Source organism: Solilutibacter tolerans (assembly GCF_900155935.1).
Lineage (GTDB): Bacteria > Pseudomonadota > Gammaproteobacteria > Xanthomonadales > Xanthomonadaceae > Solilutibacter > Solilutibacter tolerans.
This window is the reverse complement of record NZ_FTLW01000002.1, coordinates 1-55,615: the sequence shown is the minus strand read 5'-3', so window position 1 is coordinate 55,615 and position 55,615 is coordinate 1. Positions and strand designations below refer to the sequence as shown.

The 55,615-nt window shown below is 60.6% G+C and carries 60 protein-coding genes and 1 pseudogene (1 of these 61 cut by a window edge); 37 read left to right on the top strand and 24 right to left on the bottom strand.

All coding sequences use genetic code 11. The annotated features are described in order from the left end of the window. The 4 genes from rodA to BW989_RS03390 form a co-directional block, all read left to right on the top strand. Positions 1-648 carry the 3' portion of a rod shape-determining protein RodA gene (rodA, locus tag BW989_RS03405; RefSeq protein WP_076585443.1) on the top strand. The gene continues 465 nt to the left of window position 1, outside the view, so 648 of the gene's 1,113 nt are visible here — the last part of the coding sequence; the start codon falls outside the window, past its left edge; the stop codon is at positions 646-648. Between the two features lie 82 nt (positions 649-730). Continuing rightward, positions 731-1,834: a lytic murein transglycosylase B gene (mltB, locus tag BW989_RS03400; RefSeq protein WP_076585441.1), complete on the top strand. Its 1,104-nt coding sequence runs from the start codon at positions 731-733 to the stop codon at positions 1,832-1,834. Next, complete coding sequence (locus BW989_RS03395) at positions 1,831-3,150, top strand: septal ring lytic transglycosylase RlpA family protein (RefSeq protein ID WP_076585439.1); 1,320 nt, start codon at positions 1,831-1,833, stop codon at positions 3,148-3,150. Before mltB ends, BW989_RS03395 begins: the two co-directional genes overlap by 4 nt. Before the next feature lie 54 nt (positions 3,151-3,204). Continuing rightward, positions 3,205-4,410, top strand: coding sequence for a D-alanyl-D-alanine carboxypeptidase family protein (locus tag BW989_RS03390; protein ID WP_076585437.1), 1,206 nt, complete (start codon positions 3,205-3,207; stop codon positions 4,408-4,410). 52 nt (positions 4,411-4,462) lie between these two features. On the opposite strand, the gene BW989_RS03385 is transcribed toward BW989_RS03390, so the two are convergent. Then, positions 4,463-5,230, bottom strand: coding sequence for an EAL domain-containing protein (locus BW989_RS03385; protein WP_076585435.1), 768 nt, complete (start codon positions 5,228-5,230; stop codon positions 4,463-4,465). Positions 5,231-5,310: 80 nt separating this feature from the next. Here BW989_RS03385 and BW989_RS03380 point away from each other — a divergent pair, with 80 nt between their 5' ends. The 4 genes from BW989_RS03380 (at position 5,311) to BW989_RS03365 (ending at position 9,686) form a co-directional block, all read left to right on the top strand. Further along, complete coding sequence (locus tag BW989_RS03380) at positions 5,311-5,589, top strand: DUF493 family protein (RefSeq protein WP_076585433.1); 279 nt, start codon at positions 5,311-5,313, stop codon at positions 5,587-5,589. Further along, complete coding sequence (lipB, locus tag BW989_RS03375) at positions 5,577-6,299, top strand: lipoyl(octanoyl) transferase LipB (protein WP_076585431.1); 723 nt, start codon at positions 5,577-5,579, stop codon at positions 6,297-6,299. The genes BW989_RS03380 and lipB overlap by 13 nt, the downstream gene beginning before the upstream one ends. Before the next feature lie 24 nt (positions 6,300-6,323). Next, positions 6,324-7,328, top strand: coding sequence for a lipoyl synthase (gene lipA / locus BW989_RS03370; protein ID WP_076585429.1), 1,005 nt, complete (start codon positions 6,324-6,326; stop codon positions 7,326-7,328). A 162-nt stretch (positions 7,329-7,490) separates the two neighbouring features. Next, positions 7,491-9,686 (top strand): carboxy terminal-processing peptidase, encoded by a 2,196-nt coding sequence (locus BW989_RS03365; RefSeq protein WP_083688301.1) that lies wholly within the window; start codon positions 7,491-7,493, stop codon positions 9,684-9,686. A gap of 45 nt (positions 9,687-9,731) precedes the next feature. Here BW989_RS03365 and BW989_RS03360 read toward each other — a convergent pair whose 3' ends face one another. Further along, positions 9,732-10,211: an Lrp/AsnC family transcriptional regulator gene (locus BW989_RS03360; protein ID WP_076585425.1), complete on the bottom strand. Its 480-nt coding sequence runs from the start codon at positions 10,209-10,211 to the stop codon at positions 9,732-9,734. A gap of 69 nt (positions 10,212-10,280) precedes the next feature. Between BW989_RS03360 and yedA the strand changes: the two genes are divergently transcribed. The 6 genes from yedA to BW989_RS03330 all read left to right on the top strand — a co-directional run bounded on the left by yedA (position 10,281) and on the right by BW989_RS03330 (position 16,615). Next, positions 10,281-11,177: a drug/metabolite exporter YedA gene (gene yedA, locus BW989_RS03355; protein ID WP_076585423.1), complete on the top strand. Its 897-nt coding sequence runs from the start codon at positions 10,281-10,283 to the stop codon at positions 11,175-11,177. Between the two features lie 87 nt (positions 11,178-11,264). After that, positions 11,265-12,194, top strand: a complete 930-nt coding sequence (locus BW989_RS03350; RefSeq protein WP_425476639.1) for an ABC transporter ATP-binding protein — start codon at positions 11,265-11,267, stop codon at positions 12,192-12,194. Then, a complete protein-coding gene (locus tag BW989_RS03345; protein ID WP_076585421.1) occupies positions 12,191-12,970 on the top strand; it encodes an ABC transporter permease in 780 nt (259 codons plus the stop codon). The genes BW989_RS03350 and BW989_RS03345 overlap by 4 nt, the downstream gene beginning before the upstream one ends. 40 nt (positions 12,971-13,010) lie before the next feature. Continuing rightward, entirely contained in the window at positions 13,011-14,828 is a 1,818-nt protein-coding gene (locus BW989_RS03340; protein WP_076585419.1) for an amidohydrolase family protein, read from the top strand. Between the two features lie 45 nt (positions 14,829-14,873). Next, a complete protein-coding gene (locus tag BW989_RS03335; RefSeq protein WP_076585417.1) occupies positions 14,874-16,016 on the top strand; it encodes a sensor histidine kinase in 1,143 nt (380 codons plus the stop codon). Continuing rightward, complete coding sequence (locus BW989_RS03330) at positions 16,013-16,615, top strand: response regulator transcription factor (protein WP_076585415.1); 603 nt, start codon at positions 16,013-16,015, stop codon at positions 16,613-16,615. The genes BW989_RS03335 and BW989_RS03330 overlap by 4 nt, the downstream gene beginning before the upstream one ends. Positions 16,616-17,018: 403 nt before the next feature. Here the strand turns inward: BW989_RS03330 and BW989_RS03325 are convergent, their stop codons facing one another. Genes BW989_RS03325 through BW989_RS03290 form a run of 8 tightly spaced genes read right to left on the bottom strand, consistent with a single transcriptional unit; the run spans position 17,019 to position 24,165 of the window. Then, a complete protein-coding gene (locus tag BW989_RS03325; RefSeq protein ID WP_076585413.1) occupies positions 17,019-18,059 on the bottom strand; it encodes an alpha/beta hydrolase in 1,041 nt (346 codons plus the stop codon). Positions 18,060-18,072: 13 nt separating this feature from the next. Beyond that, positions 18,073-19,449 (bottom strand): leucyl aminopeptidase family protein, encoded by a 1,377-nt coding sequence (locus BW989_RS03320; protein WP_076585412.1) that lies wholly within the window; start codon positions 19,447-19,449, stop codon positions 18,073-18,075. Beyond that, positions 19,446-20,180, bottom strand: coding sequence for an HAD family hydrolase (locus tag BW989_RS03315; protein ID WP_242651264.1), 735 nt, complete (start codon positions 20,178-20,180; stop codon positions 19,446-19,448). Before BW989_RS03315 ends, BW989_RS03320 begins: the two co-directional genes overlap by 4 nt. 21 nt (positions 20,181-20,201) lie before the next feature. Continuing rightward, positions 20,202-21,296, bottom strand: coding sequence for an AI-2E family transporter (locus BW989_RS03310; protein WP_242651329.1), 1,095 nt, complete (start codon positions 21,294-21,296; stop codon positions 20,202-20,204). 23 nt (positions 21,297-21,319) lie between these two features. Next, on the bottom strand, positions 21,320-21,739 hold the full coding sequence (locus BW989_RS03305; RefSeq protein WP_076585406.1) for a hypothetical protein: 420 nt from the start codon (positions 21,737-21,739) through the stop codon (positions 21,320-21,322). Between the two features lie 42 nt (positions 21,740-21,781). Next, complete coding sequence (locus BW989_RS03300; protein ID WP_076585404.1) at positions 21,782-22,318, bottom strand: phage holin family protein; 537 nt, start codon at positions 22,316-22,318, stop codon at positions 21,782-21,784. A gap of 6 nt (positions 22,319-22,324) precedes the next feature. Beyond that, positions 22,325-22,678, bottom strand: a complete 354-nt coding sequence (locus BW989_RS03295; RefSeq protein ID WP_076585402.1) for a hypothetical protein — start codon at positions 22,676-22,678, stop codon at positions 22,325-22,327. Between the two features lie 56 nt (positions 22,679-22,734). After that, entirely contained in the window at positions 22,735-24,165 is a 1,431-nt protein-coding gene (locus BW989_RS03290) for a trypsin-like peptidase domain-containing protein (protein ID WP_076586364.1), read from the bottom strand. A gap of 394 nt (positions 24,166-24,559) precedes the next feature. On the opposite strand from BW989_RS03290, the gene BW989_RS03285 reads away from it, so the two are divergent. The 11 genes from BW989_RS03285 (at position 24,560) to BW989_RS03240 (ending at position 34,980) form a co-directional block, all read left to right on the top strand. Then, positions 24,560-26,719, top strand: a complete 2,160-nt coding sequence (locus tag BW989_RS03285; RefSeq protein ID WP_076585400.1) for an adenosylcobalamin-dependent ribonucleoside-diphosphate reductase — start codon at positions 24,560-24,562, stop codon at positions 26,717-26,719. 112 nt (positions 26,720-26,831) lie between these two features. Further along, a complete protein-coding gene (locus BW989_RS03280) occupies positions 26,832-27,425 on the top strand; it encodes a hypothetical protein (RefSeq protein ID WP_076585398.1) in 594 nt (197 codons plus the stop codon). An 85-nt stretch (positions 27,426-27,510) separates the two neighbouring features. Then, positions 27,511-28,311, top strand: coding sequence for a TSCPD domain-containing protein (locus tag BW989_RS03275; RefSeq protein ID WP_076585396.1), 801 nt, complete (start codon positions 27,511-27,513; stop codon positions 28,309-28,311). Between the two features lie 22 nt (positions 28,312-28,333). Further along, positions 28,334-30,247, top strand: coding sequence for an AAA family ATPase (locus BW989_RS03270; RefSeq protein WP_076585394.1), 1,914 nt, complete (start codon positions 28,334-28,336; stop codon positions 30,245-30,247). 150 nt (positions 30,248-30,397) lie between these two features. Next, positions 30,398-30,775, top strand: coding sequence for a hypothetical protein (locus BW989_RS03265; protein ID WP_129582803.1), 378 nt, complete (start codon positions 30,398-30,400; stop codon positions 30,773-30,775). Between the two features lie 40 nt (positions 30,776-30,815). Beyond that, positions 30,816-31,169, top strand: coding sequence for an FKBP-type peptidyl-prolyl cis-trans isomerase (locus tag BW989_RS03260; protein WP_076585390.1), 354 nt, complete (start codon positions 30,816-30,818; stop codon positions 31,167-31,169). Positions 31,170-31,199: 30 nt separating this feature from the next. Beyond that, positions 31,200-32,129: an NAD-dependent epimerase/dehydratase family protein gene (locus BW989_RS03255; RefSeq protein ID WP_076585388.1), complete on the top strand. Its 930-nt coding sequence runs from the start codon at positions 31,200-31,202 to the stop codon at positions 32,127-32,129. A 2-nt stretch (positions 32,130-32,131) separates the two neighbouring features. Next, positions 32,132-32,302, top strand: coding sequence for a hypothetical protein (locus tag BW989_RS12545; protein ID WP_165688546.1), 171 nt, complete (start codon positions 32,132-32,134; stop codon positions 32,300-32,302). A 136-nt stretch (positions 32,303-32,438) separates the two neighbouring features. Further along, positions 32,439-32,987 (top strand): lipocalin family protein, encoded by a 549-nt coding sequence (locus BW989_RS03250; RefSeq protein WP_425476638.1) that lies wholly within the window; start codon positions 32,439-32,441, stop codon positions 32,985-32,987. 65 nt (positions 32,988-33,052) lie between these two features. After that, positions 33,053-34,312, top strand: coding sequence for a chromate efflux transporter (chrA, locus tag BW989_RS03245; RefSeq protein WP_076585385.1), 1,260 nt, complete (start codon positions 33,053-33,055; stop codon positions 34,310-34,312). Then, entirely contained in the window at positions 34,309-34,980 is a 672-nt protein-coding gene (locus BW989_RS03240) for a DUF6988 family protein (RefSeq protein WP_129582802.1), read from the top strand. The genes chrA and BW989_RS03240 overlap by 4 nt, the downstream gene beginning before the upstream one ends. A gap of 177 nt (positions 34,981-35,157) precedes the next feature. Here BW989_RS03240 and BW989_RS03235 read toward each other — a convergent pair whose 3' ends face one another. Together BW989_RS03235 and BW989_RS03230 are read right to left on the bottom strand one after the other, a co-directional pair. Beyond that, a complete protein-coding gene (locus BW989_RS03235) occupies positions 35,158-35,412 on the bottom strand; it encodes a hypothetical protein (protein WP_076585381.1) in 255 nt (84 codons plus the stop codon). A 206-nt stretch (positions 35,413-35,618) separates the two neighbouring features. Beyond that, a complete protein-coding gene (locus BW989_RS03230; RefSeq protein ID WP_076585379.1) occupies positions 35,619-36,455 on the bottom strand; it encodes a pirin family protein in 837 nt (278 codons plus the stop codon). Between the two features lie 107 nt (positions 36,456-36,562). Between BW989_RS03230 and BW989_RS03225 the strand changes: the two genes are divergently transcribed. Beyond that, the gene (locus BW989_RS03225) at positions 36,563-37,195 is read left to right on the top strand and encodes a Rossmann-fold NAD(P)-binding domain-containing protein (protein ID WP_076585377.1); all 633 of its coding nucleotides are present in this window, start codon (positions 36,563-36,565) and stop codon (positions 37,193-37,195) included. A gap of 63 nt (positions 37,196-37,258) precedes the next feature. Here BW989_RS03225 and BW989_RS03220 read toward each other — a convergent pair whose 3' ends face one another. The 3 genes from BW989_RS03220 to BW989_RS03210 are packed head-to-tail and all read right to left on the bottom strand — an operon-like array spanning position 37,259 to position 40,372. Next, positions 37,259-37,654, bottom strand: a complete 396-nt coding sequence (locus BW989_RS03220; RefSeq protein ID WP_076585375.1) for a DUF3037 domain-containing protein — start codon at positions 37,652-37,654, stop codon at positions 37,259-37,261. Continuing rightward, positions 37,641-38,408 carry a HipA family kinase gene (locus BW989_RS03215; RefSeq protein WP_076585373.1) on the bottom strand — a complete coding sequence of 256 codons (768 nt, stop codon included), beginning with the start codon at positions 38,406-38,408 and terminating at the stop codon, positions 37,641-37,643. The genes BW989_RS03220 and BW989_RS03215 overlap by 14 nt, the downstream gene beginning before the upstream one ends. Before the next feature lie 29 nt (positions 38,409-38,437). Next, positions 38,438-40,372 carry an esterase/lipase family protein gene (locus BW989_RS03210; RefSeq protein WP_076585371.1) on the bottom strand — a complete coding sequence of 645 codons (1,935 nt, stop codon included), beginning with the start codon at positions 40,370-40,372 and terminating at the stop codon, positions 38,438-38,440. A gap of 196 nt (positions 40,373-40,568) precedes the next feature. Here BW989_RS03210 and BW989_RS03205 point away from each other — a divergent pair, with 196 nt between their 5' ends. After that, a complete protein-coding gene (locus BW989_RS03205) occupies positions 40,569-41,699 on the top strand; it encodes an MBL fold metallo-hydrolase (protein WP_083688186.1) in 1,131 nt (376 codons plus the stop codon). 40 nt (positions 41,700-41,739) lie between these two features. On the opposite strand, the gene BW989_RS03200 is transcribed toward BW989_RS03205, so the two are convergent. From BW989_RS03200 to BW989_RS03180, 5 genes are all read right to left on the bottom strand, one after another. Continuing rightward, positions 41,740-42,354, bottom strand: a complete 615-nt coding sequence (locus BW989_RS03200) for a hydrolase (RefSeq protein ID WP_076585367.1) — start codon at positions 42,352-42,354, stop codon at positions 41,740-41,742. A 28-nt stretch (positions 42,355-42,382) separates the two neighbouring features. Continuing rightward, positions 42,383-42,784, bottom strand: a complete 402-nt coding sequence (locus BW989_RS03195; protein WP_076585365.1) for an OsmC family protein — start codon at positions 42,782-42,784, stop codon at positions 42,383-42,385. Then, on the bottom strand, positions 42,781-43,380 hold the full coding sequence (locus tag BW989_RS03190; RefSeq protein ID WP_076585363.1) for a hemerythrin domain-containing protein: 600 nt from the start codon (positions 43,378-43,380) through the stop codon (positions 42,781-42,783). Before BW989_RS03190 ends, BW989_RS03195 begins: the two co-directional genes overlap by 4 nt. Then, positions 43,377-43,976 (bottom strand): NADPH-dependent FMN reductase, encoded by a 600-nt coding sequence (locus tag BW989_RS03185; protein ID WP_076585361.1) that lies wholly within the window; start codon positions 43,974-43,976, stop codon positions 43,377-43,379. The genes BW989_RS03190 and BW989_RS03185 overlap by 4 nt, the downstream gene beginning before the upstream one ends. A gap of 76 nt (positions 43,977-44,052) precedes the next feature. Continuing rightward, positions 44,053-44,922 carry a pirin family protein gene (locus tag BW989_RS03180; protein ID WP_129582801.1) on the bottom strand — a complete coding sequence of 290 codons (870 nt, stop codon included), beginning with the start codon at positions 44,920-44,922 and terminating at the stop codon, positions 44,053-44,055. A gap of 450 nt (positions 44,923-45,372) precedes the next feature. Between BW989_RS03180 and BW989_RS12310 the strand changes: the two genes are divergently transcribed. The 5 genes from BW989_RS12310 to BW989_RS03155 all read left to right on the top strand — a co-directional run bounded on the left by BW989_RS12310 (position 45,373) and on the right by BW989_RS03155 (position 49,839). Next, positions 45,373-45,900, top strand: coding sequence for an EF-hand domain-containing protein (locus tag BW989_RS12310; protein WP_083688184.1), 528 nt, complete (start codon positions 45,373-45,375; stop codon positions 45,898-45,900). Between the two features lie 156 nt (positions 45,901-46,056). Then, positions 46,057-46,968: an arginine deiminase-related protein gene (locus tag BW989_RS03170; RefSeq protein ID WP_076586360.1), complete on the top strand. Its 912-nt coding sequence runs from the start codon at positions 46,057-46,059 to the stop codon at positions 46,966-46,968. Positions 46,969-46,980: 12 nt separating this feature from the next. Then, positions 46,981-47,778, top strand: a complete 798-nt coding sequence (locus BW989_RS03165; RefSeq protein ID WP_165688544.1) for an SDR family NAD(P)-dependent oxidoreductase — start codon at positions 46,981-46,983, stop codon at positions 47,776-47,778. An 8-nt stretch (positions 47,779-47,786) separates the two neighbouring features. Beyond that, entirely contained in the window at positions 47,787-48,998 is a 1,212-nt protein-coding gene (locus tag BW989_RS03160) for a cation:proton antiporter (RefSeq protein WP_076585355.1), read from the top strand. A gap of 40 nt (positions 48,999-49,038) precedes the next feature. Continuing rightward, on the top strand, positions 49,039-49,839 hold the full coding sequence (locus BW989_RS03155) for a lytic transglycosylase domain-containing protein (protein WP_076586358.1): 801 nt from the start codon (positions 49,039-49,041) through the stop codon (positions 49,837-49,839). A gap of 20 nt (positions 49,840-49,859) precedes the next feature. On the opposite strand, the gene BW989_RS03150 is transcribed toward BW989_RS03155, so the two are convergent. Next, positions 49,860-51,035, bottom strand: a complete 1,176-nt coding sequence (locus BW989_RS03150; protein WP_076585353.1) for a PQQ-dependent sugar dehydrogenase — start codon at positions 51,033-51,035, stop codon at positions 49,860-49,862. A 96-nt stretch (positions 51,036-51,131) separates the two neighbouring features. Here BW989_RS03150 and BW989_RS03145 point away from each other — a divergent pair, with 96 nt between their 5' ends. From BW989_RS03145 to BW989_RS03125, 5 genes are all read left to right on the top strand, one after another. Next, positions 51,132-51,854, top strand: coding sequence for an HAD family hydrolase (locus BW989_RS03145; RefSeq protein WP_076585351.1), 723 nt, complete (start codon positions 51,132-51,134; stop codon positions 51,852-51,854). A gap of 80 nt (positions 51,855-51,934) precedes the next feature. Next, on the top strand, positions 51,935-52,393 hold the full coding sequence (locus tag BW989_RS03140) for a hypothetical protein (protein WP_165688543.1): 459 nt from the start codon (positions 51,935-51,937) through the stop codon (positions 52,391-52,393). 123 nt (positions 52,394-52,516) lie between these two features. After that, entirely contained in the window at positions 52,517-52,966 is a 450-nt protein-coding gene (locus BW989_RS03135; protein ID WP_076585347.1) for a hypothetical protein, read from the top strand. Positions 52,967-53,152: 186 nt separating this feature from the next. Continuing rightward, positions 53,153-53,584 (top strand): hypothetical protein, encoded by a 432-nt coding sequence (locus tag BW989_RS03130; protein ID WP_076585345.1) that lies wholly within the window; start codon positions 53,153-53,155, stop codon positions 53,582-53,584. A 143-nt stretch (positions 53,585-53,727) separates the two neighbouring features. After that, positions 53,728-54,414 carry a hypothetical protein gene (locus BW989_RS03125; RefSeq protein WP_076585343.1) on the top strand — a complete coding sequence of 229 codons (687 nt, stop codon included), beginning with the start codon at positions 53,728-53,730 and terminating at the stop codon, positions 54,412-54,414. A 270-nt stretch (positions 54,415-54,684) separates the two neighbouring features. Here the strand turns inward: BW989_RS03125 and BW989_RS12935 are convergent, their stop codons facing one another. The 3 genes and pseudogenes from BW989_RS12935 to BW989_RS12385 form a co-directional block, all read right to left on the bottom strand. Further along, entirely contained in the window at positions 54,685-54,942 is a 258-nt protein-coding gene (locus BW989_RS12935) for a pyocin activator PrtN family protein (protein ID WP_076585341.1), read from the bottom strand. 142 nt (positions 54,943-55,084) lie between these two features. Beyond that, on the bottom strand, positions 55,085-55,387 hold the full coding sequence (locus BW989_RS03115) for a helix-turn-helix domain-containing protein (RefSeq protein ID WP_076585339.1): 303 nt from the start codon (positions 55,385-55,387) through the stop codon (positions 55,085-55,087). Between the two features lie 128 nt (positions 55,388-55,515). Further along, positions 55,516-55,615, bottom strand: a pseudogene (locus BW989_RS12385) (IS481 family transposase); the annotation flags it as partial.

Sequence of the window (55,615 nt, the reverse complement as noted above, 5' to 3'; positions counted from 1 at the left end):
ATTCTTCTGCAGAAGGACTTCGGTACCGCGATGCTGGTGATGGCCACCGGCGTATTCGCGCTGTTCCTGGTCGGTTTGCCGTGGTGGTGGTTTGGTGCTGGCATCGCAGGCGTCGTTGCTATTGCGCCGATTGCCTGGTTCTGGTTGCTGCGCCCTTATCAGAAGGGTCGCATCATGACCTTCCTCAACCCCGAAAACGATCCGCTGGGCGAAGGCTGGAACCTGATGCAGTCGAAGATCGCGATTGGTTCTGGTGGCTGGTTCGGCAAGGGGTGGGGGCAGGGCAGCCAATCGCATCTGGATTACCTGCCCGAGCACACCACTGACTTCGCGTTTTCGGTGCTGTCCGAAGAATTTGGCTGGGTCGGGGTGATGGTGGTGCTCACGCTGTATCTCTTCATCATTGGTCGCTGCCTGTGGATCGCCGCCGAAGCGCGCGAGGGCTGGTCGCGCATCGTCGCTGGCACGCTTGGCATGGCGTTGTTCGCCTATGTCGCTGTGAATGGCGCGATGATCTCTGGGTTGTTGCCGGTGGTCGGCGTGCCAATGCCTTTCATCTCCTATGGCGGCACCTCGGCAGTTGCCTTGCTGGCCGGGATGGGCTTGGTGATGTCAGCGGGTGCGCATGGGCGTCGCGGCGGGATGTAAATCCCGCGAAACTGGCAGCAGGCTGAACTTGCTGTGCGATAGCGACTCGGCAGTGTGATGAGCGCGTGATAACCTCCGGGCGATGATTCGACGCACTCTTCCCCTCGCAGCATTGATGCTCGTCTTGGCCGCCTGCGCGACCAAGGCGCCCGAAGCTCCCCCCTCAGCCTCGACGCCCAAGCCGGCGACCGCGCCGACGGCCAACGTGCCGATTCCATCGCAGCCGGCCGAGCGGCCGAGCGCGCCGGAATCGGTGACCGATCCGTCAATCCCGCTGGCGCAGCGCCAAGCGGCTTTCATCGACTACACCGCCCGCACTTACGGCATCGATCCAGCCCATATCCGCCAGGCGCTGGATCAGGCGCAGTTCCAGCAGCGCATCGTCGACATCATGTCGCGCCCTGCCGAAGCCGTGCGTCCATGGAAGGACTATCGTCCGATCTTCATGAACGATGCGCGCATCAATGGCGGTGTGGCGTTCTATCGCGAAAATCGTGCGGCGCTCGACAAGGTGGCCGCCGAGACCGGCGTGCCTGCCGAATACATCGTCGCGATCATCGGCGTGGAAACGCAGTTTGGTCGCAACATGGGCAGCTATCGCGTGCTGGATGCGATCTACACCTTGGCGTTCTATTACCCGCGTCGCGCGCCGTTCTTCGCGGGCGAGCTGGCGCAGTTGTTCGCGCTGCAGAAGGCCGAGCCGCAACTCGACATCACCCAGCTCAAGGGCAGCTATGCCGGCGCGATGGGCATGGGCCAGTTCATGCCGTCCAGCTATCGCCTGTGGGCGAAGGATGGGGATGGCGACGGCCGCCGTGATTTGCTGACGCACAAGCCCGACGTGTTTGCATCCATCGCCAACTATTTTGTCGTGCACGGTTGGAAGCGCGGCGAGCCCGTGGTCGCGCGCGCCGAGAAAGACCCGAACATGCCCGAGTGGACGCCGGAGAAAATCGATCCGGTGCACACGCTTTCGGCGATCGAGGCCAAGGGCTACCGCCCGATGCGCGGCCAGCCGGTGCGCGAAGGCGCAACCGTGATCAATTTCGAAGGCGATGCCGGCCGCGAGTATTGGCTCGGCTACGGCAATTTCTTCGTCATCACCCGTTACAACCGTTCGCCGATGTATTCGCTGGCGGTGCATCAGCTGGCGCAGGCGATTCGCGCCGGGGTTGACGGTCGATGAGCTTGCCGCGGCTGTTGCCGCTGGCGGCCATCAGCCTGGCGCTGGCGGCTTGCGGCACGGCACCCAAGAAAACCACGGCGCCCAAGGAAGCCCCAAAGCCTAGCGAAGCGGCATCGACCAACACGCCGAAGCCCAGCGCCGGAAAAGTTTCTCCGTATGCGCCCGCGCAAGAAGACACCTCCAAACGCGGCAATTACGTGGCGGGTGGTTTGTATGCGCCGGGCGTCGCCGACACGGTGCCCAGCTACATACCCAACGTCGATGCGATCCCGGAACCCGAAGTGCGCGAGGAGCCGCGATCGCGCTACGGCAATCGTTCGCCCTATAAGGTGCTGGGCAAGTCGTACACGGTGCTCGACCGCCCGCATGGCTATGTGGAGCGTGGCAAGGCGTCGTATTACGGCAACAAGTTCCACGGCCGTCGCACCTCCAACCAGGAGGTGTACGACATGTATGCTTTCACCGCCGCGCATCGCAGCCTGCCGCTGCCGAGCTATGCGCGCGTGACCAATCTGGACAACGGCAAGTCGGTCGTGGTGCGCGTCAATGATCGTGGGCCGTTCCACTCCGGCCGCTTGATCGATTTGAGCTACGCCGCCGCCGTCAAGCTGGGCTATCGGGAACGTGGCACGGCGAATGTCGAAGTGCGTGCATTGACGCCGGGCGAGCAGGCGCAAGTGGGGCGTTTGGTGGCTGCTGCGCAGACCACGCCCAACGACTCCAAGGCCGAGGCTGTGCTGGCACAGCAAGTCGCAACGCAGAATGCGCCGGGTGGCGTGGCGCTTGGCAATGCAGCGTCGGAATCGGGTGACTATCGCTTCGATATGCAGCAAGACGCTCGCGTGATGACGGCGGCCGAGTTCGATGCATGGATGCGTGCGCGTCGCGTGCGCGTGGCCACCGGCAAGCCGGGCAAGCCCGATCCGCAGCCGCAGCAAGTACCCGCGCAGACACCGCCTGCGATCCAGTCCGCTCCACTGGCAGCGACGGCCGCGAGCAATGTGCCGGCATCGCGCTCCAATGCGATGGTCATGCCGCAACCGGCGGATCATGCGGTGCCAGCGCAAACCTATCCGACGCAGTCCGGCGGCGTGCAGCTGCAAGTCGCCAGTTTTGCCAGCCCGGCCAACGCCGAGCGTGCCTTGGCGATGTTGCGCAACGCAGGCGTGCCCGGCGCGCGACTGCAGGATGCCACTGTCGGCGGCAAGCGCATCTGGCGCCTGCGTGTTGGCCCGTTGGCCGAAAATGCAGTGTCGCCGCTCGCCTCGCGGATCGCTGGGCTGGGTTTTGGCCAGCCCGCCGTCGTACGCGAATAAACTTACCTTTTCGAACCACTAGCCGCCGTGCGCGGCCGAGAGAAATTTCCAACGATGAAACATACCCTGCTGCTCCCCGTCGCCCTCGCCACCGCGTTTGTGGGCTTGGCCATCGCCCAAACCCCGAACACGCCGCCACCGCCTTCCGCGGTTGCGAGTGGCGAGCTGCCGATTCCGCCGGCCCCGGTGCCGAAGGTGTCGAAGGCATGGATCTTGATGGATGCGGCGACCGGCCAGGTGCTGGCGGGCGAGAACATCGACACGCAACTCGAGCCGGCCAGCATCACCAAGGTGATGACCAGCTACGTGATCGCGGCTGAGCTTGCCAAGGGCAAGCTGAAGCCCGACGACCCGGTGATGATGAGCGAGAACGCCTGGCGTACTGGCGGCGCCGGCACCGATGGCAGCTACAGCGGTTTCGAGGTCAACAAGACCGCGCCGCTGCTGCAGATGGAGAAAGGGATGGTGGTGCAGTCCGGCAACGATGCCGCGATTGCATTGGCGGAGCACGTTGCCGGCAGCGAGGAAGCATTCGCTTCGCTGATGAACAGCTACGCACAGCGCATCGGCATGAAAAATTCGCATTTTGCCAATGCCACCGGTTTGTCCGCGCCGGGCCACCTGTCGTCGGCGCGCGATCTGGCGTTGTTGGGCCGCGCGTTGATCCGCGAATTCCCCGAGGCGTATTCGTACAACAAGCTGAAGGAATTCACCGTCGGCCCGATCACCCAGCCCAACCGCAATCTGCTGTTGTGGCGCGACAACTCGGTCGATGGCATCAAGACCGGTCACCACTCGGGCGCGGGTTATTGCCTGATGGCATCGGCCAAGCGTGGCGACCAGCGCCTGATCAGCGTGGTGCTGGGCGGCAGCAGCGAAGAGCAACGCGCTGTGGATTCGCAGGCGCTGCTCAATTGGGGCTTCCGCTTCTATGAAAGCCACCGCCTGTACGACGCCAACAAGTCCGTCGCCACGCAACGCGTGTGGAAGGGCAAGGTCAATGAAGTGAACCTGGGCGTGGCCCAGCCGTTGATCGTCAGCATGCCGCGTGGCCGCTACCCGCAGATGAAGTCGTCGATGGACGTGCCTAAGACCCTGGTTGCACCGATCACCAAGGGCCAGAAGATCGGCACGGTCAAGGTGACGCTTGATGGCAAGGAAATCGCCAGCGCGCCGCTGGTTGCGATGGAGGCGGTGGAGGAAGCCGGCTTCTTCAAGCGCCTGTGGCACGAAATCATGATGTGGTGGGATTCGATGTAATCCGCTGATACAAAAACGCCGGGACAACCTCCCGGCGTTTTGTTTTCAGCGCTTAGTAAAACGCATGCCCCGCGGCATGGCGGGCATGCCAGTCCATCATCGCTTCGGCGCGCAGCGGCTTGGAGAACAGCCACCCTTGCGCGAATTGCACCCCGATCTCGTTCAAGCGTTTGGCTTGCGCTGCATGCTCGACGCCCTCGGCCACCACCAAGTGGCGACCGATCGCGATCAATGCCTCCAGCCGCTCCATCGACCTGGTAGCGCGGTCTGTCCCGATGCTGGCGACGAAATCTCGATCCACCTTGATCACATCCACCGGCACGCGCGACAAGACCAGCAGGTTGTTTTCGTCCACCGCGACATCGTCCATCGCGATCATTACGTCGCGACCGGCGATCTCCTTCAGTTCCTCCAGGCCCAGCCGGTCCGGTGCGCCGCGCTCGGTGATTTCCAGCACCACCCGATTGCGCACCGACAGCAGGTTGGCCTTGTAGCCCGCGTACTCCACGCCGCCGCGCCCCAACACTTCAGGCGGCACGTTGACGGCAACATGGATGTCATCACAGCGACGCATCCAGTCGCCCATCTCCTGGCCCATGGTGTCGATCACCCAATAAGTCAGTAGCCCGGACACCGGGGTGTTTTCGATCAGTGGGATGAAATCCATCGGCGGGATGATTTCGTCGCCGCAGCGCCAGCGCACCAGTGCCTCACAGCCGGCGCACTGGCCATCGGCCAATCGCACGGTGGGCAGATATTCGAGGAACAGGTCCCCGGCGAATATGGCGTCATGCACTGCGTCCACGGTGATCATCGACATGGCTCCTTGCTGTCAGGCCAGTGTAGCTCCGTGTTGCAGTCCACCTTGGGATGCGGGCCCCCAGGCCCCATAATCGGGGCATGAGCATTCAATCCGACAACCCCGAACACGGCTTCCAATTCCCCGGCGTCTTCGAGATTACCGCGATGGGCCCTGCCAGCGCTGGTCTGGAGACCGAGATCCCGCGTCTCTTGGAGCAGGTCGGCATCGAAGTAATGCGCGAGACCGTTGCCGTGCGCGACTCCTCGGGCGGCCGCTACGTCTCGATCAAGCTGAACATCAAGGCCGATACGCGCGAGGAATACGAAGCTGCCCACCAGGCCCTGCGTGATCACCCGGAAGTGAAGTGGACGCTGTAACCGGCGCAAATTGCACCGCGTCACCGGTTAGCGAGTCCACCCGTCCGGCCATCGTCCGTGACCTGGGCCGTCAAGCGTACGAGCCGGTCTGGCGGGCGATGCAGGGTTTCACCGACGCCCGCAACGACGACACCATCGATGAGCTCTGGTTCGTAGAGCACGATCCGGTGTTCACGCTCGGCCAGGCCGGCAAGGATGAGCACGTCCTGATGCCGGGCGATATCCCGGTCATCCATGTCGATCGCGGCGGTCAGGTCACCTATCACGGCCCCGGGCAGATCGTGCTGTATCCGCTGCTGGACCTGAAGCGTCTGGGCATTGGCGTGCGTGACTACGTCTGCAAGATCGAACAAGCCATCATCGACACCCTTGGCGAGTGGAACATCGGCGCCGAGCGCAAGGAGGGCGCGCCGGGCGTCTACGTTAACGGTGCCAAGGTCGCCGCGCTCGGCATCCGCGTGCGCCGTGGCTGCACGTTCCATGGCTTGGCTTTCAACATCGCCATGGATCTGGAACCCTTCCGCCGCATCAATCCGTGTGGCTATGCGGGTCTGGAAGTGGTGTCGATGTCGGATCTGGGCGGTCCGGGCGGCATGGACGGCGTGAAGCCGGTCTTGCTGGCGCAGATCGCCAAGCAATTTGGTCTGGCCCCGGTGGCTGAAGCGGCCCCGGATCTCACCTCGCTCGCCGCCCAGCGCAAGGCCGCCTGAAGCCCGCAATGCGATAATCAGCCGATGAACGAACCTCGCAGCATTCCGCTCTCCGTCATCGACGAGGCCCCGGCCAGCCTGACGCCGGGCGAGAAGCAACTGGCCGGCGACAAGATCGGCCGCAGCCCGGTGACCTTCGAGGAAGCGCCCGTGTTGCGCAAGCCGAGCTGGATCCGGGTGCGCATCCCGTCTGGCAACGCCGTGCAGCAGTTGAAGTCGAAGCTGCGGGCGAATCGCTTGGTTACGGTGTGCGAGGACGCCAGCTGCCCGAACATCCACGAGTGCTTCAGCCACGGCACCGCGACGTTCATGATCATGGGCGAGGTCTGCACCCGCCGCTGCAGTTTCTGCGATGTCGCGCATGGCCGGCCCAAGCCGCTCGATGCCGATGAGCCGCGTCGTTTGGCTGAAACCATCGCCGACATGCGCCTCAAGTACGTGGTCATCACCAGCGTGGATCGCGATGACTTGCGCGATGGCGGCGCGCAGCATTTCGTCGACTGCATCCGCGAAACGCGCGCGGCGGTGCCGGGCATCCAGGTCGAAGTGCTGACGCCGGATTTCCGTGGCAAAGGCCGCATGGAACGCGCGCTGGAGATCATGGCCATCGCGCCGCCGGACGTCTTCAACCACAACGTCGAGACCGTGCCGGAGCTGTACAAGAACGTGCGTCCGGGTGCGGATTACCAGTGGTCGCTGACCTTGCTCAAGAAGTTCAAGGCGCAGCATCCCGATGTGTCCACCAAGTCCGGGATCATGCTGGGCCTGGGCGAAACGATGGAACAAGTCGAAGGCACCTTGCGCGATCTGCGCGCGCACGATGTCGACATGATCACCATCGGCCAGTACCTGCAGCCCTCGCCCTCGCATCACCCGCTGATGCGCTACTGGACGCCGGAAGAGTTCAAGGCGCTGGAAGACTTCGGCTACCAGCTCGGCTTCTCGCATGTCGCCTCCGGGCCGATGGTGCGCTCCAGCTACCACGCCGACCGTTCAGCCAAGGAAGCGGGCATCGCCCCGGCGGTCTGAGTTTCCGGGCCCGGTCCAGCCATTCATCTGGCCTTTCAGGCCGCCCGCTACCCTGCAGGTGAGCCTGAGCTGGCGCGGGAAGCGAACTTCCGGCACTGTCAGGTTGTCCCATTCCGTGGGCAGACTGTGCCCAAGATGCTGTCTGAGCGAGTGACTTTGATGATGAAGCTACGTCCGACCCTGCTTGCCCTGGCCTTGGCCGCCCCGATCTCGTTGTTGGCGATGGCCGACAGCCCGCGCACGCAAGCGCCCGCTACGATGCAGGCACTGGTGCCCACGCAGCAACAGGCGGACACCTCAGCGATTGTTCATGGCCTTTTGTCTGACAGTCGCTATGCCTACCGCCCGCGCGTACTCGATGCGAGCCTGGGCGCCGAGGTGTGGAAGCGTTATCTGGAAGCGCTCGATCCCTCCAAGGTCTATCTGACCCAACAGGACATCGCCAGCGTGCCGGATGCGCCGGCGAAAGCCGTAGCCGCGGTGAAGGAAGGCGATTACGCGCCGATGTATTCGGTATTCGATATTTATCGCAAGCGTGTAGTCGAGCGCTCCAACTATGTACGCGGCCTGCTCAAGCAAGACATCTTCGACTTCACCGGCAACGACCGCTACGACTACGATCGCGAAGATGTAGCGTGGAGCGATGCCGCCGCGTTGGATGTGCAGTGGAAGCAGTCGGTGCGCTCAGACTGGCTGCGCCTGAAGCTGGCCGGCAAGCAGCCCGATGAAATTCGCAAGACACTCGACAAGCGTTACGCCAACATGGTCACGATGATCGATGACCTCAACGCCGAGGACATCTTCCAGACTGCATTGAACGCGTACACCGGGTCCATCGACCCGCATACCGATTACTTCAACCCGCGCGCCGCCGAACGTTTCAACCAGTCGATGTCGCTATCGCTCGAAGGCATCGGTGCGCAGCTGCAAAAGCGCGACGATATCGTCACCATCATGGAGCTGATCCCGGGCGGCCCGGCCGCACGCAGCAACTTGCTCAAGCCCGGCGATCGCATCGTCGGCGTTGGCCAAGGTGAGAAAGGCGCGATGGAGGATGTGATCGGTTGGCGCATCGATGACGTTGTCGCCAAGATCAAAGGTGCCAAGGGCACTGTCGTGCAGCTCGACATCCTGCCGGCCGAGATGGGCATCGATGCCAAGCCCAACCGCATCCAGCTGACCCGCGACAAAGTCGTGCTGGCCGACAGCAAGGCCAAGGGTGAAGTGATCCAGTTGCCGGGCGTCGATGGCGCGCCCGCGCGGCGCATCGGCGTGATCAAGGTGCCGGCGTTCTATCAGGATTTCGATGCGCGCCGCAGCCGCAATGGTGACTATGTTTCCGTGTCGCGGGATGTTGCCGAGATCCTTGCCAAGTTCAACGCCGACAAGCTCGACGGCGTGGTCGTCGATCTGCGCAACAACGGCGGCGGTTCGCTGGATGAGGCCGTCAACATGACGGGCCTCTTCATCGACAAGGGCCCGGTGGTGCAGGAACGCCAAGCTGGCGGTCGCATCACGGTGCGCAGTGACCGCGATGATTCCGTGCAGTGGGAAGGCCCGTTGGCCGTGTTGATCAATCGTGCATCGGCATCGGCATCGGAAATTTTTGCAGGCGCGATCCAGGATTATGGGCGCGGCCTCATCATCGGTGAAACCAGTTTCGGCAAAGGCACGGTGCAGGCGATGGTCGATCTTGATCGTGTCGTGCCGGACCGCTCGCAAGACCAGTATGGCGATGTGAAGCTGACAGTCGCCGAGTTCTTCCGCCCTAGTGGCAGCAGCACGCAGAACAAGGGCGTGTCCCCGGATATCGCATTCCCGGCGACGCTTGATGCCGACGAATACGGCGAGAGCACCTACGACAACGCACTGCCGTGGTCGAAGATCGACGAAGCGCCGCACGCGACTTACGGTCAGTTCGCGGGCTTGTTGCCAGAGCTCAAGCGTCTGCACGATATCCGCTCGGCTGATGATGTTGAATACCAATGGCGCGTCGAAGATGCCGCCGAGTTCCGTGCGCAGCGCGAAAAGAAGTGGATCAGCTTGAACGAGGCAGAGCGTCGCGTTGAACGTGACAAGGAAGATGCCAAGCGCAAGTTCCGCCAAGCCGAGCGTAAGCGCTTGGGGCTGGATCTTGATCCATTGGCCGATGATGGCGCGGATGATGGCCTGCAATACAACGAGCGTGATGTCGCCCGTGAGGCCGAACGCGAGAAGCTGGCGGATAAGGCACCGGATCCCTTGCTGCGTGAAGCGGCGGCGATCCTTGGCGATGCGGCCCGCATGCTGGATGGTGATCGCGCACTGGCCGCGCAGGTTCTGCCTAAGTCCACCCAGGCAGGTAACTGGGCGAAGTAAGTCTGGATGCCCTTGTGCACATGCACAGGGGCATTTTCATTCGGTTCAAATGGACTGTTTGCTGGGCAGTGCCAAGCCCCGTTTGACCGTATCCAGCACGACGCGGCTCTCGTAACGCTTGATGTTCTTTTGCGGCTTGAACAGCCGTTCGATCAAAGCGCGATATTCTGGCAGTGTTGGCGTTGCGACGATCAGCAGGTAATCCCAATCGCCGGCCAGTTGGTAGCACTGCTGCACTTCCGGCGTCTCGCGCATGCGGGCGTAGAAGGATTTCAATTCCTGCATCGATTCGCGCTCCATGCTCACCCACACTGCGATCAAGGTGGTGAAGGGCAGCACGTCGGGATCGAGTATCGCCACTTGGTGTAGAAGGCCGCTCTCGCGATAGCGCTTGATCCGTCGTTGCACGGCGCTGGGCGATAGACCAACGGCGTCGCCCAGCTCGGTCAGGGTGCGGTCGGCATCCGACTGCAGCAAGGCCAGCAGCGCATGGTCGAAATTGTCGAGGGTAGGGCGGACGCTCACGCAAAAATTTTGCGTTTAGACGCATAATTTTTCAAGCGCCACGCAAGGCCCCGGCCTTACGCTGCGCGCATGGACTCCAACTCTCCCACTTCGCCGCGCCCGGTCGCGATCGCGATGGCGCTCGCCGCCGTCTACCTCATCTGGGGCTCGACCTACCTCGGCATTCGTTTCGCGCTGGAGGGAGGCTTCCCGCCATTCTTGCTGGGTGGCATCCGCTTCTTGATCGCCGGTGGTTTGATGTTCGCATTCCTGCGCTTGCGAGGCGAGGCGCCGCCTACGCGCGCGCAATGGCGCAACCTGGCCGTAATGGGGACGCTGCTGCTCGCTGCCGGCAACGGCATGGTGAATTTCGCCGAGCAAACCGTGTCTTCAGGTTTGGCCGCAGTCGCGGTGGCATCCGCGCCGATCTGGATGGGCGTGTTCGCGATGATGCGTGGTGACAAACCGACACGCGTGGAATGGGTCGGTATTGGCGTCGGTTTTATCGGCGTGCTCTGGCTCAATGCCGGCGGCGCCATGTCGGGTTCGATGAAAGGATTGATCGCACTGTTGATCGCGTCTCTCGCGTGGTCCTTCGGCTCCATCTGGAGTCGCGGTCGCGACCTGCCTTCGCCCTTCATGACAGCGGCAGGCCAAATGCTATGCGGCGGCGTGGTGATGATGGCGATCGCCTTCATCACCCGCGAACGCATGGATATGCCGACATCCAAAGGCTTGGCGGCGTTCGCCTATCTGGTGGTGTTCGGTTCCATCATCGGCTTCACTGCTTACATCTGGCTACTGCATAACGTGCGGCCTGCATTGGCAGGCAGCTATGCCTATGTAAATCCTGCGATCGCGGTGGTGTTGGGTGCTTTGATGGCGGGCGAGCGTGCATCCACCGCAGAACTCGGCGCGATGCTGGTGATCCTGGCGGGCGTGGTGGTGATCACGTTGGCCAAGGCGGGGAAGAAGAAGCGCGCCTGACAACTGTCATGTGATCGGGCTGACCCCGGCGACTACTGCGCCGGGTTGGCTGGCGGCATCCTGCAAGCCAGACGCAGGAGCCTAGCGATGAACATGATGGACGGTGCAACCCAAGCTTCCATGTCCGCGGCCTGTCTTGCAGGCGCTCGGAAGCGGTATGGCAGGGTCGAGGCTCTGGCAGGATTCGACCTGGCATTGATACGTGGTGAAGTGCTGGCCTTGCTGGGTGCCAATGGTGCGGGCAAGAGCACCGCGATTGGGCTGATGCTGGGATTGATCGCGCCCGATGCCGGCCAGGTTGAGTTGTTCGGGCTAGCGCCGCAGTCTCTTGCGGCGCGTCGCCGTATCGGAGTCATGCTGCAATCGGCGGCATTGCCCGATACATCGACCGTCGGTGAATTGCTGGAAGCCACGCGCGCCTACTATTCGGCGCCGCTGTCCATCACCGAATGCGAGTCACTGGCTGGCTTGCAAGGGCTGTCCAAGCGCCGCTATGGCAAGTTGTCCGGGGGCCAGCAACGGCGCGTGCAGTTTGCGCTTGCGATCTGTGGCGACCCGCAACTGCTGTTCCTGGATGAGCCCACTACCGGTCTGGATATCGAGGCGCGCCAGCAAATCTGGTTGGCCATTAAACAGTTGCGCGCGCGCGGTGTTGCCGTCCTATTGACGACGCACTACCTGGAAGAGGCAGAAGCGCTGGCCGATCGCGTGGTGGTGATTGATCGCGGACGCAGCATTGCCGAAGGAAGCGTTGATGTCATCCGCGCCAAAGTGTCTGGGCAGCGCATTCGTTGTCGTAGCCGATTGGATATCGCCGTCGTTCTGGGTTGGCCAGGCGTCGTGCAGGCCACGCGCGAGGGGGAATACCTCGTGTTGCGCGTCGACGATGCCGTGCGTGCGTTGCCGCCGTTGCTGGCCGCCGATCCTGCTCTATCCGACCTGGAAATCAGCCGCGCGGGGTTGGCCGACGCTTTCCTTGCCATCACACGCGAATCCAACGAGGAGTTACGCGCATGAACACGCTTGCTAATGACACGCGGGGGGCCGAGCTCGCACCATCCATTACACGCATCTACTGGTTGGAAACCCGCAACGAATTCCTGCGTATGTTGCGCACGCCGATGTTCGCGCTACCCACGCTGTTGTTTCCGCTGGTCTTTTACGTGATGTTTGGCGTGCTTTTGAATCGCGGCAACGGCAATGCGGCCACCTACATGATGGCGACGTATGGTGTGTTTGGCGTAATGGGCGCATCGATGTTCGGCTTCGGGGTCACTGTATCGATGGAGCGCAGTCAGGGATTGTTGCGGCTTAAGCGTGCACTGCCGATGCCGTCTGGCGCCTATCTATTCGCTAAAACCGGTATGGCGATGGTGTTCGTGTTGATGATCACCTTGTGCATGATGTTGGTCGCGATCATCTTGGCCAAAGTTTCGTTGACCCCGGTGCAGGGAATGCTGTTGATCGCGATCAACCTGCTGGGCAGTCTGCCGTTTGCGGCGCTGGGGCTTTACATCGGCACTCTGTCCAGTGCAAATGGATCGCCAGCCATCCTGAACATGGTGATGTTGCCGATGGCATTCTTGTCCGGCCTGTGGCTGCCCTTGTCGATGTTGCCCGGTTGGCTGCAAAGCATCGCGCCGGTGTGGCCCAGCTATCACTTGTCTCAACTCGCGCTGAAAGTGGTGGGACATGATCTCGTCCAACCAATCTGGCTGCACGTCGGGGTATTGCTGTTAGTGACGGTGGTATTTGCGTTGCTGGCGCGAGGTCGTCTGGCGCGAGCCGAATGAATTCGCACGAAAATCGGATGCAGTGCCAAGGAGAACCAAGATGAAGAAGTCATTTGAGCTCGGCATGCTCGCGCTTCTGGCAGCGGCCTTGGGCGGGGTTGCCTGGTGGTCCGCCCGTGCCGATGAGCCGACCCAATCAGTGCCACGAAACAGTTTCGCAGTGCGTGATGCGCGGGTATTCGATGGCGAACAATTCATCGAACGCGCCACTGTGGTCGTGCGCGATGGTCGCATCGAAGCGGTGGGGAAGGGCGCGCGCATTCCGAAGGGGTTCGATGTCATCAACGGACAAGGCAAGACGCTGATGCCAGCCTTGATCGACGCCCATACCCATGTATGGGGCGAGGCCCAACGTGATGCATTGCGCTTCGGCGTAGGCACGGAGCTGGAGATGATGGGCGCGATGCAGTCGTTGCCGGGCTATCGCGATCAGCGTGATTCGTTCGCTCGCACCGATCGCGCCGATGTCTGGTCGAGTGGTGCGGCAGTCACCGTGCCGGGTGGTCATGGCACCGAGTACGGCTTCCCGGTGCCCGAGCTCAAGCCGGGTGAGGATGCCGATGCCTTCGTGCGTGCGCGTATCGATGAAGGCAGCGAATTCATCAAGTTGATGATCGATGATCTGCACGCCTACGGCAGTACGCATCGCATGCCGACGTTGGATCGCGCCCAGATCGAAGCGAGTATCGCCGCTGCCAAGCGTCAGAAGCGACTTTCAGTTGCCCACGTTGCAGCCCAGGACGATGCGCTGCACGCCGTCAACGCCGGTGTGGATGGCCTGGTGCATGCCTTTATCGACCAGCCAGCTAGCGACGGCATGATTGCAGCGATGAAATCGCGTGGTGCGTTCATGGTGCCGACGTTGTCGGTCATCGCCGGCTTTGGTAGAACGGACGACAGCACGAAATTGGCCGCTGATGCGCGTTTGAAGTCACGCCTTAGCGATGCACAAATCGCAACGTTACATGCGCGCTTCCCCCCGTCCTTTCCATTCCAGGCCAATGCGTTACCCAACGCACTTGAAACCGTGCGTCGCTTGCATGCGGCCGGTGTGGAGATATTGGCTGGTACGGACGCAGGCAACCCCGGGACTGCGCATGGTGTCAGCTTGCATGGTGAGTTGGCGATGCTGGTGCGTGCGGGTCTCAGTCCGGCCGAGGCGCTGCGTGCAGCGACTTCAGCACCCGCTAGGCGTTTCGGTCTGAAAGACCGTGGTCACATAGCGCCCGGGATGCGTGCGGACCTTTTATTGGTTGATGGCAATCCGTCTAAGGATATTGAGACAACGCGCGGCATCGTCAGCATCTGGAAGAACGGTTACCTACAATCTGGCGATGCGCCGGCCGCCGACCGCGCGGGTGGCCTCGCGGAAAGTGATCGCCTCATCTCCGACTTCGAAAGTGGTGACATGAGCACACGTTTCGGTAGCGGCTGGCAGGCGGCGAGCGACCGCTTCATGGGGGGCAAGTCCATCGCCAATACCGTTTGGCTGGCCAGCGGTGCAGGCGGATCCAAGGGTGCGATGCGCGTCGAGGGCGATGTGATGGCAGGCCCCACGCCATGGGCGGGTGCGATGTTCTCGCCGGGCAGTACGCAGATGCAGCCGGTTAACCTCGGCACACGCCAGGCAATCACCCTGAAAGTGCGTGGCACGCCCGGCGACTACGTCATCGTGATACTGCATGGCGAAGGCCAGGTTGCCGCCGTACCCGTTGTTGTGGGCGAGGACTGGGGCGAGATCCGCGTGCCACTGTCGAAGTTCGTGGGTGCGGATTTGTCGCGGGTGATGTCGCTTGGCATCAGCAATAGTCGCATCGGCCATTTCCGGGTAGACCTGGATGATGTCGCCATCGAATGATGGACATGAAAGTTTCCCGCATTCGTGACCGTTACTATCCACGCCATGGCTGACTCCCTCGCACTACGAATTCGCCAACGTCTCTTGCCCGATGCCGTCGATCAGGGTTGGGTGCCTATCGCCATGCTGGGCTACCTGGTGTTCCTCTTCGTGCCGATGCTCGGCCGCGCGTTTCCAGAGGTTGGGACGTTCAATGTTCCGTTCAATCTCGGGGCTACGCTCGCTTCGTTGGTCGCTTTTTTGCCGCTGTATTTCTATGTCTTTCGGCGTAGTGCACCTGGAAAATTGCTGGCCGTACTAACCATCTTCGCTTTGGCCTGCGTGCTTCTGCCGTGGAATGCTTATGCGAATACTTATGTGATCTACGCCGCGTCTTTGCTGGCTGTATTGTCAATACGCCTGCCGGTGCGTGTCGCGTTACTGGCTGCGATGTTGCTGGTGTTTGGGTTGCGCATGTATTTGCTCTGGCCCTTCAGCTATGTCGCCTTTGGCATCGGCTTCACGGTGTTGATTTCGGCATCCGTGTTTACCTCCAACTATTTCATGATCGAGCGTGAGAAGAAGCGTGCGCAGCTGGAGGCGAGCCAGGATGAAGTGCGCCGCATCGCCGCATTTGCCGAGCGCGAACGCATTGGTCGTGACTTGCATGACTTGCTGGGGCACACCTTGTCGATGATTGCACTCAAGGCTGATTTGGCAGCGCGACTGGCAATGCGGGATGGTGATGCGGCCTCCATTGAGATGCGTGAAGTTGCCCGCATCGCACGCGAGGCATTAAATGAAGTGCGGCAGGCAGTGAGTGGTATCCGCAGCGCATTGATCGCGGCTGAACTTGCATCGGCCAAGGTATTGCTTGAAGTCGATGGCGTGGCGGTGAATGCTCAAATGGATGCGGTGGCGCTCTCCCCCGATTACGAGTGCGCATTCGCCATGACTCTGCGTGAGGCGGCGACCAATGTGCAGCGTCATGCCGACGCCAGGAATTTTGAGGTGGTCTTGCGAAGCGATCAACACGATGTCGTGTTGGAGCTGATCGATGATGGCCAGGGTGGGGCGATCAAGCCCGGCAACGGATTGTCCGGTATGCGCGAGCGCCTTGAGGGTTTGGGCGGACGATTGCAGCTGCAGTCCGAGGCCGGAAAGGGTGCCCGCGTAATAGCAAAATTGCCGTTGAAGGGCGCGACATGATCCGAGTGTTGTTGGCCGAAGATCAGGCGATGGTGCGTGGTGCACTGGCGGCTTTGCTTCGTCTGGAGAACGACATCGAGGTGATCGCGGATGTCGCCGATGGCGAAGCCGCATGGCGCGAGATTCAGCGTAATGCGCCCGACATCCTGTTGACTGATATCGAAATGCCCGGGTTGACGGGACTGGAGTTGGCGCAGCGCATCCAAAGGCATGAGCTGCCTATCAAGGTTGTCATCGTCACCACGTTTGCGCGCGCCGGATTTCTCAGACGTGCACTTGATGCGGGCGTACAGGGTTATCTACTCAAGGATGCGCCTGCCGAACAGCTTGGGGATGCGCTCAGGCAAGTCCAGCGTGGCGGCCGCGCCATCGATCCCCAGCTGGCATTGGAAGCATGGAGCGAAGGCGATCCGCTCAGTGACCGCGAGCGCCAGGTGCTGCGTTTGGCAGGCGACGGGTTGGGCGCAGGCGAGATCGCCACAAAGCTCGGTCTATCGCACGGCACCGTGCGCAATTATTTGTCGGAGGCCATCGGCAAGCTGGGAGTTGGCAATCGCATCGAGGCTTACCGACTGGCGCGGCAAAAGGGTTGGCTGTAAGCGAGATGCTCTGTCTCTACTACAACGTCATGCTTTGTGAATTCGTTCGTTAGTGCAAAGCGAGTAAGGCCTGGGCAGTGGCCGGGCCTTGTTCAAAGACACCATGAAAGTGATGTCCGAGCGTGAAGGCACAGGCCAGGCCGTGCTTGATCACGGCTTTATCCGTGAACACCCTGTTGGTCTCGCTTGGAGACGGTCTTGGCGTGAGCGATCGACAAACGCACGGTTGTTCGTCGCGGCGCCGTCGATTTGTGTGTGGGTGGCGCGGTTTTCATTGGTACTGCAGCGTGCTTCTGAAGATATGAGTTGATGCAACCATGGGCATCACATTGCATCGGGTAGCCCATCTGGTCATCTGCTCTTCCCGTGGCACACGGAAAGAAGCCAGATTACTCACGCAATCTCAGTGCGTAGGTTCCGGCGGCAATTTGAAAGAGGGGCAGGCGTTATCGTTCGTGCGTTGGGATGTCGCTGCTACCCAGGTGGCAACAGGCGCGACCAGCCAATCCAGCCGCATCGGTAGATCCACATGCCCGTGTCCGTTGACCGTAGTCGCGGATGCCATCGGGGTCGAGGCGGCCAACTCATGACTGCTGGCTGCAGGAAACATTCGATCATCGGCACCATGCAGCAGCAGGATGCAGGTCTGGCTAGCCGCAACGATTGGCCGTGCATCGACATTGCGCAGGGAGATGCCAAGCTGTTCGCTTGCTTCGTCTATGGCCGCATCGATGTCGCTGTCATTCATGCGGCCCAGCGCAGCCAGCGTGATACGCGCACGGATGCCGCTTGCTTTGGTGTCTTGTGCTTCGCGGATTGCACCGCGAATGCCTTCGTTTGCCGATTGAAATGGCGCGAATGCGACGATGCCTGCGATGACATCACGCAAGGCAGGTTCAGCGAAGAGAGCCGTGCTTCCGCCATACGAGGTGCCCATCAAGTAAATCGGCGGCTGGATTCGTCCCTGCGCCAGTAACCCACGCACAAGATCGGTGATGTCAGCCGCCTCGCGTGGGCCGTAGCCTGCTGGCGCATCAGCCGAATCACCATGCCCGCGCAGATCGACGTTTACGCCTGAAAAGCCTTGTTCGGCCAATGCCAATGCCCATGGCGTGAATTGATCGCCATTGCTGCCCCAGCCGTGCAAATAAATGATCGAGCCACGCGTGGGTACCGAGGCCTGGGCGTTCTTGACGCGCATGTCGAAGCGCAGACCATTCGTTTCGGTGCGCTTTACGTCATAGACGAAATCACGTTTGGCCGACGGTACGAAAAGGTAGGACAGGCGTATGCCGTCAGCCGTGGTGTGGTTCAAGCGTTCAAGCGCGATGGTTTGCTCGATCTTGAGATTCAGGTGCGGGGTGCGTTCTGGCACTGCAATATGCTTCGCCAAGGTCCCAACACCCAGGCTGGCGATCAATGCAAGGGGCAGTGCGAGATGCATCGGTCGTGCCGTGTCAGCCCGCGTAACGCGCCTTCAACATTGCGAACGCCGAGCGCAGGCACTGGGCTTCGCCGCCCGCCGGGCGGCCTGGGCGGTCGTTGTCGTTCCAGCTGTAGACATCGACATGTGCCCATTTTTGGCCTTCCGGTACGAAGCGTTCCAGATACAGCGCGGCGGTCACGCTGCCGGCCATCGGGCTACTGCTACCGTTGGCGATGTCGGCAATATTACTGGTGAGATAACGTAAATACGGACGCCACAACGGCATGCGCCACAGGGGTTCGAACACCTGTTGGCCTGCATCCAACCAATCATTCGCCAGTGCATCGTCATTGGCGTAGAGCGCGGGTAGATCCGGGCCGAGTGCGATGCGCGCAGCGCCTGTTAGTGTTGCAAAGTCCAGCAGTAACTCAGGCCTGTCTTCCGATGCACGCACCAGTGCGTCGCACAGAACGAGGCGGCCTTCGGCATCGGTATTGTCGATCTCCACGCTCACGCCTTTGCGCGTGGCGATCACTTCACCCGGGCGCAATGCATTCGGACCGATGGCGTTCTCGACTGCAGCGACAAACAAGGACAAGCGCACTTTCAAGCCGCGCGCCATGATGAGCTCGGCCAGTGCGATCGCATGTGCTGCGCCGCCCATGTCCTTCTTCATGTTGCGCATGCCGGCGCTGGCTTTGATATTCAAGCCGCCTGTGTCGAAGCACACGCCCTTGCCGACCAGTGACACGCGCGGCGCATCGACATCACCCCATTCCAGATGGATCAAGCGTGGTGCGCGATGCGAGGCGCGTCCCACCGCGTGGATGGCTGGGTAGTTTTGCGTAATCAGGTCATCGCCGCTGATCACTTCGATCTCGGCGCCGTATTGCTTTGCGATGTCGCGTGTCACCGACTCCATCTCGTCCGGGCCCATGTCCTCGGTCGGCGTGTTGATGAGATCGCGCACGCGCACGCAGGCGGCGAGCACATCGAGTGTTTCTGCATCCGCGCCGTTGTCGATGGCGAGCATCGCCGGTTCACGCAACGGCCTCTTGTAACGGCGGAAGCGATAACTGCCCAAGCCCCAGCCCAGCACCAATGCATGGCGGGCAGCAGCATCCAGCTCGCCAACCAATTTCCATTCGCCGGGTGGTAGTGCGTAGGGCGCATGCGAGTAGGTGAACGGGTCAAGTCGGTTGCCGATGCCGATTACGGCACCTTCGATGCCGTTATTGCCTGGCAAGAGCATCAACGTGCCAGAGCTTGCGGTGTACTTTTGCGCATCCAGCCATTGGCCGATCGCAGGCAATTGCAGTTTGCGCCATGCATCAAACTCTTCGCCGCGCACGCAATGAAATGGCAGCGGGTGCTGCGGGTTGCGGGTCAAGCCGGGCAGGTTGTTCATGGGGCATCCTCATGGCGGGGTTGCATGTCGAGCCAGTCGGCCAGCGCGGCAAGCGTGGGAAGGATCAGGCTGGGCACGAACTCGCGCTTTGGCCAGGTGGGGTGTCGCTCGCGTGCATCGTCGCGATGCAGCCAGCAGGTCATCAGGCCTGCACGATGTGCGCCGACTATATCCGCTTCGACATCGTCACCTACATGCAGCACTTCATGCGGCGCGACACCAAGTTGGTCGCAAGCGTGCAGGAAGATGGAAGCATCGGGCTTGCCACGGCCAAATTCGCGCGCGGTGACCTTGCCGGTGAAATATTGATCGATGCCGATGGTGGCCAGGTCCGCATTGCCATTGGACAGCGCATAGACTGGCACGCGTGCCGCAATACGCGCCAAGGCATCGCGCGCGTCATCGTAGAAGTCCACGCGATTGCGCTCGGCGAAGAAGGCGGCGTAAGCCTCATCGGCCAGGGCAGGATCGCTGCCGCTTTCGGCCAGTGCGATCTCGATGCCTTTGCGGCGCAGCCAGCTGGCATCGTGTGATTGCTGTGGATAGCGATCCATCACGCGTTCGCGCAATCGACGCATCGCCGGGATGGGGAACTGCGCTGCCGTACGCGGCGCGTGTGTTTCGAACCAGGTATGCAACACGCGCTCGATGCGTTCGCCAATGGGCGGGAACGGCCACAAGGTGTCGTCGAGGTCGAGGGTGATGGCGCGAATGAGGGGGGGCGTGCTCACGTTTCGCATTTTAACGGCTTGTCATTCCAACAACTTCGCCCACCCCTCCCAGCCTTCGATCTTGGACAAGATGATCTTCACGCATACCAGGAGCGGCACCGCCAGCAACAAGCCGATGATCCCCCACACCCAGCCAAACACCATCAGCGCCAGCATCAACACCAAGGGCGACAGGGCCATGCGCTTGCCCAAGACAATCGGCGTGATGATCTGACCTTCCAATGTATGCAGGCCCAGATACAGCGCAGCGGGCAGGAGCGCGGGCCACATGTCGCCTTGAGTGGTGAAGCCCATCACCAGCATCACCAGCACGCCTATCAACGGTCCTACATAAGGCGCGAAATTGAGCAGTGCGGCCATGGTGCCCCACAGCAAGGCTTCGTCGATGGGCAGGTCGACAATGAAGTACAAGGCGGCGGCAAACACCAGGCCCATGGCGGCATTGATCACACTGATGGTCAGCACGTAGCGCGACATTTCTCGCTCGATCGATTGCAGGATGTCGACCGTGATGCGCTTTTTCTGCCGGTCAGGCATCAAGTCGATCGCGTGCTTCTGCAGGTTCTGCCCGAATATCATGAAGAACAACGTGAGCAAGACCACGGCCAGCACCTGGGTGATGATCTTCGGCGTTGCGGTCAGCGCCTTGTAGGGGTCATTGACCTCGGTCTTGACCACTTGCTCGGCTTTGTTCGTGCTTTCACCGCCTGCCGCGCGGGCGATGTTTTCGGCGACCTTGTTAGCGTCCTGCATCGGTTTGGCCACGGCGCGGAGCTTGGGCGTGAGCTTGCGCATCTGCTGCGGGACTTCGCGTACCCACTCAGATGCTGGTTCGACCAGCTGCTGTCCCAGGCCCACAGCGAGCGAGATACCCGTGGCCACCACCAGCACGGCAGCCAGCGCGCGCGGCAACCACAGTTTCTGCAACAAGCGAATGATGGGGTTGCCGATGAGCGCGAAGAACAGCGCCAGCATGATGGGCAGCACCAACTCCTGCGTGGCCCACAAGGTATAGGCAACGGCCAGTGTCGCGAGTATCAGCAGCGCGATGCTGGCGCGCGGGCGTGGCGTTTCACTAGATAGGTTTTCTTCGGCCGATGGTTCAAGTGAGCCGATGTTGCTTTGCGAAGGCGGCACGCTCACAGCAAGCCCCGGCGACGCAGGGCTTCGTGGTCAAGCAAGGGATCGTTGCTGGAGGTGCGTGGCGCTGCAGCGACCGCGGTGACTGTCGTCGCTGCCTTGGTGGCTTCAGCCGTCGCTTCGGCCTGGTCCGCGGCTTCTCCTGCTTCGCCCGCCGCGGCTTGTGCGCTGCCGCTGGCGACCAAGCCTGAGATCGCTGTCATCAACTGCATCAGGCCGCCACTCGCGACGTTTGCAAGTGGGCGAGTGCGCCCCACGATGAATCCACTCGCAAGCCCGGCTATTACGATGCGGCCCGGTGTCCATGCCGTGCGCCATGCGCCTTTCAGCTGCCGCCACTCGACGCCGACATATCGCTCATGCGCTTCGAGTGCCTGTTCGGCCTGGGTGACTTTGTCGATCAGCTTGTTGAAGCCCATGGTCGTTGGCGTGTCGCTTGTCAGTGGATACAGCGTGGAAAATCAGGGCGGCGTGACATTGATGCCTTGCTCGTCCTTGACTGGGGCACCGTTCGCCTCTTTGGTCGGCATCGCGTCGGTGGCTTCTTTGGTGGACTGCGGCGATGCCGGATCGGGCGTGTGGTCGGACAATTCACCAATGCCCAGGCGCGCCAATTGCCGGCGTGTCGCCTTCATTCGCGTGTGCTCGAAATAGCGCATCGCCCTCCACCCAGCAAACCAGGTGGTGAGGGCGCATAACGTGCCCCACACCAGAAGCGATGCCCAAACCGGCATGCCTAATCCGTAGCTCAGCCCCATCACCAAGGCGGCGGACAACATCAAGCCAGCGACCACGCCAAAGACAATGGCGCCCGCGGTGAACGCCAGCGTGCGGCCAAATGCGCTGCGCGCCAGCGAGACATCCGCGGCGACCAGCGTGCGCATCGCCTTGGTGGCGTCGCGCACGCCCGCCAATCCCGCCTGACCGGCACTGCCGACCTGGCGGAACGATTCCAACAGCTCAGCGACCTCGTCCCCTGCGCTGCGCTTGTCCGACATAGATGCTTACTTCTCGCTGTTGCCGCTGCGTGCCAGCTTGGCAATCACCCAGCCAGCAGCGAATGCAACACCAAATGCAGTCAGCGGACGCTCGCGGATCAATTCCGCCGTGCTGTCGATCATGTCGCGGCTCTTGTCCATCAACACGTCCATCTGTTCTTTCGCGGCAGCGCCCATTTCCTCGGCGGCGGTGATGCCTGCTACTGCGCCATCGGCGAGTTCCGCCTTCATGTTGGCGCGGCCCAAACGCAGCTCGTCGCCCGCAGCGGCGGCGGCGCCCTTGACCGAGTCGCCCGCGTGCACGGCGGCGGATTTCAGGTGGCTACCGGCTTCGGACAGGTTGTCTTTGACATTGCTCATCGTGGTGCTCCTATCAGTGTGGGGGTGGTGTCAGATGTAGTGTGCCTTGCGGCACATCAAGGAATCGCGAGGGTGCCGATGCGCCCGCCGTCGCGCCAGATGCGGAAAGCCAGTTGCTGCGGCGGCTGGCGGAAGCTGGCGCGGAAGCTGGCCAAATCATTGAAGCGTCCGGTCGTGGCCTCCAGGATCACGTCGCCCGAACGCAGACCTGCACGCTCAGCGCGACTGTCGTTAGCCACGGTGCTCACCTGCACGCCCGATGCGCCTTGGCGTCGCAGTGTTTCCGGCAGCTCGCCAAATGTCACCCCGGCCAGGCGCGGATCGAGGCTTGCACCATCGCGCGGCAATTCTTGCAGGCCCGCGGTGAGTTGCAGCGGTTTGCCGTCACGGCGCACATCCAGCGTTAGCCGCGCATTCGCCGCCTGCAGGCCCTGGAAGTTGCGGAAGTCCTCGGCGCTGGCGATGCGTTGGCCGTTAGCCGCAACGATCACATCATTCGCGCGAAGTCCTGCATTCGCGGCCGAAGAGCCCGGATACACCCGAGTCACCAGTGCGCCGCTGCTGGAATCCAGCCCCAATGCGCGTGCGCGGCGTGCATCGATGTCCTGCGTGTCCGCGCCGATCGTGCCGCGACGCACCTGGCCGTCGTTCGCCAACAGCTGCTGCATGATGTTGCTGGCCAGATCACTCGGGATGGCGAAGCCCAGGCCGATGTTGCCGGCCATCGAGCCGCGCGGATTGAAGCTGGCGGTGTTGATGCCGACCAAGCGACCGTTCAAATCCACCAACGCGCCGCCGGAATTGCCCGGGTTGATGCTGGCATCGGTCTGGATGAAATTTTGGAAGCCGGCGCCGGGCAGGTTGTTGCGACCGACTGCCGAGACAATGCCCGAGGTCACCGTCTGGCCGACGCCAAACGGGTTGCCGATGGCGACGACAAAATCACCGACGCGCAGCGCATCGCTGTCGGCCAAGGGAATCGCACTCAAATTCTGCGCCGGGATGCGCATCAGGGCGACATCGGTATCCGGGTCAGAGCCCAAGAATTCGGCTTGCAACGTACGGCCATCGGCCAGCATCACCGAGACCTCGGTCGCGCCTTCGACCACGTGATGGTTGGTCAGTACGTAGCCGCGCTGCGCATCGACGATCACGCCCGAGCCCAGCGATTCATTGATGCGCTCCTCGGGGATACCCAGCATCCGCCGGAACATCGGGTCGTTGTCGAAAGGTGTGCGCACCCGCACGCGCTGCTTGGTGTTGACGCTGACCACCGCCGGCATCACCCGCTGCAACATGGGTGCCAACGAGGGCACCGGTTGGCCGGCAACGGTGGCCGGCAACTGGGCCGTCATCGGCACGGTGGCTTGAGCGGGTGCGGGCTCGGCCGCGGCTGGCTGGGTCAGGGCGTCACGGATCGCCGTGGCCGCAAAGCCACCAAAGGCCGCGGTGACGGCCAGGATCAGCAGGGTAGGCAAGGGGCGCATCGGGCGGCGCAGGGCATCGTGGGGCATAGGGCTTCCTTTATCGCCCGCTGGCAGTAGCTTCAGCGTGAACGGCGGGCGGTTCTCATCCAGTGTGTCTCCAAAACCCTAAATGCGCGATTAAGCCCGGTCGTTTTGCATGTCACCGAATGTCAACAAAAAAACTTCAACCTGAATGCGTTTTGCGCCTTGACACAGGCTGGGCTCGCTCGTAATTTGAGTGACTGTTTTCCACTACATCTTGGGGTTGGTCAGCGGCCGATTCCCAAGTATTGGGCACGAAGCTTTGGTGGAAACAGGGGGAAATCGGGCGAAAAAGCGTGATCGCAAGCACTTTAGGCGGTCGCTGGCATCGCCTCCGGACAGCACTAGAACAACAATGGAGTGAACCATCCGCATGAGCAGCGTGCGCCTCGAATCGGTCAAGACCACGAAGGAAACGGAGACCCACGTGATCCCCATGCAACCGGCCTCGCTGGACATCTGGGACAAGAAGTACCGCCTCAAGACCAAGCAGGGGGAAGCGCTCGATGCCGACATCGACGCCACCTACCAGCGCGTCGCCAAGGCCCTGGCCGAGGCCGAGCCCACCGCCGACCTGCAGAAGTACTGGGGCGAGCGTTTCGCCTGGGCGCTGCGCCATGGCGCCATCCCGGCTGGTCGCATCACCTCCAACGCCGGCGCGCAGGCCCACAAGCCCGCGACCTCCACCATCAACTGCACCGTGTCCGGCACCATCACCGACTCGATGGACGGCATTCTGGAGAAGGTCCACGAGGCGGGCCTGACGCTCAAGGCCGGCTGCGGCATCGGCTATGAGTTCTCGACGCTACGCCCGAAGGGTGCGTTCGTCGCCGGCGCCGGCGCGTACACCAGCGGCCCGATGTCCTTCATGGATATCTACGACAAGATGTGTTTCACCGTGTCCTCGGCCGGTGGTCGTCGTGGCGCACAGATGGGCACGTTCGATGTCTCGCACCCCGATGTGCGCGACTTCATCCGCGCCAAGCGCGAAGACGGCCGCCTACGCCAGTTCAACCTGTCGCTTCTCATCACCGATGGCTTCATGCAGGCGGTCAAGGACGATGCCGACTGGCCGCTGGTGTTCCCGCTGTCCGACAAGGAAGTGGGCGAAGTGAAGCTGGACGATGCCGAACAGATCGTCTGGCGCGACTGGCCGACCACGCGTGGCTACGTCACCCGCGATGACGGCCTGGTGGCCTGCAAGATCTACGGCCACGTCCGCGCGCGTCACCTGTGGGACATGATCATGGTCTCGACGTACGACTACGCCGAGCCGGGCTTCATCCTGATCGATCGCGTCAACGAGATGAACAACAACTGGTGGTGCGAAAACATCCGCGCGACCAACCCCTGCGGCGAGCAGCCGTTGCCGCCCTATGGCGCGTGCTTGCTCGGCTCGGTCAACCTGACCAAGTTCGTGCGCAATCCCTTCACCGATGAGGCCGAGTTCGACTGGGAGGAATACAAGGAAGTAGTCCGCGTGTTCACCCGCATGCTGGACAACGTGGTCGAAGTGAACGGCCTGCCGCTGGAACAGCAGCGCAACGAGATCATGCGCAAGCGTCGCCACGGCATGGGCTTCCTCGGCCTGGGCAGCACGGTGACCATGCTCAAGATGAAGTACGGCTCGGAAGAGTCCTGCGAGTTCACCGAGCGCATCGCCCGCGAGATGGCCGTGGCCGGTTGGGAAGTCGCCCTGCAGCTGGCCGAAGAGAAAGGCCCGGCGCCGGTGATGACCGAAGAGTTCGACGTCACCGCCGAAATGCTGCGCAAGCGCCCGGAGATGGCGAAGGACGGCTGGAAGGTCGGCCAGAAGATCGCGGGCCGCGTGCTGCACGCCAAGTATTCGCGCTACATGCAGAAGGTGGCGGAAGTCGCGCCGGAACTGGTGCAGGCTTTGTCCGAGAAGGGCGCGCGCTTCACCCACCACAGCTCCATCGCGCCGACCGGCACCATTTCGCTGTCGCTCGCCAACAACGCGTCGAACGGCATCGAGCCGTCCTTCGCCCACCACTACAGCCGCAACGTGATCCGCGAAGGCAAGAAGACCAAGGAAAAGGTCGATGTGTTCTCGTATGAGCTGCTCGCCTACCGCGAGCTGGTGAATGCGAAGGCGATGCCGTTCTCCGACGATGCCGATGCGCAGCTGCCGGACTACTTCATCAGCGCCGACGACATCACGCCCAAGGCACACGTTGATGTGCAGGCCGCCGCGCAGATTTGGGTGGACAGCTCCATCTCCAAGACCGCGAACGTCCCGACTGATTACCCGTACGAAGACTTCAAGGACATCTACCGTTACGCCCACGAAAAGGGGCTGAAGGGGTGCACCACTTTCCGCTTCAACCCGGCCGCGTTCCAAGGCGTGCTGGTGAAGGAAGCGGATCTGGAAAACACCACGTATCGCTTCGAGCTGGACGATGGCTCGGTGGTGGAGGTTAAGGGCAACGAGCAGATCGAATACGACGGCGAGATGCACACCGCCGCCAACCTGTTCGATGCGCTCAAAGAGGGCTACTACGGCAAGTTCTGATGGAAGGGGATGACGCTGCCATCACGCTGCATTGCAGCTGACACAGGTATAGCATCGCTCGGGTAGTACCCAATTCTCTCCATCCATCTGGTTCACGCCCACAGGAGGGCACATGGCCAAGAAGAAAACCACCACCGTCGGTAAGAGCCTCAGCACCGCGGCCGACAACGTGAAAGACACCGCTGCCAACGTCGGCAGCACCATCGCTTCCAAGGCGAGCGGTGCGGTCGCTACCGTGAAGCGCGTCGCCAGCAACGCCGGCAAGGCGGTCAGCAAGACCGCAACCAAGGCGAAGAAGGCCGTGGTCAAGAAAGAAGCCGCGATCAAGAAGTCGCTCTCGGCCAGCGCCACCAAGGCACGCGCCGAAGCCGCTGCGCTCAAGAAGCAAGGCGTCGGCAAGAAGACCGCCGCAGTGAAGAAGGCCGCCGCCAAGAAAGCGACTGCCAAGAAAGCTGCAGCCAAGAAGGCACCGGCAAAGAAGGCGCCCGCCAAGAAGGTCGCAAAGAAAGTCGCCGCCAAGAAGACCGCTGCGACCCGCGTGATCAAGAAGGAAGTGGCCGATACCAAGCGCGTTGCCCGCAAGGCCGCCAAGAAAGTCGCCAAGGCGACCGGCACCGCCAAGCGCAAGAGCGCCACCACCGCCAAGAAGGCTGCCCGCAGCGCCGCCGGCAAGAAAGCCGCCGCCACTCGCGCCGCCAAGAAGTAAGACCGCACTGCCCTCCGTCGTCGCCCCGCGCGGCGGCGGAGGTGGATTCCCCTACATATAAATAAGCAACACAGGCAAGGACATCATGGCCGTCAAGATCGACAAGAAAATCAAGAGTTACGCCGTTGTCACACCGGAAGACAAGGCGCGCGAATCGCAGCCTGCACAGACCGGTGCCAGCGTGGCCCGCGAGACGGCCGAGGCGGAGTCCGCCAAGGACAACGTGATCCAGATGCACGAGAAGATCGAGCGCCCCGAGGTGCTGATCGGCTCCACCTACAAGATCAAATCGCCGTTGGTGGAACACGCCATGTACGTGACCATCAACGACATCGTGCTCAATGCCGGCACCGAGCACGAATCGCGCCGCCCGTTCGAGATCTTCATCAACTCCAAGTCGATGGAGCACTTCCAGTGGATCGTCGCGCTGACTCGCATCATGTCGGCCGTGTTCCGCAAGGGTGGCGATGTCACCTTCCTGGTCGAGGAAATGAAAGCCGTGTTCGATCCCAAGGGCGGCTACTTCAAGGCCGGCGGCGTGTACATGCCGTCGCTGGTGGCTGAGCTAGGCATGATTGTCGAAGACCACCTCAAGACCATCGGCATGCTGCGCGACCCGGAAATGAGCGAGCACCAGCGCGCGCTGATCGCTGAAAAGCGCCGCGCGTACGAAGAGCACGAAGGCTCAAAAAAAAACGCTGAAATAGCGCCGCCGGCCGACCGCAGCACTGCGGAAGGCCGCGCTGAAGAAGTCATCGAAGTGACGGGCGAGGGCGTGTCCTTCCCGCCCTCCGCCACCATGTGTCACAAGTGCAGCACCAAGGCTCTGGTGCTGATGGATGGGTGTGCGACTTGTTTGAATTGTGGGTATTCGAAGTGTGGGTGATTAGAAAAAGAAGGGCAGGGTAATGGAGCTCAACCGAATACAGATCGAGAATTTTCGTTCGATCGAGTTTGCGGAAGTGCCGTTTGAGCCGCGTTGTCGGGTTTTGCTTGGCAAGAATGAAGTTGGAAAGTCCAACATTCTTGCGGCATGCGCATTGCTTGACGAGGCCACGCAAGTAGAGTCTTCAGATTTGCGCGAAGCCCGTGACGAGGAGGATCCGGTCAAAGAAGGGTCCGTAAATTTTATCTTCCGCCTTTCTGCTGAAGACCTCGGAAAAGCGAAAGAAAAAATCAAGGCGCGAGTGGCTGGAAACATCAAAGGCATTGTTCAAACCGATGCAGGCACGATCTCCCTTGACAGTTTCGTTGATGAATTCCGGGAGTGGATTTACATAGTCGATCTTCCGTCGGGGGATCGCAGGACTGCATTCTGGACCGACGATAAGACAATCGTGAGTGATGGTTGGCTCTACCGTAAACCTGGTGTTTCAGGAGCTACGGAAATTAAATTAAGAAACGGTATCGCTAGAAGTCTAGAGTCGTTACCCATTGCGCATAAAGATGCGCTCGACCCAGAAAGCTTAGCCCACTATGTGAAGGCATCTCTGGGTAATATTCGGGCGCAAATCAAGATAGCAATTGATGAAATCGTTAAGCCAAAGTTGCCAAAGTGTGTTCTTTGGTCTTACTCAGAGAAAAACTTGCTTCCCCAGGCGATAGATATCGAGGCGTTCAAGAGTGACCCCCGTAGTTGTGAGCCATTGCGAGCGATGTTTCTACTTGCTGGTGAGGATGACCCTGCAGAAGCTATTAACAATGCGCAAGGGCGCCCCAACGGTTTCAAAAATCTTCTGACCAGAGTGGCGAGACTCACATCTGAGCATGTACGCAAAAAATGGAAAGAGGTCGGCGGGGTTGATATTGTTCTCGCCCCGAATGGCAATCAGATAGATGCGGCCGTTAAAGATCGTTACAACGAATACTCATTCGCACGAAGAAGTGATGGGTTTAAGCGTTTTGTTTCTTTCTTGATTTTGGTTTCTGCTAGGTCCGCAACATCGGATCTTTCCGAGACGTTATTTCTTCAGGATGAGCCTGATTTGGGGTTGCATCCGTCAGGTGTAAAGAGCTTGCTAGCTGAGTTTGTTTCTCTTTCGTCGAGTAACTATATCCTGGTCACCACTCATTCAATTTTCATGGTGGACAAAGATCGTATTGATCGACACCTCGTGGTTACAAAAAAAGAAGAAACTTCTAGGGTTGCTGAGGTTGAAAGGTCAACATTGTTGGATGAAGAAGTTCTCTTCAATGCGCTTGGCTACTCAATTTTTGAGCTGATCAAGCCAACCAACATCCTTTTTGAGGGCTGGAGAGACAAGAAACTTTTCTCCGTCTCAATGGATAAGAGGGGGGAAGCGGGAAAATACTTGCGTGAGAGATTTAAAAAAGATGTTGGGTCGACTCACGCTATGGGTGTGAAAGAGATATCTAAAATGGTTGGTTATCTCGAAGCCATGGAAAGACGATCCATGGTTGTAACCGACAGTGATCAAGTGGCAAGAGAGCGACAGTCCGCATTCAGTGCGGATCCCGCACGACACCTTTGGTTTCGGTACGACGAGTTGATTGGTCAAGAAGGGGTCTACACTGCTGAGGATTTCATCGTGCCCAAAAGACTTGGTGCAGCATTCCGAGAAGTTCTCACAACGAATGGATATTCGTTGCAAGCGCCTTATCCATTGTTTGAGCCGTCTCAAGATGGTGTTGTAGATGCTGCGAAAAATTACCTTGCCGATATGGGGCTTAAACCTGAGGTGCAGAAAGACCTGTTAAATCGGTGGAAGTCAAAGATTTTTGACTCTCTCGAGAGCTCTCACGTTGCAGATAGCTACTTGCGGGTCATGCAAGGCGTAGCCGATAAGCTGCGGCAATTTTAGGGTCGAAAAAAGGCGTAGAAAAAAGGTGTCAGGGACAGTTTTTCAGGGACAGTTTTCCAGCAAAAAAGTGTCAGGAACAATTTCCGAAAAAGGTGTCAGGGACAATTTCCAACATCGTCGCACTGATGACGTGACCCACAAGGAAGGCACATGCGGTTAGTGATTGGCTTCGTCTTCTTACTTTCGCCTCTCGTTGTCTACGCGCAAGCCAAGCACTACGGCGACGTCTCTTACGCCAAACCGCACGACTGCAGCATCATCACCCAGCAAAATCCGCTCAACCCCTACGCCTATCTGTTTCGCAATCATTGCGAGCAAAGTGATGCGCGCTATAAGCAGTCGGTGGCAAAAATCATGGGGCGACCGCAGCCCTCTACCAAGGTGCTTGTTGTCCCGGCGCATGGATCAAGCGAAGCCAAGCGTTACGGTGCCGCGTGCATGGGTGGGCTGGTGATGCTGCGTATAAAGAATGGATGGGAGCAGGCGCTGGATGGCGACCGGCGCTATTTCGCTTGCCGTGTAAAGTGATTAATTACAGCGACAACTAATTCAAGTACAAGGATTCGATATGCCCTTCACCACCACCCCCTCCGGCCTCCAATTCGAAGACACCGTCGTCGGCACCGGCCCTGAAGCCAAGCCCGGCCATAACGTCACCGTGCATTACACCGGTTGGCTGTTTGTCGATGGCGAGCAAGGCAGCAAATTCGATTCCAGCAAGGACCGCGGCGAGCCCTTCATTTTTCCGTTGGGCGGCGGCATGGTCATCAAGGGCTGGGACGAAGGCGTGCAAGGCATGCGCGTCGGTGGCCAGCGCACGTTGATCATCCCGGCCAATCTCGGTTACGGCGCACGCGGCGCCGGTGGCGTCATCCCGCCTAATGCCACGCTGAAGTTCGACGTCGAGTTGCTGGGCACCTGAGCCGCAACCGTCGCAGTACGAGACAACATCATGCAAACCATTCTCGGCGCCAACGGCCAGATCGCCATCGAGTTGGCGCGCGAGTTGCGTCGCCGTTACACCGATCAACTGCGCCTGGTCAGTCGCACGCCGCGCAAGGTGCATGAAGACGATGCGCTGGCCTCCGCCGATTTGATGGATGCCGCGCAGACACGCCAGGCCGTCGAAGGCAGCAGCATCGTCTACTTCACCGCGGGCCTGCCGCCGGACACCGAGCTGTGGGAGCGCCAGTTTCCCACCATGCTGCGCAATGCGCTGGACGCCTGTCGTGCCACGGGTGCGAAGTTTGCCTACTTCGACAACACCTACATGTACCCGCAGGACGCGCGTCTGCTGACGGAAGCGACGCCGTTCGCGCCGGTCGGGCGCAAGGGCCGCGTGCGCGCCGCATTGGCCCAGATGGTGCTGGAGGAAATGGCGCGTGGGGAGATCCCCGTGCTCATCGGTCGGGCGCCCGAGTTCTACGGCCCCGGCAAGACCCAGAGCATCACCAACACGCTGGTCATCGACCGACTCAAGGCCGGTGAAAAGCCGCGCGTGCCGGTGCGCGATGACACTCGCCGCACCCTGATCTGGACGCCCGATGCCAGCCGCGGCCTGGCTGCGTTGGGCAATGCGGAGGATGCCTTCGGGCAGACCTGGCACCTGCCGTGTTGCGATGAGCGGATGACGTATCGTGAGTTTGTCACCCTGGCCTGCGAGGCGTTTGGCCAACCGGTGTCGTACAAGGTGGTCAGCAAACTGGGGTTGGAGGTCGCCGGCATCTTCTCCAAGCAGGCGCGTGAGTTGCGCGAGCTGTTGCCGCGTTACCAGCACGATAATCTGTTTGATTCCACCAAGTTCAAGCACCGCTTTCCCGCATTCGATGTGACGACGTATCGGCAAGGCATCGAGCGGATTCGAAGCGAAGCGGTGAATTGATCATGACCGCCACCCGCAAACCGCCGTGGAAGAAGCCCAAGCCGCCCGGCGCGGGCGCATCGACCCCGTTGACCGAACGGCAGCGTGATGCCGCGCGAAAGCGCGCGGAGGAGGCGGGACGTCGCTATCCGAATCTGGTCGACAACATGTGGGCGGCGCGCCAGCCGAAGTAAGCCTGCACCCATTACCGTGCATGCATCGCTGCGGCGGTGTTGGATCACGGGGTGCGAACACCTCGTGCTGGACCGATTTCACCGCCTCACCACGCGACGAGCACGATGCTGCGCAGCCCTTTATTGAGTCATGGCCATGTTTCGATCCTGCATGATCGCGCTTTGCTTGCTGTTGCCGGGTGGCATGGCCATGGCGCAGCCTGCGACGTTGCCCAATCAAGCCGTCTCCACGTTGAACCTGGAGCGCTACAGCGGCCAGTGGCATGAAATCGCCCACTTGCCGATGTTTTTCCAGCGCAAGTGCGTGGCCAACATCACCGCGACCTATACGCTGCGGGATGATGGTCAGGTCGATGTGCGCAATGCCTGTGACCAAGCGGATGGCGAGCGCATCGTCTCGCAGGGCCGCGCGCGTCGCGTGCCGGATCAGCCGGGCCAGTTGGAAGTGCGCTTTGCCCCGGCATGGCTTTCGTGGCTGCCGATGACCTGGGCGGATTATTGGGTAATCGAGATCGATCCCGATTACCAGTGGGCCGTGGTGGGTGGGCCCAGCCGGGATTACCTGTGGGTCCTCTCGCGCACGCCGCAGATGGCGCGGGCTGACTTCGAAGCGATTCGCCAGCGCGCTGCGCAGCGTGGCTATCCGGTCGCCCGGCTGGTGCTTCCGCGTGATGTCTTGCGCTGAGGACTGAGCAACCCCGTCATAACCCGCGGGTACACTCCGCTTAATCTCCCATCTGCTTGCGCGCCATGTCGAACGATGTTCCCGCCGATGTTTCGCTCTCGTCTGCATCCGTGCAGGGGCCGCCGACGTTGTCACTGTGGGGCGTGTTCCTACGCTTTTTGCGCTTCGGCTTGATGGCCTGGGGCGGGCCCGTGGCGCAGATCGGGATGCTCCGTCACGCGTTGGTCGATCAGGAACGATGGATCGATGGCGACAAGTTCAACCGCGTGCTGGCGGTGTACCAGGTGTTGCCCGGGCCGGAGGCGCACGAGCTCTGCGTGTACTTCGGCACGCTGGCGCGCGGCCGCTGGGGCGGGGTGATGGCGGGGCTGGGTTTCATGCTGCCGGGTTTTCTGTTGATGCTGCTGCTGTCGTGGCTGTATGTGCGACATGGCCTGCAGATGGCGGGATGGAGTGCGGTGTTCATGGCAGTGCAGGCAGCCGTGGCGGCGTTGATCGTGCGTGCGATCTTTCGCATCGGTGGCCACGTGTTGGAAGACCGATGGCTGTGGCTGGTCGCCGCCGTCGCGATGCTGGCGCAGCTCGCCGATGTGCATTTCGCCGTGGTGCTCGCGGTGGGCGGCATCATCTACCTGTGCGCGCATGAGGGGCGGCATCGCATTGCGAGCGTATTGCTCGCGATCGCCGTCGCCTTGATCGGCGCGAAGATCTGGCGCGACGCTGGCCTGAGTGGATTGCAGGCCTTGTCCAGCCGCGCAGACATCGGTCGGAATGCGGCCGTGGTCGGCACGATGGGCGCAGGGCCGCTGTTTTGGTCGGGCTTGAAGGCGGGCTTGCTGACCTTTGGTGGCGCGTACACCGTCATCCCGTTCCTGCAGCGCGATGCGGTGAGCCAAGGCGCATGGATGAGCAATGGCCAGTTTCTGGATGGCGTTGCGCTGTCCGGTTTGTTGCCCGCGCCGCTGGTGATTTTTGCGACATTCGTGGGTTACATCGGCGGTGGCCTGCCGGGTGCGCTGGCGATGACCGCAGGTGTGTTCTTGCCGGCGTTCTCCTTCACCTTGCTTGGCCATGACGCGATGGAGCGCTGGGTGCACCGCCCGCGCGTGGCGGAGTTTCTGGCTGGCGTCACCGCGGCAGTGGTCGGGTTGATCGCAGGCACCACGCTCGCCTTGTTGATCGGCAACATTCGAAGCGCGCAAGGCGCGTTGGTGTTCTGCGTGGTGCTGGGCGTGCTGTTCTGGTCGAAGGCGCGCTGGTTGGTGCCGGCGGTGATAGTGGGGGCGGCCTTATACGGCGGCTTGTTGGGCAGACTGGGTGGATGAGAGCCAAGGGAAAAGGTGCCAGGGACAGTTTTGTGAATTCCGTTGATCGATTGGAGCGCATCAAAAATGGAACTCGCTTGTTGCGGGGCGCGCTAGAACCGCTCTGGGATGAGTTGCCCGAACCGACTGACTTACGGGTGGTAACAGTTCGAGGCTTCGCCAACATAGTCAGGCAGCATTCGGCTTCGCAATGGGTACTCATCCAGCATGATTTGGATGTATCGGCGATGGCATTAGTGCGGCCCGCATATGAGTCGTTAGTACGCGCCATCTGGGCATTGCGTGGCGCTGAGGATGCATGGATTGAAGGTTTTTTCACTCCAAACGATCAAGCAATCAAGTCCGATGCAGAGACGCGCAAGGGCCCTGATGTCGCGGCCATGCTGGATATGATTTCGCGACACCATCCGCCTGAGATTCATCGGTGCCTCGTGGAACTAAAGGATGCAACTTGGCGGGCCATGCATTCGTACGTGCATGGAGGCATTCGGCCTGTTGTGCAGAGTTTGGTGGCCTTTCCCCCTCAACAAGCCGGGTCGTTGCTCGTCAATGCAAATGGAATGCTAATCATGGTGACCAATGTCGTTCGAATGGCGCATGGTTTGTCGTCCCCAATGCTGCCTGTGTTACAAAAGCAGTACGCAGACTGCATCCCGAATACTTGTTAAAGCCAGAAAGCGGGGTCAGATTTCCCAGTAAAAATATTGCGAGATTGATTGCGGTGATTTGTGGTGATCTATGGGCTCAGGCTTCTGGTATTGCCTGGCCGAGGTGGTTGGTTGCGCAGGATTGAGAATTAAAAAAGCGGGCAATGCCCGCTTTTTTGTTTGGTTGATCGCAAAGGCTCAGTAGCATTCGCGCTGCACTTGCGCTCGTGCAATGTTGACGCGATCCACAAGCATGTGGCCACGCTCATTGTTGGTGCATGGGCCGCTGCGGGGACAATTGTTCCTCATCCAGCGATACCAGGCTGCCTCGGCTTCTTGCAGTTCCTGCAAGGCACGTTGGCAAGGATCGTATGCCTTGGATTCTGTTGCTGTAAGCAAGCCGGCTGCCATAACGCCAGCGACGGCAAGAGCAATGAATTTGGATGATTGCATGTGACTCTCCGTTCCATGGGGATGATCCAGCGCAAGCGTTCGCAGTTGCTCGCGAACTGCTTGGTATCAGCCTAACTTGCTCGTAAATCGTGCGCGTTAATCAATGGTCAATCTCGGACACAAGCCTGAATGATGTTCATCGATAAGCAGCGATTTGTTACGTCCTGTGGGGGATCTGAGTGGCTGCACAAAATGGCTTGGCGTGGTCAGAAGGGCACGCCATCCAGTTGCCCCATCTTGCCGCTGAGGAAATCCTGCTGCGCACGCTGTGCGTTTTCAGGCGTATCCATGACGAAAGGGCCGGCGAACACTAGTTCGCCTTCCACCGGCGCACCACCTATCAAGGCGATGTTCGCAGGCTGACTGGCTGCTGCCTTCAACGTGACCCGTGAGCCGGGGCCAAATACGCCGAGCGAGCCGGGGATCAATACTTCGCCTGCGGGACCTTCGGCGGCACCTTCCAGCACGTATAAGCCGAGCTCTTCGGCATCGACATCCAGATCAATATGCGCGCCAGGCTCCAGTTGCACATGCGCGAACAGGGTGGGCTGCGCGTTCTGCATCGACCCGGTGACACCGTTCACTTGGCCGGCAATCACGCGCACGCACGCGCCCGATGTGTCGATCTCTGGAATATCCGCGGCGCGAATCGAGGCGTATTCTGGATCGACGAATTTCATCGATGGCGGCAGGCTGGTCCATAGTTGCAGGCCATGGCGTCCGCCGCTGGGTTGCTCCGCATGCAACATGCCGCGTCCCGCGCGGATGCGTTGCGCATCACCGGGGCCGAGCGTGTCGCGAAAGCCCAGGCTGTCACGATGCTCCGCGCCACCTTCCAGCAAATAGCTGATTACCTCGATGCCTGCATGCGGATGCGGCTTGTCACCAATGCCGCGTCGGCTTTGATGGCGGTAGTGATCGACAAATACGAACGGGCCCAGTGATTCGCGCTGGTTCACTGGCAGCGCGCGCCATAGGCGCATGTCGCCATCATCGATGACGAGATCGGAAGCCACGATGAATTGGACTTGTCGCTGGCTCATGGCGGTCTAGGTAGGTCGACTTCTCCGGAAATTAGCATGGCGATGATGAGTGCGAATGGTCGCCGCGATGGCATCATCGGTGTGCAGATCAACTTGAAGGTATCTGGATGAAAATTCTCCATGTGGGGGCGACAGGTTTGGTCGGCCGCTTGGTATTGCGGCGCTTGCTGGATACGCCCGGGGTTACACGCGTGATTGCGCCAACGCGTAGGCCTCTGGATACCCAACATCCGCACCTGCTCAATCCGGTCATCGATTTCGACAGCCTGCCCGAAGACGCCGAGTGGTGGGATGTCGATGCGGTCATCTGCACGCTTGGTACGACCATTGCCATCGCCGGCTCGCAAGCAGCGTTCCGCCGCGTTGACCACGACTACCCATTGCAGATCGCACGCCTTGCACGCAAGTACGGGGCAAAGACGTATGTGCTCAACTCGGCCATGGGCGCCAATGCCCGCTCATCGGTCTTCTACAATCGGGTCAAGGGCGAATTGGAAGAGGCACTCGCCGCGCTCGACTACGAAGCCTTGGTGTTGGTGCGTCCTGGCTTGATCGATGGCGAGCGTGCGGAGTCGCGCCCGGGTGAAGCTCGCTTGTTGGCGGTCTCTCGATTCCTGCGTCCGATCTTGCCAATGAAGTGGCGGCCAAGTCGCGCCGAGCGCATCGCGGATGCCTTGGTGGATGCAGCGCTCAACCCGGCGCGCGGCTTGACGGTGGTGGAAGCAGATCAACTTGCCTGACAACCCGGCGGGGCAGCATCGGTATCACACGAAGCATTGCGAGATCGCACATGGGCCTACCGATCAATTGGCTGGCGGCAGCACCATGCGTGTCAATAGATGTTCGATGGCAACGTCGGGCTGCGTGCATTGACCGCTGTGTACGGGTGAGGTTTGGATGATGGAACTGCGTGTCGCGGTGAGCCAATGGAACCGTGCGCGCAGCGGCAATTGCCCGATGGGACCGGAGCCAATCGCCCCAGCGCAAATTGCCGGAATTGCATCCAGATGGCGACGAATCATCTCGATGTCTGCGCTCGGGTCGAGCGCGAGTACGCGCGCCTCGTCCAGATGGATGCGTGCCTGCAAGAAGGCCGGCTGCTGGCGCGACAACAAGATGCCGGCATTGATGAATTCGCCGCGTTCAACACGGGGCACCACGCGAATCACTGCATAGTCGTAGGTATCAAGCGCGGGCATTGATAGCCTCCTCGACAAAACCTTGGCGGTCGCGCACGCGGCGGGTCAGGTAATCGACATACGCCTGTCGATGCAGTGCGGGGTCAGCCAACAGGCCTTCGCCCGTTAGCCAGTCGTCGGGTAGCGCGGCGACGATGTTGCGGATCACTTCGTCTGTCAGGCGCGCGGCGCAGTCGCGATCGATCGCAGGGATCTGATCGGCAGCCGGCAGCAGGACGTGATCGCGAATCAGAGGGAAACGGCTGGCAGGGTTGGCATCAGAACCATTCCATGCGTGGTGAAAATACAAAGCAGCGCCGTGATCGATCAGCCACAAGCGGCGATGCCAGATGAGCAGGTTGGGGTTGCGGGCCGTGCGGTCCACGTTGGACAGGAACGCGTCCAGCCACACAACGCGCGAGGCCAGTTCGCCGTCGATGACATCCACCGCAGGGTCGAAGGTGGCAGCGCCCGGCAAATAATCGAGCGCCAGGTTCAAGCCGCTGCTCGCGCGGATGAGGTCCTGGATCTCCGGGTCACCCTCGGTGCTGGCCAGCGCAGGGTTGAGCGTGGCCGCGACGATCTCTGGCATGGGCAAACCAAGCGTGCGTGCGATTTCTCCGCCGATCCATTCGGCGACCAAGGCGCGCGCGCCCTGGCCCGCACCACGAAACTTGAGTACGTACAGGCCGTTGTCATCGCCCTCGACGATGGCCGGCAGCGAGCCGCCTTCGCGCAGTGGGGTCACATAACGATGGATGTCGATTGAGCGCACGTCATGCCTGCAAGATCGGATGTGCCAGTCTAGCGCCCGTCTGCAGCACTGGTGGGGCTTTGCTTTGCATGCTCCCTGCGGTCTTGATGCAGGATGCGGCGCAATTCGAAGATGGCCTCCGTGGCTTCCTGCACGCTATGTCCGGACGTGATCACGCGCTCCGAGGCGGCGCCGTCGAGATGCGAACTCCAATATGGCACCAAGCCGTCATCGGATTCGGGGATTGGAATTTCTGGATCTGCGCGGGCGATGATCGAGTGGTAGGTCACGCGCGGCGAGATAGACAGGTCGGTGGCGGCACGAACGAATGGGTTGTTGCGATCAAGACTGGAGACGCTGTTGAACAGGGGTGAGTCATCTCTACGCCGAGGCGGCGCATCATCCCCATCAATGAGGCGCTGCACCTCTGCTTGTAGCGCTGCAGGAAGGCGCACGAATTTTGAGATTTGACGTCCCAGCCAACCGCCTGCGACATCGGTGCCGCCATGCGGTGCAGCGACGAATACAGCACGCGTGATGTTGGGGATGGGCTGGAACTCCAGGATCTCGCCGAACTCGGCTTTGACCCGCGCATAGCTTTCATCGGTCAGGCGATGGTCTCGGCGCGTCAGTGCGAGCAAGCCATCGCCCGACGAGGACACCAACAGGCGCGAGATAATCCCGCCCATGCTGTGGCCAACCACGACCATGTCGTGCGATGCGGTTGTGGTGCCCTGTGGGTCGTAATGATGAAGCGCGGATCGTAGGGTCTTCCGAATGGCGGCGTGGTTGATCGGGATCGGCAGGTTAGTGGGGTAGTAGATCTGCCAGATCTGGTATTCGCGACGCAGGGCTTCATCGCCCATCACGTCGTTGGCAACATTGGTCCAGGCCTCGGGACTGCTGGCCAGGCCGTGGATCATCAACAGGATGCGGCGGTTGGGGTCGAATGGTTCGAGCAAGAACAGGTGCGCACGCGACAAACTGTTGGCGTTGCCGAACAAGCTGGAGAGCGATTGCCGGTTGAAACCCGAGCGGGCCAGCCACAACGCATAGCCTGCGCTGAAGTTGGCGGCCAGTGGCACGGTCTGGCCGTGCAACTGCACCTTGTCGAAGCGGGTCGGGTCGAACGATGCCAAGGTGACGTGTCGGGTGGCCATCAGTTGAGGAAGCTCCTCCGCATCGAAACGCACCAGGCTGGTCACAACGCGTGCTGGCATTTCGCTCCAGTCCGTCTGCGGGGCCTGCGCGGCCGTGCGGACTTCATCGGTGACAGCGATCAGTTCGGCGCCAAGACCATCGCGGCGATGGGTGCTATGCAGCCCGACGAATGCCAGTGAAGAGGCGGGCACCAGTTCTCGTGCGAGAGGCGCATTGGCTGGGAGGTGCATGCCTGTCATTTCGATTCGAACCTTCCAGCCATCGACATCAAACTCGTGGCCTAGCAGCGCCTGTGCATCATCGGCCTTGCTGATGTGCAGGAACAACCGTTGCGCTACTTCTTGCGAGGCCAGGTTGTAATAGTCGCGGACCTGGGTTTGCCGGTCTTCGAAGGCACGCGGGCCGGGTTTGCGATCGGTAAAGAACAAGTAGGCGTAGCTATATCGCGCTACTTGCAACCACTGGTCCAATCCGAAATTCGTTGGCTGATCGGTTAGCGGGGGCTGCATCAAGGCGATGGCCAGCGAGACTTCTGCCAATGCGGAATGTCGCTGTTCTTCAGTCAGTCCGGCAGTAGTGGTTAACGCACCGATGCAATGCGGCGTCGGTGTCTTGCAAGCGTCACTGGCCAGCGCAGCCAGATTGAGGGTTTCGAGGGTGGCGGCGCTGAGCTTGCCGGTGGTGAGGATGTCGCCTCGTTTGACCGAGATGTACTCGCCTGGCGTCAACGCGCGCGCCTGCACGGTTGGGCGAAATTCCTGCAATGTCGAGCAGCCACACAGCCACAGAACACACAGGAAGGCGAGTAGTCGGTGCAGTGGCATGGTCGTGGTCCCGGGTTTTACCTGCCCGATCGCGGGTTACGGGATTGTCGATGTGTGTGGGCCTTGCGTCCACTAGGGCAGGAAATGTGCCAAAGACAACCAAAATGAAGCAACATCAATTCGGGTGGGTGCGGAAAGGCCTTGTATCGGACCTTTTTATCCCCAATTCACTCTCACTCCGACGGACATCCGACACATGCCCGAACCTTCTTCCCCCAAGCCGCTGCTCCGGCGTCGTTGGCTGCGGCGGCTTCTTGTTCTTGGATTAATTGCCTTGAGTGCTTCCATTGCATTGCGTGCGCAGATTGGCGACTACAGCGCGTCGCCACAATTTTCAGATGGACAGTTCCATAACATCACTCCCAAGCCAGCCGATTCCCCCGAGCCGGGCGCGAAAGTGATGTGGGATTTTTTCTTCAACAAACCCGCCAACACCGTGCCCGATGGCCCGATTCCAGTACGCAAGTTGACGCGTGCAGAGCTGGATGCAGCGCCGGACCGCAGTTTGTACAGGTTGGGGCATTCCATCATCTTGATGAAGCTGCGCGGCAAGTGGTTCATCACCGATCCGGTGTTCTCCGAGCGTGCATCACCTGTGCAGTTCGCAGGGCCCAAGCGCTTCCACGCGCCGCCGATTTCGCTGGAAGAGTTGCCGCCGATACGTGCGGTGCTGTTCTCGCACGATCATTACGATCATCTCGATAGCGCTGCGGTCAAGGCATTGGCTGCGAAGACCGATTTCTTCCTGGCACCGCTCGGTGTGGGCGATCGCATTGCAGACTGGGGCGTGCCGCCGGAGAAAGTGAAGCAATTCGATTGGTGGAACGGCTTCAGCATCGACGGGATGAAATTCGTGTTGACGCCCACGCAGCATTTTTCCGGGCGCGGCCTGCGAGATAGCAACCGCACGCTATGGGGATCCTGGGTGATCATCGATGGCGAAAAGCGGGTGTACTTCAGTGGTGACAGTGGCTACTTCAAACGGTTTGCGGAGATCGGCGAGCGCTTTGGACCGTTTGATCTCACGCTAATGGAAACCGGCGCCTACAACACGCAATGGCCGTACGTACACATGATGCCGGCACAAACCTTGCAGGCACATATCGACTTGGGTGGGAAGTGGCTGCTGCCTATCCATAACGGCACTTTCGATCTCGCCATGCATGCGTGGTATGACCCGTTCGAGCAAATCACCCGGCTAGGTGGCGAGCGTGGCATCAACATCACCACTCCGGTTATCGGCGAACGCATCGATATCAACAACCCGCACGCGGGTGAGTACTGGTGGCGCGGCGTGGGCTCCGCAAAGGAAATGGCCCAGCGTTGAGCTGGGCCAGTCTCACATCAATATTCAACGCTGAGAAAACTCAGCGCATGCGGCCGAAGTAGCCACCGAGCGCGGCCCGCAATTTGTCGGCGCCTTCCCGGCCCCAGTCGCGTTGTAATTCGCCAGCCAGACCAATCACCGAAATGGGTTTGGCGCCTGCCTGGATCATGCGTTGCATCGCGGCTTCGTGGGTGGCCGTACTAAGGCCGCCAATCGCATCGGCGACGAAGTACACGTCATAGCCTTCCTTCAAAGCATCCAGCACGGGGAAGGCCACGCAAATCTCGGTCCACAAGCCGGCGACGATCAATTTGCGTCGGCCAGTGGCTTCAACGGCGGCGCGGAATTCCGGGTCTTCCCAGGAATTGAGCGTGGTGCGGTCGATCTCTGGCACGCCGGGCAGGGCGGCTTTCAATTCTTCGTTGGTGCCTTTCATGCCGCGCGTGCCGACGCCCACGGTGGACAGCACGACAGGCAGGCCGTAGGACGTGGCGATCTCGCCTAGCGTGATGACACCGGCCAGCAGTGTCTTGGTATCGATGGAGTGGACGCCCGCATATTGTTCGGGTTGGTAATCGATGAAAGTGATCACCGCGTTCTGCGGGGTGATCAGGTGATCGGTCTGCGGGTCACGAATCGGGGTGGGGCCGGACATGTCGTTCTCCTTGCTGTCTGTCAAAGATTTAGTTGCCGCGTTCGCTCGTGATGGCGGCGCCTTCGCGCATCACTTTGGTTACAGGTGTGTTGGCCACGACTTCGAGTAATCGTTGCCATTGCGCTTCGTCCAGCGGGCCACTGGCATGCAGGATGCGATTGACGTGCAGATGACCGTCATCGTCCATTTCGGCTTTCAGTTCCGCGCGGAATTCACCCAAGTCCCAGCCTTTGCGTTCTGCATACATGCGCAAGGTGATCGCCGTGCATGCGGAGAGTGAGGCGAGGTAGAGGTCGAACGGTGCGGGGCCCTGTCCCTGACCGCCCAGTGCCACGGGTTCATCGGTTTTCAGGTCGTACCGACCGGCATGAATGTCATGCACGTAGTGCGTGTCAGTCGATGTGATGCGGGCATGGGCAACCGTTTTCATGCGGACTCCTTGTTGTCAGGCGGGGTATTGTGGTTATCGGCAATGGCAAGCAAGGGGATGACCAAGTCTTCTTCATCCAGCAAGTGTTGACGCATCTCGGGGCCGAAGCGATGAAGTGCCCCGGCGAGTTTTTGTATCAATGCGCTTGTTTCGGGATCATCCAGCCCTAACGATGCCAGACGTCGTGTTAATTCCTCCAACACATCGATGGCGCGATGCAGCGATTCGTGATCGTTCTCGAGCAGGTCAATGCCACTGCCGATGCGCGGCTCCATCACACGAAATTGTGGGAAGTAATGCGTGTCTTCCAGTCGGTGGTGGCCGTGCAGATGGCCAAGATGCTGCTGCAGCAAGGGCAAGGCCTGCTCACGAAACCTTGCCGCATCGATCAACTTCAACTGCCAATGCGTGGCGAGTCGCTCCAACATGGCCTGCCCATGGCGAAGGCTGTCATGCATTGCAAGCCAGGTGTGTGCCAACCCGCCACTGGGCAGGCTGTCCCATGTGCCACGCGGTCTGAGGGCATGCAACGCAAGGAGGTCAGGCGTCAGCCTTTCCTCCCGCGCCTGGGTATTGCTGACGCGGCTATACGTCATTGCGTCGCCCGTGCATCCGCTTCGCGTGCATTGCGCGTGGCATTGCCCCACCAAACAATCTCGTTGAGCATGGTTTGTGCAGAGGGGGCGATGTGGTCGTGGATGGTGGACATCGGCTGACGCTGATGCACCACGGAGACATAATCGCTGCCGCCGATATGCACGCCCGCGTGTACCGGCACCATCTGTAGCTCGACCGCGATCATCCGTGCATGCTCGACTGCACGCGCGCCGCCCACGCCGCCATAGGCGAGAAAGCCGATCGGCTTGTGTGCCCATTCGACATAGGCTTGATCGAAAGCGTTCTTGAGCGCACCCGTGATCGAGTGGTTGTACTCGGCAGTGACGACGATATAGCCATCGAATTCACCGATGCGCTTTTGCCATGCAACGGCGCGTGGGTCTCCGCTGGGCATCCATGCATTGGATGCTTTTTCGTTGAACAAGGGCAGATCGAAATCCTTTAGATCGACCAGTTCAAGGTCGATGTCATCACGCGATGCGGCTTGCTCTAGCATCCATTCGGCGGGGATTGGGGCGAAACGCGCGTCGCGCGTGCTGCCGAGGATGAGGGCAATCTTCAGAGGCTTTGTCATTGGGGTTATCTCGGGTCAGTGAAAGATGAAAAGTGGACCATCGCGACATCAAAAAATGTCGCGATGGTGGGCTTGCTTAGTGCATCTGGCCAAACTTTCCAGCATTGAAATCGCGAATGGCTTCGGCGATCTCGGCCTGGGTGTTCATCACAAACGGGCCGTAACCAATCACAGGCTCGTCAATGGGCTCGCCTGCCAGCAGCAGGACCTTGGCGTCGCTATTGGCTTCAATGCGCACATCGCTGCCTTCGGCCGAAAGCGTCGCCATCTGTGCTTGACGCAGCACCGTGTCGCCATTGATCTGCACGGTGCCTTCCAGCACCACCAAGAGCGTGGTCCAACCTTCGACCTGGGGCAGGTTGACGTTTTTGCCGGCCTTCAAGCGCAGATCCCAAACATTCATCGGGCTGAAGGTGCTGGCGGGGCCGGCGTTGCCTTCGTAATTGCCCGCGATGATCCGCACAGTGCCTGCGTTATCGGGCAGGCTGACCTGCGGGATGGTCGCGTCGGTGATGGCCTGGTAACCGGGCGCGGCCATCTTGTCCTTGGCAGGCAGGTTGACCCACAGCTGCACCATCTCGAACGGCCCACCTTCGCGGCTGTAGCGCTCGGAGTGGAACTCTTCGTGCAGGATGCCGCTGCCGGCTGTCATCCACTGCACATCGCCACGGCCGATCACGCCGCCTTTGCCGGTGGAATCGCGATGCTCGACCTCGCCTTCGTAGACAATCGTGACGGTCTCGAAGCCGCGGTGCGGATGCTGGCCAACGCCACGGCGATAGTCGGTGTTGGGGCCGAACTCGGTCGGGGCGGCGTAGTCCAGCAGCAGGAACGGACTGCGTTGGGCGACTTCGGGGCCGTTGTAGCCAAACATGCCGTGCACCGGGAAGCCATCGCCCACCCAATGGCGGCCGGGCGCGCTGGTGATGCCGAGGATCTTCTTCATTGCGCTCTCCATTCGTTCGGACGACAGGTCCGGGGAATGAGTAAATACTATTGATAGGACGATGTAGGCGGTAGATGGTCGATTTTGAACCTATCGTTTCAATTTGAGAACGATCTCAAGCGCTGTGAGCCGCCGGGTGGGTGGTGTTAGAGGCCGATTCGCCCCTAACAAAATTCGAATGACCCGAGCAGGTTCAGCTTGCAGACAGTCGGATTGGAAGTGCCGGTCACGGTTTCATGGGCTTTATCAAGAAGTGCTAGCGGCTTTTCTGCAGGCACGGGTTAAACGTTCGTTCTGCTTGCGATCGGCCGTCCGGATTTGTTCATGCCGGGTCGGTCAGGGTTGGCCGTGCTGGTCGAGGACGCTCCGCAACGCGTACATCGACAGGCTTCGTGTCTCGGCACCTTCCGAGGCTCGTTTCGCTCCCCCACGAACGAGAGAGGTAACCCCATGAAAAACTACAACAACAAGAAAGCTTTGATCCTGGCCGCGGCTTCGCTGGCCCTGGCCGCCCCGATGGCGATGGCTCAAGTGGCTGCAGGCCCGGTGAAGGCGAATGTCGGTGCTGGTGTGGATGCCAATGCGGCTACCCAAGTGAATGCCGCGCATGATCAGGCCGCTGCGCAGATGGGTGCCAGGGCTGACGTGAAAACTCAGGCCCAGGTGCAGGCGACGCCGCCGGCTACCCCGGCAACGCCAGCCGTGCCGCCGACCGCAGATGCCACCAAGGCCACGCCGGCGGTTCCCGCCACCCCGGCAGCACCGGTTGCCAAGGCCAATGGCGAGAAGAAGTGGAGTGATCTGGACGGCGACGGCAATGGCACCCTGAGCGCGGCTGAGGCGCAGGGCATGCCCAGCCTGTCCAAGATCTTCGTCGAAGCGGACGCCAATGCCGACGGTGAATTGAGCCAGGACGAGTACAAGGCTTGGGTGGCCAGCAACAATGCGGCCCGCGCCAAGGCAAAGTCCGACTCGTAAGACACAAGCGCGACGTCTGATCGCGCAGACATAACGACAGTTGTGGCCAACGGGGCAGCGCAAGCTGCCCCGTTGCTATTGGGATGTGTGATTGGTCTGGCGTATCGCGGGCGATGCCTGCACGACATCCGCCATGACATCACGCACAATCGACGCATGCTCACCCGCGACATCGACGCTTTCTTCGCCCATGCGCGCAGCTTGCCTGCTGACTTTGGCCCTGCGACGGCGCGTGCTGCCTTTCTTGTGGCGCCCGATGGGTTTGCGCAGGCGGTCGAATCCGCGCGTGATAACCAGTACATGGCCGATCCGGTTGCGTTCGATGCTGCGCGCGCTTCCATGCAGCATCGCGAACTGCAGCGTGCGATCAGTCGGGTCGTGCCGACGATTTGCTTCGCGGGCGACCCGGCTACGCCCGATGCGGTCTTCCCCAACAACGTGTTCGGGACCGCGGCCGGCCGCAGCATTATCGGGCGTATGCGTCACCCGGTGCGTCAGCGCGAGGCGGAGCGAGGCGACATCCGCCAATTCTTCCGCGACACCCTTAGCCGCGATGAAGTCGATCTCTCCACGCAACCACACGCATGCGAGCTCACCGGCGCACTGGTAATCGATCGCGCACGTGGTATCGGCTATGCAGGATTGTCCGAACGTTGCGATGAAGAAGGCGCACGCCTGATGCACGAAGCCTTCGGTTTGCGCGCCACCCTCATGCTCGATTTGTCTCCTGGCGAATACCACACCAATGTCGTCCTGGCGGTGTTGGCGGGTCGAGCCGCGGTGGTCTGCCCAAAAGGGTTTGCCGATGAAGAACTCGCCTCCGCCATCGCTGCCTTCTATGCACCGCATTCTGTTGTTTGCGATGACGCCGAGCACGCGGCGTTCGTTGGCAACTGCATTGCCTTATCGCCAGATACAGTGTGGATGAGCGAGGCCGCGCAAGCGGCTTTGCGTCCACAAAGTGCGAAGGTATTAAACGATGCAGGCTTCACGGTGCATTCGGTGCCACTCGATGCCATTGAAGCGGGTGGCGGCTCGCTCCGTTGCTGCATCGGCGAAATGTTCTGACAAGGATCAATGATGACGACTGAACTCGCATCGCGCCGCAAGACGGCGTTGGTGACCGGTGCCTCGGGCGGTATCGGCAAGGGCATTGCGGAAGCAGCAGCGCGTGATGGTTGGCATCTGGTGCTTACCGCGCGCAAGACTGGAGACATCGACGCATTTGCCGAAGATTGGCGTCGCCGTTATGGCGTGCAAATCACTGCCCTGGCGCAGGATTTGTCGTTGCCGGGCGGTGCAGATGCCTTGTTCGATGCGCTGCAAGCACGTGGCATCACCATTGATTGTCTGGTGAACAATGCAGGCATCGGGGTGTTCGGCGAGTTCATCGACACCTCGCTGGATGAAGAATTGGCGATGTTGCGGCTCAACATCGAAGCCCCGACCGTGCTGGCCAAGCGCTTCTTGCCGCAGTTGGTGGAGCGGGGCGGCTACCTTCTTAACATCGCGTCCATCGCGTCGTTCCCCCCGGGCCCGTATCTGGCGGCTTACTACGGCAGCAAGGCGTATCTGCGCAGCTGGAGTGAGGGCATCGCCGAAGAACTCGCGTCCCGTGGTGTGGGGGTGACGGCTTATTGTCCGGGCCCGGTGCGTACGCAATTTGCAGATCGTGCCAATGCCAAGCGCTCGGCCTTGTTCAGTGGCAATCACCTGCCCGATGGCGACGAGGTCGGTCGCGCCGCCTGGCAGGCCTGCATGCAACGTCGTCGGCTGGTGGTGCATGGCCTACTCAACAAGCTGCAGGTATTCGCGATGCGCTTTACCCCGCGGACGTTGCTGGCGAAAATCGTCCGCCGCGTGTCGCGGCCTGCCTGAGTTCAGCCATGCCCCACGCGATCACTACCACCGAGCTTTTCCTCATCGCCATGACCATCATCATGGCGTTGCCGTATCTGGTCTGGCGCCTGGGTCGCACCGACTACTGGGCGCCGTTGGTGGTGGTGCAGATCATCACCGGCATCGTGCTGGGGCCCGGTGTATTGGGCAAGTGGTTTCCCGAGTACTACCAGTTCATCTTCACCAAGGACGTGGTGCAGTCACTCAATGGCATCGCCTGGTGGGCGGTGATGATTTTTGTGTGCATCGCCGGCATCGAGCTGGATCTCAAAAAAGCCTGGGCGAACCGCCGCGAATCCGGTATCACCGCCGGGCTCGCGTTGGGGATGCCATTGTTATTCGGTGCGCTCGCTGCCGTGGGTTTGTTGCAGTTTTCAGGCTGGATCGGTGCATCGGGCGAAGCGTGGCAATTCGTCGCGGGTGTCGGCATGTCATGTGCAGTGACAGCGCTTCCCATCCTTATCCTGTTGATGGAGAAGCTCGAGATCCTGCGTACGCAGTTGGGCCAGCGCATCCTGCGCTACGCCAGCCTCGACGACATCGCGATCTGGGGGGTACTCGCGATTGTCTTGATGGATTGGGAGCGTATTGGTCGGCAGGGAGCTTTCCTTGCGGGCTACGCCATTGCTTGCGTACTGTTCCGGAAACTGATGCGTGCCATTCCCGAACGAGACCGTTGGTACGTTGCCTTGATCTGGCTTTGCATCGTGGCCTTTGGCGCGGATTGGGCCGGCCTGCATTTCATGGTCGGTGCGTTCTTGGCGGGCGTGGTGATGGATAGCGATTGGTTCGATGAGGAGAAGATGGACTTGCTGCGCCATCACGTGTTGTTGGTGGTGATGCCGGTGTTCTTCCTCTCCACCGGTTTGCGTACCAATTGGGCGATGGGCGGTGCAGTGGTGTTTGTCGCGGCGGGCATACTCCTGCTGGCCTCGGTGTCGGGCAAATTGGCGGGCCTGCACTTGGCCGGGCGCGTGCTGCGTTGGCCCAAGGGCGAGGCCAGCATCATCGGCTGGCTGCTGCAGACCAAGGCGCTGATCATGATCATCTTCGCCAACGTGCTATTGGACAAACACATCATCACCAGCGAAACTTTCACCGCACTGCTGTTGATGGCGGTGGCCAGCACTATGCTGACGATTCCCATGGTCTCGCCCAAGCTGCGGCGCATGCCCGGGTTGTTCAAGCGTGAGGCCTGATCGAACCGATCATTCAGGTCTCCTGCCTAGAATGTGCGCGATGCGACATCGACCCGCCCTCGTTACCAGCCTGCTGCTGTGCAGCCTCTTCGCCATCGCGCCCGATGCGTTGGCGCAGAAGCGTACCGTCTACCGCTGCCTGCGCGACAACACGGTGAGCCTGTCCACCGCGCCGGAGCCCGGCTCGAAGTGCAGCAAGAAAGAGATCGAGGACACCGCGGGCAAGGTGCCGAATCTCTGGGGCGAGCTGGGCGTCGTGCAAGGCACATTGTACGAACGCATGCAGGACGGCAAGCTGGTCTACGGTACGCGCAAGTTGCCTGGCGCCACGCCCGTGCTGAAATTCACGGTGCAGACGCCGCCCGGTTCACCCGCGCATGCGGGTCTGGGCAAGGTGGGCAAGGCGCAGCTGAAACCTTTTGATCGCGAGTTTCGCGCCGCTGCGAAAGCGAACAAGGTGGATGACGCGTTCGTGCGCGCCATCGCGCATGCCGAGAGCGGTTTCAACGACAAGGCCACCTCAGCCAAGGGCGCGATGGGCGTGATGCAGTTGATGCCTGAAACCGCCCGCGAACTCGGCGTCACCGATGGCTACGCGCACGATCAATCGATTCGTGGCGGTGCCAAGCATTTGTCCTCGTTGTTACGGCGCTACAAGGGTGACTTCACTCGTGCGGCAGCGGCTTATAACGCGGGCATCGGCGCCGTGGCCAAGTACGGCGGTGTTCCGCCGTACAAGGAAACCCTGGAATACGTGCAAAAGGTCGAGGCCTTGCACATCCTGTATCGCCAGGCACTCAAACTGCCGCCGCTCAATCCGCCGCTACGTGCGGCGCAATGAATGGGTGATGCAGCCTGGGCTTAGCGCGGCGTGAGTTTTAGCAAGCGCCCGTTGTCACCATCTTCCAGCAACCAGAGCGTGCCATCGGGGCCTTGCTCCACTTCACGAATGCGCTCGCCCATGTTGTAGCGCGTTTCCTCGCGAGCGCTGTCGCCATCGATTTGTACGACGACGAGTGCCTTCGACGACAAGCCGCCGATCAGTGCGCGCCCCTGCCAGGCAGGGAATTGCGTGCCGCTGTAGAACAGCAGGCTTGAGGGCGAGATGACCGGTGTCCAGCTGGTGGCGGGTGCGTGGTATTGCGGCGCGGTGTCGTGATCTGGGATGGGGCGGCCATCGTAATGATCGCCATTGCTGACGATTGGGTAGCCGTAGTTGTCGCCCTTCACGATCAGGTTGATTTCATCGCCACCCTTCGGGCCCATCTCGTTGTCCCACAAGCGGCCTTGCCCATCGAATGCCAGTCCCAGCACATTGCGATGACCCAGCGACCACACTTGCGCAGCCACCCCACCTTGCGAGGCAAATGGATTGTCCGCCGGCACGCTGCCATCGTCGTTGAGGCGGATGATCTTGCCCATGTTGCTTTTCATGTCCTGCGCGGGGTCGAACTTCTGTCGCTCGCCCGAGCTGATGAAGAGCTTTCCATCCGGTGAGAACGCGATGCGATGGCTGTAGTGGCCACCGCCCTCAACCTTCGGCACTTGGCGCCAGATGACTTCGGGCGTGGATAGCGAGCCGCCGCCGGCCTTGAAGCTTGTCAGGCTGGCGCGCGCCACTACCGCGCCGCGGGTGTTGTCATCGCCAGCTTCGGCGTAACTGAAATAGATCAAGCGGTTCTGCTCGAAATTGGGATGGGGCACGACATCGCCCAAGCCGCCTTGGCCGCCATAAGCGACTTTCGGGATACCCGAGATGATCCGACTTTGCTTATTGGTGGGATCGAACATAAACAACTTGCCGCCCCTTTCACTGACCAGCAGCGCCCCACCGGGCAGAAAACTCATCGCCCAGGGTTCGTTGAAGCGAGCGAACTCAGTCGCCTGGAAAGGTTGGGTATCGACGGCATCCGTCGATGCTGTGCTTGATGCCTTGCTGGCAGCAGGTGTCGCGACATTGGCGGGGCCGCCGTTTTGGCACGCTGCCAAAGCGAGCGAGAAGGTGAGTAGGCCAAGCATCTGGCAAGAGGTGCGCATACGGGCTCCGCATCGGGTCGATAAGAGCATCATCCTGTCACAGCCATTAATAATTCGTCGTCATCGCCGCCTGAATGCGACTGATAAAATGCGCGCATGAATCAGACGATCCGCATGGTCGGCTTCGATGCCGACGACACCCTCTGGAAGAGCGAAGACTATTACCGCGAAGCCGAGGCCGAATTCCGTCGCATCGTCGGTGAGCACGTCGATCTGGATGATGTCGGTGCGCGGCTGTACGCGGTGGAAAAGCGCAACCTCGCCTTGTTTGGTTACGGCGTCAAAGGCATGACCTTGTCGATGGTGGAAGCGGCCATCGACATCACTGAGGGTCGCATTCCTGCTTCCGATATTCATCGCATCGTTTCGATGGCGAAGGACTTGCTGCGTCATCCGGTGGAGCTGTTGCCGGGCGTTGCGGATGCGGTGGAAGCGGTGGCTTCGCGCCATGACATCGTCTTGATCACCAAGGGCGATTTGTTCCATCAGGAAGCCAAGGTGCGCGAGTCCGGCTTGTCGCGCTGGTTCCAGCGCATCGAGATCGTGAGTGAGAAAGACGCGCCGACCTATGCGCGCTTGCTGAAAGAATTCGGCGTCGCGCCGAGTGAATTCGTGATGATCGGCAACTCGCTTCGCTCGGATATCGCGCCGCTTTTGGAGCTAGGGGCCTGGGGCATCCACATGCCGTATCACGTCACCTGGGCACACGAAGCTGAAGCCGATGTCGATTGTGCGCATCCGCGTCTGCGCGTGGTGCATGCCGCATTGGAACTGCCCGATTTGGTGCACGCAATCAGCCAGTTAGCGGCATCCACCTAATTGCGTTTGGGAAAACCCTGATAGCGCAGCTTTGGCCCCGCGCGTGACGCTAATCCCGTGCTAAGCGTAGGAGTGCGGCGATGCAAGAACAGTGGCGCGGGGTAACGAGAGGCATGATGTCCGCCTGCGTCATCTTGCTCGCGGCATGGGGCGTGATGGGCGATGTCGCGGCGGCAGAGTTGCGCAAGTGCAAATTGCCCAGCGGCCAGCCTGTCTATGTCAGTGATGCATGTCCGGCGGGTAGCCATGAAGTCTGGCAACGTGTGGTCACGGCAGACCCACGGCATGATCTCGCCTTGAAGCAAAGGCAGGACGATATCAGTCAATGGCAGCAGGCGAGTCGGCGCGAAACGGCATCGCGACTACGCCCGCTCGCGCTTCGCGGCAGTGGTGGACGCAGCAGCAGCGATTCAAGCATGGCCGTACGCTGTGAGCGTGCACGCGAACGGCGTGATCGCATCCGCGACAAGGAATGGATGCGGATGACCTATGACCGCATGATCCAGCTAGATGATGCGGTCAGTGAGGCTTGTCGCTGAATGCTTCCCCATGGAAAGCTGAATACTTGAACGAATGTAAGGAGGGGTTAAAAGCCCGTTCACCCGCTCGGTGCGAAGGTGGATGCGTGGCCACATTGGGTGGCTCCCTACAGGAGGCTCAAGATGAAGACCTTGACTCGTTGGATGGCCCCGGCCGTCTTGGCCGCCGGTCTCGGAATGGGCGCCTTGGCCGTGCCGCAGCAGGCACATGCACAAGATATTTCTCGTGTGCTGGTGGATGTAGCCGACGTCATCCTGCGCGGAGGCCAGCCTTACTACCGCTACGGCAATTATGGCCAGAATGATCGTTTGATCGTGCAGCGCGACCGTTATGGTCGCCCGGTTTACTACCGCACAGTGCATCGTTCAGGCCCGCCCTATGGCAACGCCTACGGCTACTACCGCAATGGGCCGGGTAGCCGAAACAACGTGAAGTGCAACAAGAAGGGCAAGTGCAAAGCTACGTATTACGACCCGCGCTACGATCGTGATGGTTACCGCGACTACCGCCGTGATGATCGTTACGGCTACTACCGAGATGATCGTCGCTGGCGTGATCGTTACGACGATTGATCTCGCCTAGAGCCTATCAACAGGTGAGTGAACACCATGCAGGGACAGTGCCTTCGGGCGCTGTCCCTGTTTGCAGCATGCCCTTCGGTTTACGTGTGTCACGCCCGGCTCCACTCACATTGGTCCCCTCTTTTTGGCAGTATTGGTCAGATGCCTCCGTCTTCCCCCGCCTCGCTCCCGTCATTGATGCCCTGGGTATTGGGCCTGGTGCTGCTTGTCGGCAGCCTGTCCCCAACCATTGCGCGTGCTGATGGGCCATTGGACTGCAAACTGCGTTTCAACATGCAGGGCTGGTCAGTGTTCTATAAAACCGCCGAAGGCGAAGGCACGGTCACATGCTCCAACGGCGAGCGGCTACCGGTGCGCATCACCTCGCGCGGCGGTGGTATCACGTTCGGCAAGTCGAGCATCGATAACGGGCGAGGCGAATTTTCCGGCATTTACAACATCCGCGAAGTGCTGGGTGGTTATGCCGCAGCCGAGGCCCATGCCGGCGCAGGCAAGTCCAGCAAGGCGCAGGTCGTGACCAAGGGATCGGTCTCGCTAGCACTGACCGGCACAGGCTCTGGTTGGGATATCGGTGTGTCGATCGGCAATTTCGTGCTCAGCGAGCGCTGATTCCGCATTGCTTCATCGCGTTGCGCTCATATTCCTGCCGCACGGATGAATCGCCTGGTTGGATACCACGGCGGAGCGAAATTTTTCATGGCCAGTTCACTGCTTGATCGTCAACGTGCAAGGCCTACATGGGAGGAATCATCATGAAGCACACGAACTTGAAGGCTCTGGCGCTTGCGCTGGCCATTGGTGCCATAAGTGCCCCGTTGGCTGCGCAGGACTATGCCATCAGCTGGAATCCGCGCAGTGGTGATGTCTGGGTCGATCAGCGTTTAGGCGACATCAATCGCTACGGCACCCGCTATCGCGATCCGTTCGTCAATGAAATGGTGCGCTATTACGGTGCGCCGCGAGACTTGGTGACCGATCTCCTGGTCCGTCGCAATTGGGCGCCGGGCGATGTTTATTACGCTTGTTCGATCGCGCACATCCTCGGCATTCCGTGCCGCAATGTGGTTGATGACTGGGATCGCAACCATGGCCAAGGGTGGGGCGCAGTCGCCCAGCGCATGGGTATCAAGCCGGGCTCGGCCGAGTTCCACCAGCTCAAGCGCGGCTTTGTGCCGAGCTATGACCGCTGGGGCCGCCCGATCGTGTTGGATGCTGAACTTGAGCGTGCCTACCCGAATCGTGGCAAGGGCAAAGCGATGAACAACGGTGGCCAAGCCAAGGCCAAGTCGGCTAAGCCGCATGCATCGGGAAGCAAAGGCAAGCCGGCTCAAGCAGGTGGTGGAAAGGCCAAGGGCAACAATGGCCAAGGCAGTGGCAAGGCCAAGGACAACGGCGGTGGAAAACCCAAGGGTAACGGGAACGGCAAGGGCCGCGGTTGAGCCAGTCCATCCACATCCCGTTGCATCGACGCCCGGCTCTGGCCGGGCGTTTTCGTTGGGCGATGCGGCGACACGGGGGATAATGCGCAGAATGCCCTCGAACCTTTCTTCCTCACTTGCCCCTGACGCCCATTCCGAGTTGTTCGGCTGGGCGCTCTCCGTTGCCCCGATGATGGATTGGGTAGCCAGCCGCTAAAAACGTCGGCCATTCAGTAGCTTGGGGCGTGCTCGGTGCTCCATGTAGCAAATTTGCAGCATTCGATAGCGTGATCAGCGAGGTTTTCCGCGCACTCGCCGCCACTCCTCCGTCGCCGCTTCCCGCTCGGCGTCGAGGTAGGCGGCAAGATCCGCAGCGTTGACTAGCCAGGGAGATTTCTGGCTACCAGCTCTGAAGGCCGGCACAGGTAAAGATCTTCGGATTGCTCGCTTGGCTGCTTCTGCCGGGGCGAGCCCAAACAAGTTTGCGCAGGCATCCAGTGGTATCTGGCCGGAGCCATATTCCGCGAGGAGGAGAAAGAGGGTTTTCATGGAGCCTGATCACGACTCGGGGGAACTGCGATCAGCCTAGCGTGCGAAACACGCGGGAATGTTCGGGAATGCGCGTGAAAATCGGCCTGATTCCTCGCCTTATACAGCCCTTCACAAAGGGCTGTGGTGCCTCTTTGGTGGATCAGTTGCGCTTTCGAGGGCTACCAGATGGCTTGGCCTTCTTCACCTTCGCTGTGCGTGAAGACTCCACGGCCTCCTGGAACTCTGCGATGAACTCAGTCAGATCGACGCCCATGGCACGACATATTTCCCATAGCTCGATGGTGTCCAGACGGCGCACGCCGCGCTCTACATCGCTGACAAATGTCTGTGATTTGCCTATTGCGGCCGACAGATCGACCTGGGTCAGGCCAGCGGCCTGCCTTGCACTACGCAATTGATTGCGCAGAAGGGTGTTCTCGGGTCGATATAGGGTCTTTGGCATCGCGCTCGCCTAGGGGCGAGAGCAAAGCTATATGCCGATTCTGGATATCCGATATTCTTGAATATGTGTTGTGCTGCCGGCGGATGGCTTGGGCGGATATGTCCAAGGTTTGGGTTCACGATCGACGCCTAGTTGTGTAAACCCAGGACGTTGTTCAGTGGAAGCTGGATGCGGCTGATCGGGGGTTGGTAGCCAAGGCTGGCGTGCGGCCGGTGCCAGTTGTACTGG

Coding starts and splice junctions, on each gene's coding strand:
- BW989_RS03300 (WP_076585404.1), bottom strand. CDS start 22,318: ATGTCGGACAAGCGCAGCGCAGGGGACGAGGTCGCTGAGCTGTTGGAA.
- BW989_RS03350 (WP_425476639.1), top strand. CDS start 11,265: ATGAACATGATGGACGGTGCAACCCAAGCTTCCATGTCCGCGGCCTGT.
- BW989_RS03280 (WP_076585398.1), top strand. CDS start 26,832: ATGGCCAAGAAGAAAACCACCACCGTCGGTAAGAGCCTCAGCACCGCG.
- BW989_RS12935 (WP_076585341.1), bottom strand. CDS start 54,942: ATGAAAACCCTCTTTCTCCTCCTCGCGGAATATGGCTCCGGCCAGATA.
- BW989_RS03340 (WP_076585419.1), top strand. CDS start 13,011: ATGAAGAAGTCATTTGAGCTCGGCATGCTCGCGCTTCTGGCAGCGGCC.
- BW989_RS03135 (WP_076585347.1), top strand. CDS start 52,517: ATGAAGACCTTGACTCGTTGGATGGCCCCGGCCGTCTTGGCCGCCGGT.
- BW989_RS03305 (WP_076585406.1), bottom strand. CDS start 21,739: ATGGGCTTCAACAAGCTGATCGACAAAGTCACCCAGGCCGAACAGGCA.
- BW989_RS03390 (WP_076585437.1), top strand. CDS start 3,205: ATGAAACATACCCTGCTGCTCCCCGTCGCCCTCGCCACCGCGTTTGTG.
- BW989_RS03330 (WP_076585415.1), top strand. CDS start 16,013: ATGATCCGAGTGTTGTTGGCCGAAGATCAGGCGATGGTGCGTGGTGCA.
- BW989_RS03170 (WP_076586360.1), top strand. CDS start 46,057: ATGCTCACCCGCGACATCGACGCTTTCTTCGCCCATGCGCGCAGCTTG.
- BW989_RS03295 (WP_076585402.1), bottom strand. CDS start 22,678: ATGAGCAATGTCAAAGACAACCTGTCCGAAGCCGGTAGCCACCTGAAA.
- BW989_RS03160 (WP_076585355.1), top strand. CDS start 47,787: ATGCCCCACGCGATCACTACCACCGAGCTTTTCCTCATCGCCATGACC.
- chrA (WP_076585385.1), top strand. CDS start 33,053: ATGTCGAACGATGTTCCCGCCGATGTTTCGCTCTCGTCTGCATCCGTG.
- BW989_RS03190 (WP_076585363.1), bottom strand. CDS start 43,380: ATGACGTATAGCCGCGTCAGCAATACCCAGGCGCGGGAGGAAAGGCTG.
- BW989_RS03365 (WP_083688301.1), top strand. CDS start 7,491: ATGAAGCTACGTCCGACCCTGCTTGCCCTGGCCTTGGCCGCCCCGATC.
- BW989_RS03180 (WP_129582801.1), bottom strand. CDS start 44,922: ATGAAGAAGATCCTCGGCATCACCAGCGCGCCCGGCCGCCATTGGGTG.
- BW989_RS03260 (WP_076585390.1), top strand. CDS start 30,816: ATGCCCTTCACCACCACCCCCTCCGGCCTCCAATTCGAAGACACCGTC.
- BW989_RS12310 (WP_083688184.1), top strand. CDS start 45,373: ATGAAAAACTACAACAACAAGAAAGCTTTGATCCTGGCCGCGGCTTCG.
- BW989_RS03270 (WP_076585394.1), top strand. CDS start 28,334: ATGGAGCTCAACCGAATACAGATCGAGAATTTTCGTTCGATCGAGTTT.
- BW989_RS03320 (WP_076585412.1), bottom strand. CDS start 19,449: ATGAACAACCTGCCCGGCTTGACCCGCAACCCGCAGCACCCGCTGCCA.
- BW989_RS03210 (WP_076585371.1), bottom strand. CDS start 40,372: ATGCCACTGCACCGACTACTCGCCTTCCTGTGTGTTCTGTGGCTGTGT.
- BW989_RS03220 (WP_076585375.1), bottom strand. CDS start 37,654: ATGCCCGCGCTTGATACCTACGACTATGCAGTGATTCGCGTGGTGCCC.
- BW989_RS03395 (WP_076585439.1), top strand. CDS start 1,831: ATGAGCTTGCCGCGGCTGTTGCCGCTGGCGGCCATCAGCCTGGCGCTG.
- BW989_RS03130 (WP_076585345.1), top strand. CDS start 53,153: ATGCCCTGGGTATTGGGCCTGGTGCTGCTTGTCGGCAGCCTGTCCCCA.
- BW989_RS03275 (WP_076585396.1), top strand. CDS start 27,511: ATGGCCGTCAAGATCGACAAGAAAATCAAGAGTTACGCCGTTGTCACA.
- BW989_RS03250 (WP_425476638.1), top strand. CDS start 32,439: ATGTTTCGATCCTGCATGATCGCGCTTTGCTTGCTGTTGCCGGGTGGC.
- BW989_RS03290 (WP_076586364.1), bottom strand. CDS start 24,165: ATGCGCCCCTTGCCTACCCTGCTGATCCTGGCCGTCACCGCGGCCTTT.
- BW989_RS03285 (WP_076585400.1), top strand. CDS start 24,560: ATGAGCAGCGTGCGCCTCGAATCGGTCAAGACCACGAAGGAAACGGAG.
- BW989_RS03195 (WP_076585365.1), bottom strand. CDS start 42,784: ATGAAAACGGTTGCCCATGCCCGCATCACATCGACTGACACGCACTAC.
- BW989_RS03255 (WP_076585388.1), top strand. CDS start 31,200: ATGCAAACCATTCTCGGCGCCAACGGCCAGATCGCCATCGAGTTGGCG.
- BW989_RS03185 (WP_076585361.1), bottom strand. CDS start 43,976: ATGACAAAGCCTCTGAAGATTGCCCTCATCCTCGGCAGCACGCGCGAC.
- BW989_RS03125 (WP_076585343.1), top strand. CDS start 53,728: ATGAAGCACACGAACTTGAAGGCTCTGGCGCTTGCGCTGGCCATTGGT.
- BW989_RS03235 (WP_076585381.1), bottom strand. CDS start 35,412: ATGCAATCATCCAAATTCATTGCTCTTGCCGTCGCTGGCGTTATGGCA.
- BW989_RS03165 (WP_165688544.1), top strand. CDS start 46,981: ATGACGACTGAACTCGCATCGCGCCGCAAGACGGCGTTGGTGACCGGT.
- BW989_RS03385 (WP_076585435.1), bottom strand. CDS start 5,230: ATGTCGATGATCACCGTGGACGCAGTGCATGACGCCATATTCGCCGGG.
- BW989_RS03225 (WP_076585377.1), top strand. CDS start 36,563: ATGAAAATTCTCCATGTGGGGGCGACAGGTTTGGTCGGCCGCTTGGTA.
- BW989_RS03200 (WP_076585367.1), bottom strand. CDS start 42,354: ATGTCCGGCCCCACCCCGATTCGTGACCCGCAGACCGATCACCTGATC.
- BW989_RS03145 (WP_076585351.1), top strand. CDS start 51,132: ATGAATCAGACGATCCGCATGGTCGGCTTCGATGCCGACGACACCCTC.
- BW989_RS03140 (WP_165688543.1), top strand. CDS start 51,935: ATGCAAGAACAGTGGCGCGGGGTAACGAGAGGCATGATGTCCGCCTGC.
- BW989_RS03205 (WP_083688186.1), top strand. CDS start 40,569: ATGCCCGAACCTTCTTCCCCCAAGCCGCTGCTCCGGCGTCGTTGGCTG.
- BW989_RS03230 (WP_076585379.1), bottom strand. CDS start 36,455: ATGAGCCAGCGACAAGTCCAATTCATCGTGGCTTCCGATCTCGTCATC.
- mltB (WP_076585441.1), top strand. CDS start 731: ATGATTCGACGCACTCTTCCCCTCGCAGCATTGATGCTCGTCTTGGCC.
- BW989_RS03325 (WP_076585413.1), bottom strand. CDS start 18,059: ATGCATCTCGCACTGCCCCTTGCATTGATCGCCAGCCTGGGTGTTGGG.
- BW989_RS03155 (WP_076586358.1), top strand. CDS start 49,039: ATGCGACATCGACCCGCCCTCGTTACCAGCCTGCTGCTGTGCAGCCTC.
- BW989_RS03345 (WP_076585421.1), top strand. CDS start 12,191: ATGAACACGCTTGCTAATGACACGCGGGGGGCCGAGCTCGCACCATCC.
- BW989_RS03380 (WP_076585433.1), top strand. CDS start 5,311: ATGAGCATTCAATCCGACAACCCCGAACACGGCTTCCAATTCCCCGGC.
- BW989_RS03150 (WP_076585353.1), bottom strand. CDS start 51,035: ATGCGCACCTCTTGCCAGATGCTTGGCCTACTCACCTTCTCGCTCGCT.
- BW989_RS03265 (WP_129582803.1), top strand. CDS start 30,398: ATGCGGTTAGTGATTGGCTTCGTCTTCTTACTTTCGCCTCTCGTTGTC.
- BW989_RS03240 (WP_129582802.1), top strand. CDS start 34,309: ATGAGAGCCAAGGGAAAAGGTGCCAGGGACAGTTTTGTGAATTCCGTT.
- BW989_RS03115 (WP_076585339.1), bottom strand. CDS start 55,387: ATGCCAAAGACCCTATATCGACCCGAGAACACCCTTCTGCGCAATCAA.
- lipA (WP_076585429.1), top strand. CDS start 6,324: ATGAACGAACCTCGCAGCATTCCGCTCTCCGTCATCGACGAGGCCCCG.
- BW989_RS03335 (WP_076585417.1), top strand. CDS start 14,874: ATGGCTGACTCCCTCGCACTACGAATTCGCCAACGTCTCTTGCCCGAT.
- yedA (WP_076585423.1), top strand. CDS start 10,281: ATGGACTCCAACTCTCCCACTTCGCCGCGCCCGGTCGCGATCGCGATG.
- BW989_RS12545 (WP_165688546.1), top strand. CDS start 32,132: ATGACCGCCACCCGCAAACCGCCGTGGAAGAAGCCCAAGCCGCCCGGC.